This is a genomic window from Nocardia sp. NPDC051052 (genome assembly GCF_044456045.1).
In the GTDB taxonomy this organism is placed as follows: Bacteria; Actinomycetota; Actinomycetes; order Mycobacteriales; family Mycobacteriaceae; genus Nocardia.
In genome coordinates, this window is the sequence record NZ_JBITFL010000002.1 from 859,230 (window position 1) to 916,126 (window position 56,897).

At 66.9% G+C, this 56,897-nt stretch carries 59 protein-coding genes (2 of these 59 cut by a window edge); 17 read left to right on the plus strand and 42 right to left on the minus strand.

Annotated elements, in window-relative coordinates; genetic code table 11:
- The 7 genes from tkt to ACIBCN_RS09095 form a co-directional block, all read left to right on the plus strand.
- Positions 1–851, plus strand: partial view of a transketolase gene (gene tkt, locus ACIBCN_RS09065; RefSeq protein WP_396990948.1) — the 3' end only. It extends 1,291 nt beyond the left edge of the window; only the last 851 of its 2,142 coding nucleotides appear in the window; the start codon falls outside the window, past its left edge; its stop codon occupies positions 849–851.
- A gap of 6 nt (positions 852–857) precedes the next feature.
- A complete protein-coding gene (gene tal, locus ACIBCN_RS09070; RefSeq protein WP_396990949.1) occupies positions 858–1,991 on the plus strand; it encodes a transaldolase in 1,134 nt (377 codons plus the stop codon).
- 5 nt (positions 1,992–1,996) lie between these two features.
- Positions 1,997–3,556 (plus strand): glucose-6-phosphate dehydrogenase, encoded by a 1,560-nt coding sequence (gene zwf / locus ACIBCN_RS09075; RefSeq protein ID WP_396990950.1) that lies wholly within the window; start codon positions 1,997–1,999, stop codon positions 3,554–3,556.
- Positions 3,553–4,461 (plus strand): glucose-6-phosphate dehydrogenase assembly protein OpcA, encoded by a 909-nt coding sequence (opcA, locus tag ACIBCN_RS09080; protein WP_396990951.1) that lies wholly within the window; start codon positions 3,553–3,555, stop codon positions 4,459–4,461. Before zwf ends, opcA begins: the two co-directional genes overlap by 4 nt.
- On the plus strand, positions 4,454–5,203 hold the full coding sequence (gene pgl, locus ACIBCN_RS09085; protein ID WP_396990952.1) for a 6-phosphogluconolactonase: 750 nt from the start codon (positions 4,454–4,456) through the stop codon (positions 5,201–5,203). Before opcA ends, pgl begins: the two co-directional genes overlap by 8 nt.
- 102 nt (positions 5,204–5,305) lie before the next feature.
- On the plus strand, positions 5,306–5,494 hold the full coding sequence (locus ACIBCN_RS09090; RefSeq protein WP_396990953.1) for a hypothetical protein: 189 nt from the start codon (positions 5,306–5,308) through the stop codon (positions 5,492–5,494).
- Between the two features lie 446 nt (positions 5,495–5,940).
- Positions 5,941–8,346 (plus strand): thiamine pyrophosphate-dependent enzyme, encoded by a 2,406-nt coding sequence (locus ACIBCN_RS09095; RefSeq protein ID WP_396991175.1) that lies wholly within the window; start codon positions 5,941–5,943, stop codon positions 8,344–8,346.
- A gap of 22 nt (positions 8,347–8,368) precedes the next feature.
- Here the strand turns inward: ACIBCN_RS09095 and ACIBCN_RS09100 are convergent, their stop codons facing one another.
- Genes ACIBCN_RS09100 through ACIBCN_RS09125 form a run of 6 tightly spaced genes read right to left on the minus strand, consistent with a single transcriptional unit; the run spans position 8,369 to position 13,636 of the window.
- Positions 8,369–9,589, minus strand: a complete 1,221-nt coding sequence (locus ACIBCN_RS09100) for a cytochrome P450 (RefSeq protein WP_396990954.1) — start codon at positions 9,587–9,589, stop codon at positions 8,369–8,371.
- On the minus strand, positions 9,586–10,869 hold the full coding sequence (locus ACIBCN_RS09105; RefSeq protein WP_396990955.1) for a cytochrome P450: 1,284 nt from the start codon (positions 10,867–10,869) through the stop codon (positions 9,586–9,588). The genes ACIBCN_RS09100 and ACIBCN_RS09105 overlap by 4 nt, the downstream gene beginning before the upstream one ends.
- Entirely contained in the window at positions 10,866–11,480 is a 615-nt protein-coding gene (locus ACIBCN_RS09110; RefSeq protein ID WP_396990956.1) for a GTP-binding protein, read from the minus strand. Before ACIBCN_RS09110 ends, ACIBCN_RS09105 begins: the two co-directional genes overlap by 4 nt.
- A complete protein-coding gene (locus ACIBCN_RS09115; RefSeq protein WP_357392043.1) occupies positions 11,461–11,832 on the minus strand; it encodes a DUF742 domain-containing protein in 372 nt (123 codons plus the stop codon). Before ACIBCN_RS09115 ends, ACIBCN_RS09110 begins: the two co-directional genes overlap by 20 nt.
- Positions 11,829–12,245, minus strand: coding sequence for a roadblock/LC7 domain-containing protein (locus tag ACIBCN_RS09120; RefSeq protein ID WP_150408408.1), 417 nt, complete (start codon positions 12,243–12,245; stop codon positions 11,829–11,831). The genes ACIBCN_RS09115 and ACIBCN_RS09120 overlap by 4 nt, the downstream gene beginning before the upstream one ends.
- On the minus strand, positions 12,242–13,636 hold the full coding sequence (locus tag ACIBCN_RS09125; RefSeq protein ID WP_396990957.1) for a sensor histidine kinase: 1,395 nt from the start codon (positions 13,634–13,636) through the stop codon (positions 12,242–12,244). Before ACIBCN_RS09125 ends, ACIBCN_RS09120 begins: the two co-directional genes overlap by 4 nt.
- Positions 13,637–14,093: 457 nt before the next feature.
- On the opposite strand from ACIBCN_RS09125, the gene ACIBCN_RS09130 reads away from it, so the two are divergent.
- Positions 14,094–14,573 (plus strand): hypothetical protein, encoded by a 480-nt coding sequence (locus ACIBCN_RS09130; protein ID WP_396990958.1) that lies wholly within the window; start codon positions 14,094–14,096, stop codon positions 14,571–14,573.
- Positions 14,574–14,578: 5 nt separating this feature from the next.
- Here ACIBCN_RS09130 and ACIBCN_RS09135 read toward each other — a convergent pair whose 3' ends face one another.
- The 6 genes from ACIBCN_RS09135 to ACIBCN_RS09160 form a co-directional block, all read right to left on the minus strand.
- A complete protein-coding gene (locus ACIBCN_RS09135; protein WP_396990959.1) occupies positions 14,579–15,181 on the minus strand; it encodes a hypothetical protein in 603 nt (200 codons plus the stop codon).
- Between the two features lie 311 nt (positions 15,182–15,492).
- Positions 15,493–16,038 (minus strand): hypothetical protein, encoded by a 546-nt coding sequence (locus ACIBCN_RS09140; protein WP_396990960.1) that lies wholly within the window; start codon positions 16,036–16,038, stop codon positions 15,493–15,495.
- Between the two features lie 8 nt (positions 16,039–16,046).
- Positions 16,047–16,934, minus strand: coding sequence for a hypothetical protein (locus tag ACIBCN_RS09145; RefSeq protein WP_396990961.1), 888 nt, complete (start codon positions 16,932–16,934; stop codon positions 16,047–16,049).
- Positions 16,931–17,242: a type VII secretion target gene (locus ACIBCN_RS09150; RefSeq protein ID WP_396990962.1), complete on the minus strand. Its 312-nt coding sequence runs from the start codon at positions 17,240–17,242 to the stop codon at positions 16,931–16,933. Before ACIBCN_RS09150 ends, ACIBCN_RS09145 begins: the two co-directional genes overlap by 4 nt.
- Positions 17,242–17,760 (minus strand): hypothetical protein, encoded by a 519-nt coding sequence (locus ACIBCN_RS09155; RefSeq protein ID WP_396990963.1) that lies wholly within the window; start codon positions 17,758–17,760, stop codon positions 17,242–17,244. Before ACIBCN_RS09155 ends, ACIBCN_RS09150 begins: the two co-directional genes overlap by 1 nt.
- Before the next feature lie 504 nt (positions 17,761–18,264).
- Positions 18,265–19,254, minus strand: a complete 990-nt coding sequence (locus tag ACIBCN_RS09160) for an alpha/beta fold hydrolase (protein ID WP_396990964.1) — start codon at positions 19,252–19,254, stop codon at positions 18,265–18,267.
- 134 nt (positions 19,255–19,388) lie between these two features.
- On the opposite strand from ACIBCN_RS09160, the gene ACIBCN_RS09165 reads away from it, so the two are divergent.
- Both ACIBCN_RS09165 and ACIBCN_RS09170 read left to right on the plus strand, forming a co-directional pair.
- Positions 19,389–20,237, plus strand: coding sequence for an SDR family NAD(P)-dependent oxidoreductase (locus ACIBCN_RS09165; protein WP_396990965.1), 849 nt, complete (start codon positions 19,389–19,391; stop codon positions 20,235–20,237).
- A 122-nt stretch (positions 20,238–20,359) separates the two neighbouring features.
- Positions 20,360–21,493, plus strand: a complete 1,134-nt coding sequence (locus tag ACIBCN_RS09170) for a YbfB/YjiJ family MFS transporter (protein ID WP_396990966.1) — start codon at positions 20,360–20,362, stop codon at positions 21,491–21,493.
- On the opposite strand, the gene secG is transcribed toward ACIBCN_RS09170, so the two are convergent.
- The 5 genes from secG to ACIBCN_RS09195 all read right to left on the minus strand — a co-directional run bounded on the left by secG (position 21,480) and on the right by ACIBCN_RS09195 (position 25,992).
- The gene (secG, locus tag ACIBCN_RS09175; protein ID WP_357392034.1) at positions 21,480–21,713 is read right to left on the minus strand and encodes a preprotein translocase subunit SecG; all 234 of its coding nucleotides are present in this window, start codon (positions 21,711–21,713) and stop codon (positions 21,480–21,482) included. The genes ACIBCN_RS09170 and secG overlap by 14 nt on opposite strands.
- A gap of 60 nt (positions 21,714–21,773) precedes the next feature.
- Positions 21,774–23,366, minus strand: a complete 1,593-nt coding sequence (locus ACIBCN_RS09180; protein WP_396991176.1) for an MFS transporter — start codon at positions 23,364–23,366, stop codon at positions 21,774–21,776.
- 144 nt (positions 23,367–23,510) lie between these two features.
- A complete protein-coding gene (locus tag ACIBCN_RS09185; protein ID WP_396990967.1) occupies positions 23,511–24,419 on the minus strand; it encodes a DMT family transporter in 909 nt (302 codons plus the stop codon).
- Between the two features lie 407 nt (positions 24,420–24,826).
- Complete coding sequence (locus ACIBCN_RS09190) at positions 24,827–25,093, minus strand: hypothetical protein (protein ID WP_396990968.1); 267 nt, start codon at positions 25,091–25,093, stop codon at positions 24,827–24,829.
- A 269-nt stretch (positions 25,094–25,362) separates the two neighbouring features.
- Positions 25,363–25,992 (minus strand): TetR/AcrR family transcriptional regulator, encoded by a 630-nt coding sequence (locus ACIBCN_RS09195; protein ID WP_396990969.1) that lies wholly within the window; start codon positions 25,990–25,992, stop codon positions 25,363–25,365.
- A 163-nt stretch (positions 25,993–26,155) separates the two neighbouring features.
- Here ACIBCN_RS09195 and ACIBCN_RS09200 point away from each other — a divergent pair, with 163 nt between their 5' ends.
- Together ACIBCN_RS09200 and ACIBCN_RS09205 are read left to right on the plus strand one after the other, a co-directional pair.
- Complete coding sequence (locus ACIBCN_RS09200; RefSeq protein ID WP_396990970.1) at positions 26,156–27,574, plus strand: lipase family protein; 1,419 nt, start codon at positions 26,156–26,158, stop codon at positions 27,572–27,574.
- Positions 27,575–27,622: 48 nt separating this feature from the next.
- Positions 27,623–28,405, plus strand: coding sequence for an META domain-containing protein (locus tag ACIBCN_RS09205; protein WP_396990971.1), 783 nt, complete (start codon positions 27,623–27,625; stop codon positions 28,403–28,405).
- On the opposite strand, the gene ACIBCN_RS09210 is transcribed toward ACIBCN_RS09205, so the two are convergent.
- From ACIBCN_RS09210 to ACIBCN_RS09255, 10 genes are all read right to left on the minus strand, one after another.
- Positions 28,406–28,888 (minus strand): NUDIX domain-containing protein, encoded by a 483-nt coding sequence (locus ACIBCN_RS09210; RefSeq protein ID WP_396990972.1) that lies wholly within the window; start codon positions 28,886–28,888, stop codon positions 28,406–28,408.
- A 70-nt stretch (positions 28,889–28,958) separates the two neighbouring features.
- Positions 28,959–29,756 (minus strand): triose-phosphate isomerase, encoded by a 798-nt coding sequence (gene tpiA, locus ACIBCN_RS09215; RefSeq protein WP_396990973.1) that lies wholly within the window; start codon positions 29,754–29,756, stop codon positions 28,959–28,961.
- A gap of 14 nt (positions 29,757–29,770) precedes the next feature.
- Complete coding sequence (locus ACIBCN_RS09220) at positions 29,771–30,985, minus strand: phosphoglycerate kinase (RefSeq protein ID WP_396990974.1); 1,215 nt, start codon at positions 30,983–30,985, stop codon at positions 29,771–29,773.
- 4 nt (positions 30,986–30,989) lie between these two features.
- Positions 30,990–32,009 carry a type I glyceraldehyde-3-phosphate dehydrogenase gene (gap, locus tag ACIBCN_RS09225; protein ID WP_364731583.1) on the minus strand — a complete coding sequence of 340 codons (1,020 nt, stop codon included), beginning with the start codon at positions 32,007–32,009 and terminating at the stop codon, positions 30,990–30,992.
- A 462-nt stretch (positions 32,010–32,471) separates the two neighbouring features.
- Positions 32,472–33,455 (minus strand): DNA-binding protein WhiA, encoded by a 984-nt coding sequence (whiA, locus tag ACIBCN_RS09230; protein WP_040736336.1) that lies wholly within the window; start codon positions 33,453–33,455, stop codon positions 32,472–32,474.
- Positions 33,446–34,492: a uridine diphosphate-N-acetylglucosamine-binding protein YvcK gene (gene yvcK, locus ACIBCN_RS09235; RefSeq protein WP_396990975.1), complete on the minus strand. Its 1,047-nt coding sequence runs from the start codon at positions 34,490–34,492 to the stop codon at positions 33,446–33,448. The genes whiA and yvcK overlap by 10 nt, the downstream gene beginning before the upstream one ends.
- Positions 34,489–35,469 carry an RNase adapter RapZ gene (gene rapZ, locus ACIBCN_RS09240; RefSeq protein WP_396990976.1) on the minus strand — a complete coding sequence of 327 codons (981 nt, stop codon included), beginning with the start codon at positions 35,467–35,469 and terminating at the stop codon, positions 34,489–34,491. The genes yvcK and rapZ overlap by 4 nt, the downstream gene beginning before the upstream one ends.
- 284 nt (positions 35,470–35,753) lie before the next feature.
- Complete coding sequence (gene uvrC, locus ACIBCN_RS09245) at positions 35,754–37,763, minus strand: excinuclease ABC subunit UvrC (RefSeq protein ID WP_396990977.1); 2,010 nt, start codon at positions 37,761–37,763, stop codon at positions 35,754–35,756.
- Between the two features lie 116 nt (positions 37,764–37,879).
- The gene (locus ACIBCN_RS09250; RefSeq protein WP_396990978.1) at positions 37,880–38,320 is read right to left on the minus strand and encodes a hypothetical protein; all 441 of its coding nucleotides are present in this window, start codon (positions 38,318–38,320) and stop codon (positions 37,880–37,882) included.
- A 148-nt stretch (positions 38,321–38,468) separates the two neighbouring features.
- A complete protein-coding gene (locus ACIBCN_RS09255) occupies positions 38,469–39,158 on the minus strand; it encodes an HAD family hydrolase (RefSeq protein WP_396990979.1) in 690 nt (229 codons plus the stop codon).
- A gap of 259 nt (positions 39,159–39,417) precedes the next feature.
- Here ACIBCN_RS09255 and ACIBCN_RS09260 point away from each other — a divergent pair, with 259 nt between their 5' ends.
- Positions 39,418–41,382 (plus strand): gamma-glutamyltransferase family protein, encoded by a 1,965-nt coding sequence (locus ACIBCN_RS09260; RefSeq protein WP_396990980.1) that lies wholly within the window; start codon positions 39,418–39,420, stop codon positions 41,380–41,382.
- Positions 41,383–41,424: 42 nt separating this feature from the next.
- Here the strand turns inward: ACIBCN_RS09260 and ACIBCN_RS09265 are convergent, their stop codons facing one another.
- The 5 genes from ACIBCN_RS09265 to ACIBCN_RS09285 all read right to left on the minus strand — a co-directional run bounded on the left by ACIBCN_RS09265 (position 41,425) and on the right by ACIBCN_RS09285 (position 45,230).
- On the minus strand, positions 41,425–41,964 hold the full coding sequence (locus ACIBCN_RS09265; RefSeq protein ID WP_396990981.1) for a GNAT family N-acetyltransferase: 540 nt from the start codon (positions 41,962–41,964) through the stop codon (positions 41,425–41,427).
- A 77-nt stretch (positions 41,965–42,041) separates the two neighbouring features.
- Positions 42,042–42,467, minus strand: a complete 426-nt coding sequence (locus ACIBCN_RS09270) for a PH domain-containing protein (protein WP_396990982.1) — start codon at positions 42,465–42,467, stop codon at positions 42,042–42,044.
- 317 nt (positions 42,468–42,784) lie between these two features.
- Positions 42,785–43,264 carry a 6,7-dimethyl-8-ribityllumazine synthase gene (ribH, locus tag ACIBCN_RS09275; protein WP_396990983.1) on the minus strand — a complete coding sequence of 160 codons (480 nt, stop codon included), beginning with the start codon at positions 43,262–43,264 and terminating at the stop codon, positions 42,785–42,787.
- Between the two features lie 21 nt (positions 43,265–43,285).
- Positions 43,286–44,530 carry a bifunctional 3,4-dihydroxy-2-butanone-4-phosphate synthase/GTP cyclohydrolase II gene (locus tag ACIBCN_RS09280; RefSeq protein ID WP_396990984.1) on the minus strand — a complete coding sequence of 415 codons (1,245 nt, stop codon included), beginning with the start codon at positions 44,528–44,530 and terminating at the stop codon, positions 43,286–43,288.
- A 76-nt stretch (positions 44,531–44,606) separates the two neighbouring features.
- A complete protein-coding gene (locus ACIBCN_RS09285) occupies positions 44,607–45,230 on the minus strand; it encodes a riboflavin synthase (protein WP_396990985.1) in 624 nt (207 codons plus the stop codon).
- Positions 45,231–45,817: 587 nt separating this feature from the next.
- Between ACIBCN_RS09285 and ACIBCN_RS09290 the strand changes: the two genes are divergently transcribed.
- Positions 45,818–46,288, plus strand: a complete 471-nt coding sequence (locus ACIBCN_RS09290; RefSeq protein ID WP_396990986.1) for a hypothetical protein — start codon at positions 45,818–45,820, stop codon at positions 46,286–46,288.
- 13 nt (positions 46,289–46,301) lie between these two features.
- On the opposite strand, the gene rpe is transcribed toward ACIBCN_RS09290, so the two are convergent.
- Complete coding sequence (rpe, locus tag ACIBCN_RS09295) at positions 46,302–46,958, minus strand: ribulose-phosphate 3-epimerase (RefSeq protein ID WP_396991177.1); 657 nt, start codon at positions 46,956–46,958, stop codon at positions 46,302–46,304.
- 96 nt (positions 46,959–47,054) lie between these two features.
- Here rpe and ACIBCN_RS09300 point away from each other — a divergent pair, with 96 nt between their 5' ends.
- Entirely contained in the window at positions 47,055–47,477 is a 423-nt protein-coding gene (locus tag ACIBCN_RS09300) for an ATP-binding protein (RefSeq protein WP_396990987.1), read from the plus strand.
- On the plus strand, positions 47,477–48,382 hold the full coding sequence (locus ACIBCN_RS09305; RefSeq protein WP_396990988.1) for an RNA polymerase sigma factor SigF: 906 nt from the start codon (positions 47,477–47,479) through the stop codon (positions 48,380–48,382). Before ACIBCN_RS09300 ends, ACIBCN_RS09305 begins: the two co-directional genes overlap by 1 nt.
- A 5-nt stretch (positions 48,383–48,387) precedes the next feature.
- Here the strand turns inward: ACIBCN_RS09305 and ACIBCN_RS09310 are convergent, their stop codons facing one another.
- From ACIBCN_RS09310 to ACIBCN_RS09340, 7 genes are all read right to left on the minus strand, one after another.
- Positions 48,388–48,738 (minus strand): MmcQ/YjbR family DNA-binding protein, encoded by a 351-nt coding sequence (locus ACIBCN_RS09310; RefSeq protein ID WP_396990989.1) that lies wholly within the window; start codon positions 48,736–48,738, stop codon positions 48,388–48,390.
- A 183-nt stretch (positions 48,739–48,921) separates the two neighbouring features.
- Positions 48,922–50,448 carry an RsmB/NOP family class I SAM-dependent RNA methyltransferase gene (locus ACIBCN_RS09315; protein WP_396990990.1) on the minus strand — a complete coding sequence of 509 codons (1,527 nt, stop codon included), beginning with the start codon at positions 50,446–50,448 and terminating at the stop codon, positions 48,922–48,924.
- Between the two features lie 268 nt (positions 50,449–50,716).
- Positions 50,717–51,640 (minus strand): methionyl-tRNA formyltransferase, encoded by a 924-nt coding sequence (fmt, locus tag ACIBCN_RS09320; protein ID WP_396990991.1) that lies wholly within the window; start codon positions 51,638–51,640, stop codon positions 50,717–50,719.
- Positions 51,640–52,239: a peptide deformylase gene (gene def, locus ACIBCN_RS09325; protein WP_396990992.1), complete on the minus strand. Its 600-nt coding sequence runs from the start codon at positions 52,237–52,239 to the stop codon at positions 51,640–51,642. Before def ends, fmt begins: the two co-directional genes overlap by 1 nt.
- Positions 52,240–52,548: 309 nt before the next feature.
- The gene (locus tag ACIBCN_RS09330) at positions 52,549–53,502 is read right to left on the minus strand and encodes an esterase/lipase family protein (RefSeq protein WP_396990993.1); all 954 of its coding nucleotides are present in this window, start codon (positions 53,500–53,502) and stop codon (positions 52,549–52,551) included.
- A gap of 115 nt (positions 53,503–53,617) precedes the next feature.
- Positions 53,618–54,301: a PadR family transcriptional regulator gene (locus tag ACIBCN_RS09335; RefSeq protein WP_396990994.1), complete on the minus strand. Its 684-nt coding sequence runs from the start codon at positions 54,299–54,301 to the stop codon at positions 53,618–53,620.
- A 69-nt stretch (positions 54,302–54,370) separates the two neighbouring features.
- Positions 54,371–54,955, minus strand: a complete 585-nt coding sequence (locus tag ACIBCN_RS09340) for a TetR/AcrR family transcriptional regulator (protein WP_396990996.1) — start codon at positions 54,953–54,955, stop codon at positions 54,371–54,373.
- 79 nt (positions 54,956–55,034) lie between these two features.
- Between ACIBCN_RS09340 and ACIBCN_RS09345 the strand changes: the two genes are divergently transcribed.
- Positions 55,035–55,880: an NAD(P)H-binding protein gene (locus ACIBCN_RS09345; protein WP_396990997.1), complete on the plus strand. Its 846-nt coding sequence runs from the start codon at positions 55,035–55,037 to the stop codon at positions 55,878–55,880.
- Between the two features lie 6 nt (positions 55,881–55,886).
- Here ACIBCN_RS09345 and ACIBCN_RS09350 read toward each other — a convergent pair whose 3' ends face one another.
- Positions 55,887–56,582, minus strand: coding sequence for a hypothetical protein (locus tag ACIBCN_RS09350; RefSeq protein WP_396990998.1), 696 nt, complete (start codon positions 56,580–56,582; stop codon positions 55,887–55,889).
- Positions 56,579–56,897 carry the 3' portion of a TetR/AcrR family transcriptional regulator gene (locus ACIBCN_RS09355; RefSeq protein WP_396990999.1) on the minus strand. 287 nt of this gene lie beyond the right edge of the window, so the window shows 319 of its 606 coding nt (coding positions 288–606); its start codon lies beyond the right edge, outside the window; its stop codon occupies positions 56,579–56,581. The genes ACIBCN_RS09350 and ACIBCN_RS09355 overlap by 4 nt, the downstream gene beginning before the upstream one ends.

The following is a 56,897-nucleotide window of genomic DNA, read 5'->3' on the forward strand; positions in this document are numbered from 1 at the left end:
ACGGCCGCACCCTGCACTTCGGGGTGCGCGAGCATGCCATGGGCGCGATCCTCAACGGCATCGCGCTGCACGGCCCGACCCGTCCGTACGGCGGAACCTTCCTGGTGTTCAGCGATTACATGCGCCCCGCGGTGCGACTGGCCGCGTTGATGCGGGTGCCCGCCATCTACGTGTGGACGCACGACTCCATCGGCCTCGGCGAGGACGGCCCGACGCATCAGCCGATCGAGCATCTCGCCGCGCTGCGTGCCATCCCCGGCCTCAATGTCGTTCGCCCCGGCGACGCCAACGAGACCACCTACGCGTGGCGCACCATCCTCGAGCGCGACAGCAGCGAGCACACCTCGCACTTCTCCGTCTCCGAGCAGCCGCACCAGGACGGCCCGTCGGCGCTCGCGCTGACCCGTCAGGATCTGCCGGTCCAGGAGGGCACCAGCTACGAGGGCGTCGCCAAGGGCGGCTACATTCTGGCCGAATCCTCCACCGGCACTCCGCAGGTGATCCTCATCGCTACCGGTTCCGAGCTCCAGCTCGCCGTCGACGCCAGGACTACATTGGAGTCGCAGGGCATCGGCACCCGGGTGGTCTCGATGCCGTGTGTGGAGTGGTTCGACGCGCAGGACAAGGCGTACCGGGACGAGGTGCTCCCGCCCGCGATCCGCGCTCGGGTCGCCGTCGAGGCCGGGATCTCGATGCCGTGGCACCGGTTCGTCGGTGACGCGGGCGAGACGGTTTCGATCGAGCACTTCGGTGCTTCCGCCGATTACAAGACTCTGTTCCGCGAGTTCGGCTTCACTCCGGACAACGTCGTTGCCGCCGCGCAGCGCGCACTCGAGAACGTGAAGGGATAAGCGCTCATGGCACAGAACGCGAATACCACCGCCCTCTCCGCGGCAGGTGTGTCCGTATGGCTGGACGACCTGTCCAGGGACCGAATCCAGTCCGGCAACCTGACCGAGCTGATCGAGACCCGCAACGTCGTCGGGGTCACCACCAACCCGACGATCTTCCAGGGTGCGCTGAGCAAGGGCCACGCCTACGACGGACAGCTCAAAGAGCTTGCCGCCCAGGGCGCGGACGCCGATGCCGCGATCCGCACCATCACCACCGACGATGTGCGCGCCGCGTGTGACCTCTTCACCGGCGCGTTCGAGGCGTCCAACGGCGTCGACGGCCGGGTCTCCATCGAGGTCGACCCGCGTTTCGCCTTCGACGCGGATAAGACTCTCGCGCAGGCGATCGACCTGTGGAAGACCGTCGACCGGCCGAACCTGTTCATCAAGATCCCGGCCACTGAGGCGGGCCTGCCCGCGATCACCAAGGTGATCGCCGAGGGCATCAGCGTGAACGTGACGCTGATCTTCTCGGTCAAGCGCTACCGCGCGGTCATGGGCGCCTACCTCGACGGCTTGCGCGGCGCCAAGACCGCGGGCCACGATCTGGGCAAGATCCATTCGGTCGCTTCGTTTTTCGTGTCCCGGGTGGACACCGAGATCGACAAGCGGCTGGAGGCGATCGGCACCGACGAGGCCCTCGCGCTGCGCGGGCAGGCCGGAATCGCCAACGCGCGCTTGGCGTATGCCGAATACCAGGACGTGTTCGACGGTGGCGCGCACACCTCCACCTACAACCACCTCGGTGCGGCGGGCGCGAATCGCCAACGGCCGCTGTGGGCTTCGACCGGCGTCAAGAACCCGGAGTACTCCGACGTCATGTACGTCACCGAGCTCGTCGGCGCGAACACGGTGAACACGCTGCCGGAGAAGACCCTGGAGGCGGTCGCCGATCACGCCGAGATCCGCGGCGACACGCTCAGCGGCACCGGCGCGGCGTCGCAGGAGGTGTTCGACAAGCTCTCCGCCGTCGGCATCGACCTCGACGACGTGTTCCAGGTATTGGAGACCGAGGGCGTGGACAAGTTCGAGAAGTCGTGGGCGGAACTGCTTTCCGCCACCACGGAGGAGTTGTCCGCAGCGGCCGGGAACAACTGACAACGATGGCCGGCCCCAAAACCCCGACCTGGCAGAACCCGCTGCGCGACGAGCGGGACAAGCGGGTACCGCGCATCGCGGGCCCGTGCAGCATGGTGATCTTCGGTGTCACCGGTGACCTGTCCCGGAAGAAACTGATGCCGGCCATCTATGACCTCGCAAACCGGGGGCTGCTACCCCCGGGTTTCGCGCTGGTCGGCTTCGCCCGGCGCGATTACGCGGACGAGGATTTCGCCAAGGTAGTGCTCGACGCGGTGAAGTCGCACGCCCGCACGCCGTTCCGGCAGGAGGTCTGGGACCACTTGGCCGAGGGAATCCGGTTCGTGCAGGGCAGTTTCGACGACGACAAGGCCTTCGCCACGCTCGCCGACACCCTGGCGAAGCTGGACAAGGACCGCGGCACCGGCGGCAATCACGCCTTCTACCTGTCGATTCCGCCGAACATGTTCCCGGTGGTGCTCAATCAGCTGTCCGAGCACGGGCTCGCGCAGCCGTCCACCACCGACGCCGCGGGCCGTAAGCCGTGGCGGCGGGTGGTGATCGAGAAGCCGTTCGGGCACGACCTGGAGAGCGCCCAGGAACTCAACGCGCTGGTCAACGGGGTGTTCCCGGAGGAGACGGTCTTCCGCATCGACCACTACCTCGGCAAAGAGACGGTGCAGAACATCCTGGCGCTGCGCTTCGCCAACCAGCTCTACGACCCGATCTGGAACGCCAACTACGTCGACCATGTGCAGATCACCATGGCCGAGGACATCGGATTGGGCGGGCGCGCAGGCTATTACGACGGCATCGGCGCGGCGCGTGACGTGATCCAGAACCACCTGCTGCAGCTGCTCGCGCTCACCGCGATGGAGGAGCCGATCAGCTTCCAGCCCAAGCAGTTGCAGGCCGAGAAGATCAAGGTGCTCTCCGCCACGAAACTCGTTGAGCCGCTGGACGAGACCACCGCACGCGGGCAGTACGCGGACGGCTGGCAGGGCGGCGAGCAGGTGGTCGGCCTGCTCAACGAAGAGGGCTTCGATCCGGAATCGCGCACCGAGACCTACGCCGCGATCACCCTGGAGGTCGACACCCGCCGCTGGGCCGGCGTGCCGTTCTACCTGCGCACCGGAAAACGGTTGGGGCGCAGGGTCACCGAGATCGCGGTGATGTTCAAGCGGGCGCCGCACCTGCCGTTCGACCAGACCATGACCGAGGATCTCGGTCAGAACGCGCTGGTCATCCGGGTGCAGCCGGACGAGGGCATCACCACCCGGTTCGGCTCGAAGGTGCCAGGGTCGAGCATGGAAGTGCGCGACGTCAACATGGATTTCAGCTACGGCGAGGCGTTCACCGAGTCCTCCCCCGAGGCCTACGAACGCCTGATCCTCGACGTGCTACTCGGGGTGCCGTCGCTGTTCCCGGTGAACGCGGAGGTCGAATTGTCCTGGGGCATCCTGGATCCGGTGCTCGAACGGTGGGCCGAAGAAGGTAAACCCGAACCGTACGAGGCGGGCACCTGGGGTCCGTCGTCGGCCGACGAGATGCTCGCCCGCACCGGGCGCGAATGGCGGCGGCCGTGATCATCGACATTCCCAACACCACCACCGGCGAGGTCACCAAGCGCATCGTGCAGCTGCGCGAGAGCAACGGCGTGATCACCATGATGCGGGTGCTCACCCTGGTGGTGTGCACGCTGGACAGCTCCGAGGCCGAGGACGCCATCGACGCCGCCAACGACGCCAGCCGCGAACACCCTTGCCGGGTGGTCGTTTTGGCGCGCGGTGACCGAGACGCCGAGACCCGCCTCGACGCCCAGATCCGGGTCGGCGGCGACGCGGGCGCGGCCGAGGTGATCGTGCTGCGATTGCAGGGTGAGCTGATCAACCACGAGAGCAGCGTCGTCATCCCGTTCCTGCTGCCGGACACCCCCGTGGTGGCCTGGTGGCCGCGTGGCGCCCCGGAGTTCCCGTCCAAGGATTCGGTGGGGCGCTTGGCCACTCGCCGCATCACCGACGCCACCTACGCCGCCGACCCGCAGGCCGCGATCAAGAAGCGACTCGCCTCCTACGCGGCCGGCGACACCGATCTGGCCTGGAGCCGGATCACCTACTGGCGCGCACTGCTGGCCGCCGCGCTGGACGAGCCACCCTTCGAGCCGGTGGATTCGGTGCTGGTGTCCGGGCTGCGCGACGAACCGGCGCTGGACACCTTGGCCGGCTGGTTCGCCGCCCGCCTCGGCTGCCCGGTGGTCCGCCGTACCGGTGCGCTGCGGGTGGAGATCCACCGCCCGTCGGTGTCGGTCGCCATCGAACGACCGCAGACCGGGCGCACCGCGACGCTCACCCGCACCGGCGATCCGGATCAGCGAATCGCACTGGCACGCAGGGAAACTCGCGACTGCCTTGCCGAGGAACTGCGCAGGCTGGACGCCGATGAGATCTACGCCGAGGCGCTCGCAGGAATCGAGAAGGTGACCTATGAGTGAATCCGCTAGTGACACAGTCGAAGTCCACATCGATACCGAATCGCTGGTCGCCGCGGCGGCGGCCCGGTTCGTCGAGGTCATCGTCGCCGCCCAAGCCGCGCGCGGCACCGCGTCGGTCGTACTGACCGGCGGCGGCACCGGTATCGGGCTGCTCGAACTGGTCCGCAAGTCCCCCGGCGACATCGACTGGTCCACCGTCGACTTCTTTTGGGGCGACGAGCGTTTCGTGCCCGCCGGGGACGCGGAACGCAACGACCTCCAGGCCCGCCAGGCCCTCCTCGACCACGTCCCGGTCGACCCGGCGCGCGTGCACCAGGTCGCCGCATCCGACGGCGAATACCCCGACCCGATCGAAGCCGCCGCCGAATACTCCGCGGCGGTACACGCCTACCTCGCCGAACACGGCGCCTTCGACCTGCACCTGCTCGGCATGGGCGGCGAAGGGCACATCAATTCGCTGTTCCCGCACACCGACGCGGTCCGCGAGGAGCACGAACTCGTTGTCGCCGTGACGAATTCGCCGAAGCCGCCACCGGTCCGAGTCACCCTCACCCTCCCCGCCATCCGCCGCGCCCGCCACGTGGTGCTGGTCGTCGGCGGGTCGGCCAAGGCCGAAGCGGCCGCCGCCGCCATCTCCGGCGCCGACCCGGTCGAGATTCCTTCCGCAGGCGCGGTCGGCCTCGAATCCACCACCTGGCTGCTGGACCAAGACGCGGCATCAGGGTTGCAGCTGCCGGACTGAGCGACACGTTCGGGCCGGTGCTCGCGCCCGTCGCAGGGAGGATCTGCCGCCTTCCCGAGACCGAGCGCCACAACGGGTACGGCCTCGAGAAACAGTGCGGGCGTGGCCAACTGCGGCGGGCGCCAGTACAAGGCCAGCAATGTTTCCTCGACCCACCGCTCGAAGGCTGCCGCCCACCGAACGGGACGTGGCGGCGGAACACCCAGCCAGCCCGCCACCACGGCTCACCCGGCCACCAACCCCGGACTGACGGTCGCCGAACGGGACATGGCGGCGGAAAACACCGAGTGAGCCCGCCACCATGTCCCGTTCAACGCACCGACCTCGGGCTGCTGATCACCGAACAGAGCACAGCACCAACGACATCGAGTAGGTCCAGTACCGCACCTATCCGGCGCACCGACCACTGACTGCCGATCGCAGAACGGGACCTGGTGGCACAAACATCGAGTCGGCCAGCCACCACGCCCCCCTCGGCCCACCAATCCCAGGCTGACGGTCGCCGAACGGGACATAGCGGCGGAAAACAACGAGTGAGGCCGCCACCATGTCCCGTTCGGCGACCGATTGAGGACGGACATCGTGGCCGGGTCCGGGGCCGCCAGCGTTGCGAACCTGTTCGGCATTAAGCTCTGATCGCCGACCATTCGCGTGAGATGAGGGTTGCACACGGGAATTAGTCCGGCTGGAGCGCCGATGACGCGCAAAATCATCGGATGACCGATAGGCTGGCGCGAATGAGCGAGCGGGACGCGAACCCCGGATCCAGCCCGGGCAAGGTTCTTGATGATCGGTTTCGGGCGGCGGTCGGTGCGCTGACGCCGGGGCAGGCGGTGGTGGACGACATCGCGCCCGGGATCACCGGTGCGATCCTGCTGGAGTTGTTCGAGTCACAAGCGACGAGTCGTCAGCTGGATCTGGCGGCGCGGCAGTTGGGCGCGAGCAAGCGCGGGTATTACAGCATCGGGTCGTCGGGGCATGAGGGTAACGCGGCGCTCGGGCTGGCGCTTCGGGTGACCGATCCCGCGCTGCTGCATTATCGGTCCGGCGCGTTCTTCGTGCAGCGCACCCGGCAGGTGCCAGGTCTCGACCCGATCCGCGACGTGCTGCTCGGCATCGTCGCGGCGGCGGCGGATCCGATATCCGGTGGGCGGCACAAGGTGTTCGGCAGCAAGCCCGCCGCCATCATTCCGCAGACCTCGACCATTGCCTCGCACCTCCCCCGCGCCGTCGGACTCGCCTTCGCGATCGATCGCGCAGCGCGGCTCGGTGTTTCGAGTGAATGGCCCTCGGATGCGGTGGTGCTGTGCAGTTTCGGCGACGCCTCGGCCAATCACTCCACCGCGACAGGCGCCATCAACGCGGCGATTCACACTGCGCGCCAGGGTGTTCCGTTGCCGATCCTGTTCCTCTGCGAGGACAACGGCATCGGAATCAGCGTGCCGACCCCGGCGGATTGGATCCAGCAGGCCTACGGCTCCCGCGCGGGCCTGGAGTATTTCGGCGCCGACGGCTGCGATCCCGTTGACGCACTGACCACGTCGACCGCGGCCGCCGCCTGGGTGCGCGAGCACCGCAAGCCGGCCTTCCTGCACATGCGAACCGTCCGGCTGATGGGCCACGCCGGCTCCGACGTCGAAGCCGCCTACCGCAGGCCCGCCGACATCGCCACCGACCTCCTCCGCGACCCGGTAATCGCCACCGCCCGCCTACTCGTCGCCACCGGCACAGCAACCCCCGCCGAAGTCCTCGACCGCTACGACAACATCGCCCACCACGTCACCACCACCGCCGAACTAGTATGGCGCGAGCCAAAATTGACCTCAGCCGCCGCAGTAATGGCCCCCCTCGCCCCCACCCACCCGGCGCTGATCCGCGAGGACGCTCTCCGAGCCGACGCAAGCCTGGGCGACGCGGCGACGACGCGCCAGGCGGGACGGCCTGCGGGCAACGCAGGCAACAAGCTTCTACGGAATGGGGCGCAACCGGGCAATCTCGGAGCGCCTGCCGACTCGACCGGGCGTACTGCACACCAGGGCGACGCATTACGCGCCGATGCCGCGCACGCCACCTCCGTGCCGCAGATTGCGGAACGACCTGGCGATAGCGCATCGAATCATGGTGCGGCGGTGCCGGCTCCGATGACGCTGGGCCAAGCGATCAACCGAACCCTGGCCGACCTGCTGGCCCGCGATCGCGACGTGCTCGTCTTCGGCGAGGATGTCGGCCGCAAGGGTGGCGTGTACGGCGTAACCAAGGGCCTGCAAAAGCAATTCGGCAAGCGCCGCGTCTTCGATACCTTGCTCGATGAGCAGAGCGTGCTCGGCACCGCGCTCGGCACCGCCCTCGCCGGTTTCATCCCGATCCCCGAAATCCAGTATCTGGCCTACGTACACAACGCCGCCGACCAACTGCGCGGCGAGGCCGCGACCCTGTCCTTCTTCTCAGCTGGGCAATACCGCAATCCGATGGTGGTCCGCATCGCCGGCTACGCCTACCAGAAGGGCTTCGGCGGCCACTTCCACAACGATGACTCCATCGCCGCCCTCCGCGACATCCCCGGCGTCATCGTCGCTTCCCCTGCCCGCGCCGACGACGCCGCCGCCCTCCTGCGCACCTGCGTCTCCGCCGCCCGGGTAGACGGCCGCGTCTGCATATACTTGGAACCCATCGCCCTCTACCACACCAAAGACCTGTACGAACCGGGCGATAATGCCTGGCTCGCAACAACTTCCAGCGAACATGCCGAAATCGGCCGAGCCCGCGTCTACGGCGACGGCGCCGACCTCACCATCGTCACCTTCGCCAACGGCGTCCCCATGAGCCTGCGCGTAGCCCACCGCCTAGCCAACCGTGGCATCCGAACCCGAGTCCTCGACCTCCGCTGGCTCTCTCCCCTCCCCCTCGATGACCTCCTCCAGCACGCCCGAGCCACCGGCCGGGTCCTCATCGCCGACGAAACCCGCCACAGCGGAGGCGTTTCCGAATCAGTCTGCGCCGCCCTGATCGACGCAGGCTTCGAAGGCCGAATCTCTAGGATCACCAGCGAAGACAGCTTCATCCCCCTAGGCCCGGCCGCCGACACCGTCCTCCTAGACGAAACCAAAATAGAAACCGCCGCCGGAAAACTCCTAGCCGAGTAGCCGCATACGGATCCTGGGCGGGTCAGCGCAGGTGGATGGGGAAGGCGGCCAGGTCGTTTTGGGTGAGGACTGGGAGGTTGCGGATTTCGTTGTCGGGGACTGCGAGGCGCAGGTTTGGGAAACGCTCGAAGAGGGCAGGTAGGGCGATGCCGGCTTCTAGGCGGGAGAGGGCGGCGCCGGGGCAGATGTGGGGGCCGTGGCCGAAGGTCAAGTGGCGGTTGGAGGTTGAGCGGGTGAGGTCGAAGTCGTCGGAGTCCTTGCCGTGTACGGCGGTGTCCCGGCCGATGGCGCGGTAGGACATGACTACGCCTTCGCCTTTTTCGATTACGGTGTCGCCGATGGTGATGTCCTCGGTGGCGAAGCGCATCAGCAGGTGGCTGACGGGGCTGTCCCAGCGCAGCGTTTCCTCGACCGCCTGCTTCCATTCGATGTCGCCGGTGCGCACCTTGTCCAGCTGTTCGGGCCGGGCAAGCAGGGCACGGACGGCGTTGAGGATGAGCCCGACGGTGGTCTCGTGACCGGCGGCGACCAGCGCCTTCAGGTTGCCGACCACTTCCTCTTCGGTCAGCGGCTCACCACCGTCGGATGCCAAGATGAGGGCGCTGGTGAGATCGTCCGTGGGATCGGCGGTCTTCTTACGCACCAAATCCGTGTAGTAGACATCCATTTCGTCGATCACCCGCAACCGCTCGTCCTGCGGGGTGACCAGCGAGAAGAACGCTTTGTACCAGGTGAGCAGCATCGGGTGATCGGCGCGATCCACGCCCATCAGCTCACCGATAACACGCATCGGCAGCGGGTACGCGAAGACCTCTTTGAGATCGACGACGGAATCGCCGCTGGCCGAGGCACTGAGATCGTCCAGGAGCTCGGCGGTTAGTCGCTCGATAACGGGCCGGATGTCCTCGAGTCGGCGCGGCGACAACGCCTGCGTCGTCTTGATCCGCAGCCGACGATGCTCGGCACCGTCCACGGTGAACATGGAACGCCCGGCATCGATCATGCCGATCAACGGCCACTGCCGCGTCACCACACCGGAGTTCCACAGCGACCAGCCGCTGATGTCCTTGATCAGCCGCGAATCGACGAGCAACTGCCTGGCCACGGCGTGTTCGGTGACCGTCCAGGCGGGAACGCCGAGCAGTTCGATCCGCGTCACCGGGCCCGCGGTGCGCAGATAGGCGGTCTCTCCAGCGAGGTCACCGACCATCGGATCGATGGCGAATGGACATGTTTGGGTCACTGGGTACCTCCGACTGCACGAACTGGGGTGAAACGAACCGGCAAAGAAGTCATGCCGCGCAGGAACGCCGACGGCCGGCGGACCAGGTTCTGCGCGGGAATGGACAGGTCGATATCGGGCAGCCGATCGAGGAGCACTTCGATGCTGGTCTGCGCGATGATCTCGGCCAGTTGCTGAGCCGGGAACGGACACCGGTACTCGCCGTAGCTGAACGCGAAGTGCGCGCTGTTACCGGTGTGCGCGGGCTCGACGCCGTCGACAAGGTGCTGGCGCACATGCGGATCCGCGTTGGCGGCGGCAAGTCCGAGCAGCAGCATGTCCCCCGCCCGAATCACCTTGTCCGCCAACCGCGTATCGCGCGCGGCCCAGCGTCCGGCGAGGATCTGGGTGGGCGTGTCCTCCCACAGCACCTCGTTCATCGCCTCGCCGACACTGCGGCGCCCGCCGCCGAGCGCCGCCGCGAACCGATCGTCGGTGAGCATGAGCCGCACCGAGTTTCCGATCCAGTCGGCGGTCGGCAGATGCCCCGCGGCGGTGACCGCCATCAGGTCCTGCACGTATTCTTCGTCGCTGAACGGCCCGGGGTGCGCGAGCATCCGGGAAACCAGGTCGGTGCCCGGCCGAGCCTTCTTCGAGGCCAGCACCTGCTGCATCTGCTCGTAGTAGCTCCCGTAGGCCGCCTGCGCGTCCGCGTCACCGTCGGCGAGCGCCTTCATGCTCCAGGCCAGGCGCGGCCCATCCTCGTCGGGAAAGCCGAGCGCCCACGCGAGCGCGAGCACCGGCATCGGCACGGCGAACTCGGCGACCAGATCGGCCTCGCCCCGGCCGCAGAACCCGTCGATCAACCGATCGGCCAATTCCTCACAGGTGCGGCGCAATTCGAACGGATCGACCGACTCCAGCGCGGGCTCGACCATCGCCACGTGCCTGCGATGCTCGGCACCGGCGGTGAAGTAGATCGACGGCCTCGGCTGCCCGACCATCGGCAGCAACGGCCAATCCTCGGGGATGTTGGGCCACTGATTCCACAGGCTGACGTCGCGCGGGAACAGCTCCGGATCGCTGGTGACCTGGTGCAATTCGCGATACCCGATGACCAGCCAGGCCGGGACGTTGCCCGGCAGCTCGACGGACACGACGGACCCGTGCTCGCGGCGCATCTCGCGGTATAGATGCTGCGGGTCGGTGTGGAAACGCGGGCCGCTCAGCGGAACCGCGCCGGTCTCCGGATGCACCGGGCAGCCGCCGGTGGCGGCCGATGCCGCGCTCGAGGTGGTCATGATGCGGTCTCCGCTCGCGGTGCATCGGCGTAGATGTGCTCGACCAGGCTGATCAGCACGCTCTTACAGGATTCGCGCGACCTGGCATCGCAGTCGACCAACGGCACCTGCGGATCCAGATCGAGGGCGTCGCGGACTTCGTCGAGTCGAGAGGGCCCGCCGAAGTTGTTGCAGGCCACCACGAATCGGGTGTGCTGGGCTTCGAGGCGGTCGATGGCGTACCAGGAGTCGGCGATCCGGCGCTGGTCGACCAGCACGATCGCACCGAGCGCACCGGCGAACAACCGGTCCCAGAGGAAGAAAAACCGTTCCTGCCCCGGCGCGCCGAACAGGTAGAGCACGTTTTCGGCGTCGATGGAGATGCGCCCGAAATCGAAGGCGACCGTTGTCGTCGACTTGCCCGGCGCGCCGCTCGGATCGTCGATGCCGATGCCCGCGTTGGTCATCGTCGCCTCGGTGTCGAGCGGACGGATCTCGCTGACCGCGCGGACCATGGTGGTCTTGCCGACACCGAAACCGCCGACGATGACGATCTTGAGTCCCTGGCGGGTTGCGCTGTTCAGCGGTGCGTCGGCACGGGCGGGCCGAGCGTCAAAGGTTGCGGAGTCCAACGAGCACCTTCTCGAGGGTGGTGGAGTCAGGCACCGAATTCCACGGCGCGTCAGGGTAAGCGGGGCCGTTGCTGGGATGCCGGACGGTGATCTTGCCTGCGTGCAGCAGGTCCGACAGCAGGATGGTCGCGATACCGACCGGGATGCGGAGCTCGGCGGCGATCTCGACGACCGCGGTGGGCGCCCGGCACATGTCCAGAATCGCGACGTGCTCGGACTGCATGCCTTGCGTCGGATCGCATTCGCTGACCACGAGGGTGACCAGGTCGAAGCTGTCGGAGTCCGGCTTGCTGCGTCCCCCGGTCAGTGTGTAGAGCCGGTCCGGATCGTCGTCGCGCCCTGGCCTGTTCACGACACGCTCGCTCCCCCGACACGTGGCTTCGACGCGAGATGATGGCCTAGTTGCTCGACCAGTTCCCGCATGTTGTGGCCTACCAGGCCGGCGTCCGCGTCCTCGGCGGCGACGACCGCGATGTGCGCCGCGAGGCCCGCCTCGACGATGAACAGGATGCCGCCGTAGAACTCCGTCATCGACTGGCGCACACCGCCTCTGCCGTCACCGAACTCGACGGAGGCGCCGTGCGACAGGCTCTGGATGCCCGCGGCGATGGCGGATAACTGATCGGCCTTGTCCATGCTGAGTTCCGGGGTGTGGCAGATCTTCAGGCCGTCGCCGGAGAGGAGTAGCGCGTGCCGGGTGCGCGGGGTGCGGGCGAGCAGTTGCTCCAACAGCCAGCTGAGTTGCGACGGAACAGACGTTGTCATCGATCATTCTCCACGGCAACGGTAGGGGACGGGGAAGGTGTTGCGGCAGCGGAGTTGTCGGTGTCACGACCGGCCAACGCACGCTGGAACGCGCCGAAGTTCGCGGTGGTCGACGCCGGCGGGGTCGGCGTGGGCGCGTCGAGCGAGGGTAGCGACAGACCGGCGGGGTGGACCGCGGCCAGGGTGCTGCCGCGGCGCCGCTTCGGCAGGCCCATGCTGGTGTGCTCGGTGCGGGGTTCGGGCGGCGCCGCGGGTTCCGGTGCTGCCGCAGTGTCCGGCAGCACCGCGACCTGCTCGGCGGCCACGGGCGTTTGCGCGACGGGCTGCGGCGCGATGGCGGCCCGCGATGCCGCGGTCGGCAACGTCGCTGTCGGTATCGCGGGGATGGTGGCCAGCGACGCCGGTTGCGAACGGTCAACGCGCGCAGTGAGATCGCGCGGCACCACGACGACCACCGCGGTGCCGCCGATGGCGGAGGGCCGGTAGGACACGGTGAGTCCGTGCTTGCGGGCGAGGTGTCCGACGACGGCGAGACCGAGTCGCGTTCCGCTCAACGACGACAGGTCCGAGGAGCGCTGGCCGCGGCCGTCCGGGCTCGCGTTCGACACCGTCTGTTCGGCGCGGCGCAGCGCCGATTCGCTCATCACCAGGCCGCTGTCCTCGATGGTGAGCACCACGCCCGCGGGCACCTCGGCGGCGTAGACGTGCACCTCGGTGGTGGGCGGGGAGAAATTACAGGCGTTGTCGAGCAGTTCGGCCAGCGTGTGCATCACGCCTTCGGCCGCGTGACCGGCGATGGCGATCTCGGCGATGGCCCGCAACCTGACCCGCTGATAGCCCGCGACGCGACCCATCGCGCCACGCAGGATCGACTCCATGGCAATGGGTTTGGCCCAGCGACGCCCGGACCGGGCGCCGCTGAGTACGGCGATACTGTCGGCGAGGCGACCCGCCTGCGCGGTGCGATGGTCCAGGTGCAGCAGGTCGGCGAGCACCTTCGGGTCGGCGTGCCGGTGTTCCATCTCGCGCAGTTCGGCGAGCATGCTGGTGGTCATCGCCTGCATGCGGCCCGCCGCGCCGGCGAACGCGGCCATCGCCGCGGACCGGCGGCTCTCACTGGCCTTCGACTCCCACGCGTGCACGCCCGCCGCCTCGCTGGCGGCGGCCATCCTGGCCGTCGCCTCGGCGGTGATGGCCGCCGCGGACTGCCTGGCCCGCACGGCCGCGCCGCGGTAGTGCACCGCCGCGGTTACCGTGGCGCACAACGCGATAGCGGCCGCGACCGCGCCGGCAGTCAGCGGGATCCGGAAGTCGGTCGGCGCGTAGTACACCGCGATCACCACCACCACCGAAGTGATGGCCGCGCAGGTGAGCAGGGCTAACAACGGCATGCGCAGACGCCGAAAGAGTGGTTCGCGACGCTCGCCTTCCGGCGCATTCAATGACTGTGACAAGTTCCGTACTTCCGCACTCACGTTCACGACGAAGGCATGTTTTACGAGTCCCGACCCCTCCTGCGCGTTCGGGCTGCACCAAATGTACAGACCACCAACCGGTTCCGCATCTCGGCGAACACATCTAACAGGCAGTATTAGCAGATTGCACGATGGTTGTATTGTCTTGCGCTACTTTATTTTTCAATGACGTGGGCGATTCCCGTCGCTACCGATCGGTATTTTCGGATCACCGCTTCGTCATACGGCGGTCACGTCGCGGCCTTCCGCCGTCCTCGTCAAGGCCACGTCGAATCCCGGATAGGCACGCCGATCCCGTATCCCCACGATTCGGATTCGACGGGGGAATACTGGATACCCAGTGGCGGTGATGACCAGCAGTGGAGGACACGGGATGACCATGATGTCCATGCTCGGTGAGGTTCGGCCGGAGCACGATCGCGCGGCCGACGGCGAACTCGTGCTCCTGCACTATCTGCGGTCCTTCCGTAAACCGGTGCTCGAGGTGTGGTCGGCGGCGACCGACCGCGGACAGCTGGCGCGCTGGCTCGGTGCGGTGTCGGGCGGCAGCGGGAACCTGACCATCGAACCGATGGACGGACCGGTGTCGCGTCCTGTCGCGGTTCGGGTCGGACACTGCCAGGCGCCGCACGAGTTGATCGTGCACATCGACGGGTGCCTGCTGGAGATTCGGATGACCCAGGTCGGCGTGGTCACCAATGTCGAGCTGATCCGCAGGCATGTCAGCCCGGCCGACGCGTGCGAAATCGGCCCGCGCTGGCAGTACCTGCTGGATCGGCTCACCGCCTACTTGGACTACCAACCGCTGCCGCAGTGGGCCGACTACCCGAAGCGGGCCGACGAGTACCGCTGAACCCCTCAGACGAAGAAGCCCGCGATCCCCCAGCCCGGCCTGGCCTGCGCCTCGCGGATCCACTCCATGCACGATTCGATCGCGGCGAGCACCTCGTGATCGATCTCCTCGCGCTGCTTCGGGGTGGTCGACTCCCATTGCACCAGCGCTTCGGCGCATTGCTCCGGGGTCCACTCGCCGTAGCCGGGTAGCTCCTCCGGTTCGGGCAGGGCGGCGGGTAGCGCGTGGTAGACGAAATCGGCGAGGCTGATCGCCTTGATGCCGAGCTCGGCGAGACCCTCGTCGACCTGTTCCAGCCAGCTACCGCGGAACGGGGAGAAGTAGCGGTTGTCCAGGAATCGGCCATAGAACTGGCAGATCGTTTGATACGCGTAGGCGTATTGGAAGCCGTAGGCCTGATCGAACGGGCCACCGTCGATGACCGCGCGCACCGCGTCGTAGCGCGCGGGGGCACCGTTGGCGATCTCGTCGGCGAACCAGTCGTCGGCGTGCGCCAGCTGAGCCTTGAACCGGCCGCCGATCATGCGCCGGAGCTTGTCGTCCCGCGCGCCGATCGCGGCCCTGACCCTATCTAATTCGACGACGTAAACGCTCAGGCTGTAACTCATGAGCGAACATTAGCGACACCCACCGACATGAACGGCGCACCGACGGAAGGCGTTTGACGCCAGGCGGTCGATGTCGAACGGCAGCGCCATGCGCCGACGACACGAACGCCCACGACCCACCACATGTCGCGCCGTCGACAGCCTGGTCGGACAACACCTTCGGTGACAGATGCCGACCACCGGGCTCCCGGGCCTCGATCTCAACAGTCCGGGATCTCGCCGGCGACTCCGGAGACACCCGACCACCAAGTGCCCCGAAACCGACCTCGTCGAGGTCCCTGTGCCGGACTCGGAGTCGATCGGTCGGCTATCTATCGGGCAGCCAGCTTGGTAGTCAGCTCGGTAACGAATTGGACGGATTTGCGCTTGTCATCATCGGTGAGGTGCAGGCCACCGTTGGCTGTCAGCGTTTCGGTGTCCCGGACCTCCAGAACGCCATTCCATTGGTTGATACGAGTAGCGAACCGAACCGTGTTCGAGGGATTTCTTTCGTCCGCGCGTAAGTCGTAGATCCACACGGCGTCACCCAGATCGGGCTTCTTCTCGTACCCACGGCGGCCCTCGGTCGGGTCTGAATCGTTGGGCGCATGTCGCACTTGATAGTTGCCAACCGGATTTTGCCCCTGAGTGACTTCACACAGCCCGCTAACCACAACAGTGGTCTCTGCGGAGACTACGGGAGCGGTCCGCACGTCGACGGCATGCAACTCGTTTGTGAAGAAGTTCATCAGAACATTACAAAGCTCCCCCTGCGTCATCTGCGAGCGCGCCTGAGTCGAAGCAGGTGATGCCGAGGGCTGCGACGGGGAACAGCCGGTCACCATAGCCAGCCCAGCAGTGGCGACCAGTGTGATCAAGCCGATCCTCATTGACCCACCGACCAATCGGACTTATCTCCGTCTTTCGCCGACGCATCGCCGATCGCCACCCGAATACCTTCTTGTCCAGGCCCATACGACGCCTTGACACCACTCGGCCATTTGTTGTCGGGTAGCCCTTTTTGGATCGCAACAATCTGGGAGATCTTGTTCCCCTCGATTATATTACTCTTGGCTGCGTCAGCCATACTTCTCACGGTACCAAGAATAAAGGAATTAGCCGCTTCAGATGCCGACGTCATTGTCTTCATCTGACCCAATGCGCCCGACAATGACCCGATATCAGCGAATGATTTGACATAGTCGACACAGGTATCTTCAATCTTCGTAATAAGCTCCTGAGCTTTTGTGGCAAGATCGCCGTACAGCGCCAACTCCGATGATGCAATAGCCTCCATACTGACTGCGATCTTGTCGAATTCTATCGGCAAACTGTCCAATGCGCCCTGCTGCCTGCTACGTATTTCTACATACCGGCTGGCCGCGTCGCCCTGCCATTCGCCGAGGGCAGTATTTATGAAGTCATTGTAGGCTGCATTCACGTTTCCCTTAAGGGTGCGCCACTCGTTCGCAACTTCGATGAACCTGACAGGAACCTCCAGGTCAGGATCTACTTGTTTGAGCTTGTCCCAGGTTTGACCGATCGCCTTGTTTATCTTGTCGCGTTCGTTCCATATTTCGTCGACAGTATTCTCGACCGTCAGCATCCCAAATGGGTTCATCACATTGCCGTACCCGCTGGTTCGAACATGCATAACAAGGTATCCGGCATAGGTGCTGACCTTCTCGGGAAGGTCTCCGATTCTGTCTTTCTTTTCCCTTATAAATATTACTTTCTCGTTTAGATTTTTGAGGTCTTCAGCTGCGTCTGTCATATCTCCCCCTCGAGTTTGACCAGCTTACCCTTACCAGCAGCATCTTCCGCTTCGTACGTATCTCGCGCATATTTGAGTACTTTGGCAATATCCTCGAAGACAGCGACACCCTCGTTCAACCGATCACGAAAGTAGCTCGGTGCGGGCTGATACTTTGCCAAGGCCTCAGCGAACGTTCCTGCTTGCGACCCAGTGATCTCGAGTTTTGATGTCGTCGCAACCCCAGTCCTTAGTTTCTCAGCGGCATCATTCCATCCGGCGACCGCCAACCTCATTGCGTTCAGCGCGATTTCCAGCTTATCGGCCATCATGCCATCCTTTCACTCAGCAACCGAAGCCGATGTTGGTTCAACTGGTATTCGAGGTCAGCATCTGCGTAGCGCGAATAATCGCGGCGTGCCACGAAATCCGGGCGCATGGAGCGAATCTTCTCCACACATCGCAGAATTTCATCGCTGATCTGGTCGGGGTGAGCGGTCGACACCCAATCGATTGAAAACTCGATGGCCCGCAAGTAGATTCGATCGGCGGTCACGGTGACCGCATGCTGTCCATGAATCATGACTTCGCTGGATGCTTGGTAATAACCGCTGTTGATCATGCTGCTGGAAACGCTGGTGTACTGCTCCCAGGTCCGAGTTTCAAGTAACACCGTCATGATCGTCCGGAGATCTGGAGTCGCGGTATCCGAAATCTCCTGTGGAGTCGGCCACCTACCAGCGGAGCACAGCTCATCCATACGTTTCGACACGGCCGCCCGGTAGGCTGCCATGAGCTCGTCGCCAGCCTCATAGGGAGCAACATAAGTGCTCCACTGATAACTCACGATGATACGGTCCGAAGACATCCTTGATCGAGCCCCATCGAGACGAACGATGAACCGACACGGGAAGGGCTTACGGAAGGTGCCGACGTCTCGCCGGCAAGATGGGGTTGGGCCGCACGTTCATCGACGACCCGCCGCTGCGGCGGCATCGAAACCTGCTGTGCGGCGCTAGATCTCTTCGGCACGACAGGCTCGTCGTCCCAGAACTCATCTGGGTCGTCGAGATGGTTGTAGAACCCACCAGCCATCACATCACCTCGCCGTGCCGCCTGGCATCACACGTTGACGCGGGGTTGTTCAGGTGAATCGGCATATGAGACCCCCTAGATATCGAATCGCCCTCTGTAGCGGCGGCCGGAACAACCCTCTCTGCCGATGCGAAACTTGTCAAACGATCGGTGCGGCACCGCCTCGGCGCTCATTTATCGACTCGGCGACATGCCAGCGGTAGTCAGAAGCGTTGCCCGCGAGGCCAAATCGACTAGATATGTTGGTCGATCGAACTCACGCCGGGACGTCGGAGGGGTTGGGGACGAGGTCGTTGAGGTGGGCGGTGAGCAGGGTGTTGACCTCGGTGGCGCGTTCCAGTTGGACGAGGTGGCCTGCGTCGGCGATCTTGGTCACCTCGCGCAGGCCGGGGACGTGGTTGCGCAGGGTGGTCAGTGGGTCGCGGCCGCTGAATCCTTCCATGTCCGGGTCGTGGTCGCCGTACATGAAGTAGGCAGGGATGGTGACGGCGGCGTCGGCGTAGTCGGCGGTGAGTTCCCAGTTGCGGTCGAGGGCGCGGTACCAGTTCAGGCCGCCGGTGAAGCCGGTGCGCTCGAAATCCTGGGCCAGGGTGTCGAATTCGCTTTCGGAGAGCCAGCGCCATGGCAGGGCCGGTGCCTCCGGGAGGACGTCGAGGTAGCCGGTGCCTTCCGCCGGGAACTGCCAGGTGTCGAGGTAGTGGTAGTCGGCGCTGAGCGAGTAGTAGACGCGCTGGAGGAATTCCCTTGGGCGCGCGGCGAGTTCGGCGTCGGCGACGCCGGGAGTCTGAAAGTAGTGCAGGTGCAGGAAGTGTCGCGCAGCGGCTTTCGCCCACAGTTGCGACGGTGCGCGTGGCGGGCGGGGCGCGAAGGGGTTGTTCAAGACGATGACGCCGCGTACCCGTTCCGGTGCGCGTAGTGCCAACTCCCACACCAGGGCCGCGCCGAAGTCCAAGCCGACGAACACCGCTTGTTCGGCGCCGATGTCGTCGAGCAGCGCGAGCAGGTCGCCGATCACCGCTTGATTCGTGTAGGACTCGACGTCCGGCGGCACGTCGGTCTGCCCGTAGCCACGCAGGTCCGGCGCGATGGCGCGATATCCGGCCGCGGCCACCGACGCCAGCTGGTTGTGCCAGATGAACCAGGTGTGCGGGAAGCCGTGGCAGAAGATCACCGGATACCCCTCGCCCTGCTCGGCGACGTGCATTCGGACGCCGTTGGTCGTCACGAACCGATGCGTCAACTCCACTGCTGCCTCCAAAACCTAGAACGTGTTCTCATTTTACTGTAGTGTCCTGGAGTCGTGAGCGAGCGCCAGCGAGTGAACCAAAAACACAGCGCGCGTCCGCGCACGACGGAGCCGAGCGCTAGCGAGGCGGAGTCGTGAGCGGAACACCTAACGCACTGGCGGACAAGATCGCGGTGGTCACCGGCGCGAGTCGCGGCATCGGCAAGGGCATCGCGCTGGAGCTCGGCGCGGCCGGTGCGACGGTGTACGTCACCGGGCGCACGGACACGCCCGGCCGCCTGCCCGGCACGGTGCGGGAGACCGCCGCCGCGATCGACACGGCGGGCGGGATCGGCATTCCGTTCGTCTGCGATCACCGCGACGACGACGCGGTGCGGCGACTGTTCCAGCAGATCCGCGACGACCACGGACGCCTCGACGTGCTGGTGAACAACGTCTACAACTCCCCCGCCGCGGCACGCTGGCTCGGCAAGCCGTTCTGGGAGGTCCCGCCGAAGGCCTGGGACGAGACCTTCGACATCGGCGTCCGATCACATTACGTGGCAAGCGCTTTCGCGGCGCCGCTGCTGATCGAGTCGGACGGGTTGATCGTCAACATCTCCTCGCCCGGCGCGCAGCGGTACATGCACAACGCGGTCTACGGCGTCGCGAAGACCGCGCTGGACCGCCTCACCGCCGACATGGCACACAACCTCGCCGACACCAAGGTCACCGTGGTCTCACTCTGGCCAGGCATCGTGGATACCGAACTGCTGCAACTGGTTCCGGCCGACGCACAGGGCCAGCGCCTGGTCACCCTGCCGGGCGAGGGCACCTTCGACCTCGCCCAGGCGGAAACCCCACGCTTCCCCGGCCGCGCGGTCGTCGCCCTGGCCACCGACCCCGACCGCCGCTCCCGCGCCGGCTCCGCCTGGCGCGTAGCCGACCTCGCCGACACCTACGGCTTCACCGACCTCGACGGCCGAGTCCCCCGCGCGGACTGACGCTCTCGAGCACTGTCGGCGAAAGTGCGCCGTCCGGCAGCGTGTTCTTCTATGTTTCCAGCGTATATGGCGTGCATAGAAAGTATTTCCCAGGCGACGGGACGGACCGTACGGTCAGTGTGGTGACCGCTACCCTCGCTCCCGCACGACGCAGCAGTCTCGCACCCGCCTTCGCCGCCGCCGCAGGATTGGCGGCCGCGATGGGGGTCGGCCGGTTCGTCTACACGCCGCTGCTGCCGATCATGGTGGACGCACACCAGATCACCACCAATGACGGCGCGGTGATCGCGACCGCCAACTACGCGGGCTATCTGCTCGGTGCCATCCTGCTCACGCGCTGGCCGGAACTGAACACCCGCAACGTCTTCCGGCTGTCGGCCGCACTGCTGATCGTCAGTGAGCTGCTGATGGCCGTGCCCGCGCCGACGTTTTTCCCTGCGGCACTGCGCCTTATCGCGGGTGTCACCAGCGCCGTCATCTTCGTCGCGTGCGCCGGGGTGGCCGCCAGGCACGGCAGCAGCCGGGAAGCGGCCGGAATCGCCATCAGCGGAGTCGGACTCGGCATCGCGCTCACCGGCCTGCTGGTGCTGGCGGTGCGACCGTTCCTGGGTTGGCAGAGCATGTGGCTCGTCTCGGCCGCGCTGACCGTGGTGTTGCTGTTGCCCGCTTGGTGGCTGGACATCCGGCCCGGTCGCCGGGCGGGCAAGGCCACCATCCGATCGCGGGGTGCGTGGCGCGCGCTGCTGGTGTCCTATTTCCTGGAAGGCGTCGGCTACATCGTGATCGGCACGTTCCTGGTAGCGGCGATCAGTGATCAGCGCGGCCAGGTGGTCGGCGCGTGGATCTGGGTGGTGGTCGGCGCGGCCGCGGTACCGGCCACCGTGCTGTGGGGCATTGCCGCGCGCCGCTGGTCGCCGGCGGTGGCCATGCCGATCGCGCTACTGGCGCAGTGTGTTTCGGCGGTGCTGCCGGCCATCTCGACCGCGGTGTGGCCTGCCGTGCTGTCGGCAGCGCTGTTCGGCGCGACCTTCCTCGGCATCGTCATGCTGGCGATTCGGATCGGCGGCGAACTGTCGGACGGCAACGCGGCGGCACCACTCACCGCGGTCTATGGCGCGGGGCAGATGCTCGGTCCATTGGTGGTGGCGCCGGTGATCGGCGACAGTTATCCGGCCGCGTTCGTCATCGCCGCTATCGTGCTGGCGGGCGCGACGATCGCGGCCGGTGTGGTGACGCGCCTGATCAGGCGAACTTGATCTCCAAGCCGATGCCGACGATGGCGATGAGCCACACCAGGCCGGTGAAGACAGTGATTCGGTCGAGGTTTTTCTCCACAACGGTCGAGCCAGAGAGGCTGGACTGCACACCGCCGCCGAACAGGCTGGACAGACCTCCACCCTTGGCGCGGTGCAGCAGCACCAGCAGCACCAGCAGCACGCTGGCGATGATCAGGAGGATATCGAGGAACATCCGCATGCCGGACAGTGTATGCGGACGATCCGATCCCACCGAATCAGGCACTCGGCAAGGGCGATGCTAAGCAGGCAAGATCGCCACCAAGTGGGTGATCCGGTCGTCCCCAATGGTGTATTTGTACGCCTCCTGCTCGCGGATCTGGTCCTGCGCGGTGAGCCTGACCTGGTGCTGGTGCATGTGCTCGGCCCAGGAGCGGACCACGAACGCCTCGACGTAGCGGTCGAGCACGCCGACGTCGCGATACAGCCGCCACTCCATCGCGCCGGTGCGCTGCCTGGACCGGCCGACAAACGCCATCGCCGTCATGAACTCGTCCAGATTCTCCGGCGGGACATCGTAGGTGCGCAGCACCATGACCGGCCCGTCGGCCGGTTCGGGTTCGACGGCGAGCTGCGGTTCCGGCCAGAACGCCGCCGGCGTCTGATCCAGGTTCTCCGCGTTGTGACTGATCGGCAGCCACACCGTGCTCACCGCGCAGAGCGCGAGCAGCCCGGCCGCGACCAGGAGCGCGAACACCGGCCCCGCCGCACCCGCCACCACACCCCAGACCAGCGAGCCGATCGCCTGCCCGCCCATGAACACCAGCAGATACACCGAGAGCCCGCGCGCACGCACCCATGCGGGCAGCAGCAACTGCATGGTCGAGTTCATCGTCGACATGGCGAGCAACCAGGCGAAACCGGCGAAGACCAGCAGCACCAACACGAGCGGCACCACGTGCAGCAGCGCGGTGCCCGCCGACGCGACCCCGAACAACACGGCGGCCGTGCTCAGCCGCTGTGTGGGCGTCATCAGGGTGCGTAACCGCGACAGGCCGACGGCGCCGAGCACCGCGCCGATGCCGAGCGCGGCCAGCATCAGGCCGTAGCCGGACGAGCCGAGCCCGAGTTCGTCGCGCGCGATCACCGGAAGCAACGCCCATACCGCGCTGGCCGGGGCGATGAACAGGATCGAGCGCAGCAGCACCCGCCGGATCCCGGGCGCCGCCTTGATGAACCGGGTCCCAGCCTGCAGCGCCGCCAACGGACGCTCGCTCGGCAACTGCCGGTCCGTCGCGGGCTTGCGCCACAGGGCGAGCACCGCGACAATGCCGCCGAAGGACACCGCGTTGAGCACGAACACGAACGTCGGCCCGGACAGCGAGACCAGCACACCCGCGATCGCGGGTCCCACCGCGCGACCGATATTCACGCTCATACTGCCCAGCGCGGCCGCCGACGGAATCTGTTCGCGCGGCACCAGTTCCGGCTGAATCGCCTGCCAGGCCGGCCCGGTGAACGCCTGCCCGCAGCCGATCAGGAACAGCAGGATGAGCAACACCGACGGCGTGGTGTGCCCGGTCGCCGTCGACACCGCGAGCAGCGCGGCCAGCACCGCCATCGTCGACTGCGCACCGAGCAACAGCCTGCGCCGATCGACCAGGTCGGCGATCACCCCGGACGGAATGGCGAGCAGCATCACCGGCAAGGTGATCGCGGTCTGCACGAACGAGACCAGCACGGCCGCGTTCGGCTCGTCGACAAGCACCCACTGCGCGCCGACGGTCTGCATCCAGGTGCCGAGGTTGGACACCAGCTGGGCGATCCACAGCGCGCGATACACCCTCGACCTCAACGGAGCCCAGGTAGAGACTGCGGTGTTAGGGGCGGTGATCACTCACCGAAGCTTAGGCTCACCCGCCTCTCCGCGTATTCAGGCCCGACCGGGGTGCCACAAGATCGACTTCGACGACCGGCGGTGCGGCCGTGGTCGAGTCCGCCCGTTCCCAGGTACTCAGTCGCAGCGTGCGTCTCCGCGCTACCCGACCTCGCCGGTGCGGGGCTGATTGCTGGTGAGAATGAGGGCCACGATGAGTAGGGCGGCGCCGAGCAAGCCCACCGGGGTCAGTCGTTCGCCGAGGACGATGGCGGCGAGGATCGCGCCGGTGAGGGGTTCGAGTAGGGCGAGGATCGCGGCGGTGCCGGGGCCTGCGTCGGGCAGGCCACGGAAGTACAGGGTGTAGGCGATCGCGGTCGGCACCAAGCCCAGGGCGGCGAGTAGGGCGACGCTACCGGGGGTTGGGGCGAAGGTGATTCCGGTGGTGATGGCCAGCGGGGCGAGTAGCACTGCGCCGCCGGTGAATCCGAGGCCGGTCGTGGTCATCGAGTCCAAGCCGGAGACCGGTTGGGCGCTGAGGACGGTGACCGTCGCGAACGCGGCCGCGGCGGCGACGGCCAGAGCCGCACCGGCAAGTAGGCCCGTGGAACCCACGTTATCGGCTGGCACGCCGACCAGCAGTGCCAAACCAGACAGGGCAAGCCCGATCGTCGCGGCTCGCCTGCGATCCACCGCGCGGCGGCCGGTGAGGTGTTCCAGCAGCGCGACCACTACCGGCGACGCACCGATGGTGATCAGCGTGGCGACGCTGACCGACGATGCGGCCACAGCACCGAAATAGCACGCCTGGAAGGTCGCGGCGAGGACAGCGACCGCGCCGATTCTGCGCCAGGCCAGGAGATTTCGTGGCCACGGTCGTCGCGTCGCGACAAGGAGAGCGACGAGCAGCAGCCCGCCGACGGCAAGTCGGCAGGTGGCCACCGCAATTGGCGACAATCCGGTGGCGCGGCCGAGCAGCGTGCCGAGCAAACCGCCGGTGCCCCAGAGTATTCCGGCGCCGACGAGGTAGACCAGCCCGGAACGGCCGGTCGTGGACAGAGATATGGACATGAAGGGTTCGCGCTCCTGCGACTGAAAGGGATGGGGTCGCGGAAGCGAGGTGCACGACGAATACCGAAGAGACGCAATCGCTCTAGGGCGAACAGCCCGCCCGCAGACCACGCATCACCAAGGCAGGAGAGCCACGCCTCGCCGTAGCGAATACGCAAGCACGCAGAACGGACGCCGACAGACGCGGTCCGTCGGACCGCGATGGCCGGGGCGAATGCGGAAGTACGCCTACACCTCGCTCAGGAGGCGGGCGGCGGGGTGATCGGGAAGCATCGGTGCACGCGGCCGAGCCTAACGCCTGGCAGTGCGGCTTGTCGCACGCATTACCGCTACAGCGCGCGCAGTGCCGGATCTGCGGCAGTCCTGCCCGCGGTCTCGGCACTCGGCTGCTTGGGACGCGCACACAACTAAGGCTCTAGCGCGCGCAGCAACGGATCTGCCGCGATCCTGGCCGCGGTCTCGGCGTCCGGTAGGTAGGGGCGTGCGCGCACGATCCACTCGGAGCGCAGTTCGGGGATCGTCACCTGCTGTTCGTCCCATTCGGAACGCAGCAGGCCGGTCCAGTCCATCTCGGCGGAACCGTCGGGGTCGCCGAGGGCGTAGGCGAGGTAGTCATTCCATGCCGAGTACGACGTAGCGAGCGTGCACGCTTCCGGCACACGGAGTTTCAGCAACCACCTACTGTGCGCCCACTCATGTTCTCCGAGAAGCGCATTCGCGCTGCGCCGAACGGCGGCACCGCGAAGTCCGCGGCCCGGCCAGCACCACATCGGCGGTGAGTCCCCGCAATCGATTCCGCGCCTTGCCATTTCGGTGGCCATGGTCCGGTAAGCCGGTCGCAAATTCGGCGAAACGCGATCCCAGCGCGCGCGGTAGCCACCACTTCCCCGCACCGCGGCGACCACCTCGGGCGCCTGCAGCGTCCACAACCGCACCCGCTCGACTATTCGTCGATCGAATCGGCGTAGGTCCGCAGCATGTCCCCGACCAGTGTGACGACCGCGTCGTCTAGTTCGGGGCGCTGATACACGCCACGGACGACCGCCTGGCCAGAGAAAACATGCAGCGCCATGAAGAAAATGGGCTCGCGCAGCCGCTGCGGAAACTGGTTCAGCACCCCGGTGCGGTCTACCGCGGCGACGATATCGTCGTAGTAGTTCTCGACCGTCGGCGCGATCCTGACCCGCAGTTCGGCGTCCGAGCGGGCCGCGAGGTATATCTCGCGCAGCGCGTGCGTGACGGTGGCGGACTGGGCCTCCTGCAGGAAGCGCAACGCGGTGTCGAGCGGATTCGCTTGATCGCCAAGCTGTTCCATCACCACGGTGAACGCGGCGAGCTGCTGCGTGACGATCTCTTCGGCGGTCCGCACGATCAGGTCGAGCCTGCTGTCGAACTGCCGGAACATGGCACCGACGGATAGTCCCGCACGTCCGCAAATTTCCTGCACGGTCGCGCGTTGGTAGCCGACCTCGCCGATCGCGGCGATTGTTGCGTCGGTCAGCTTGGCGACGGTGGCCGCGCGGCGTTCCTGTTGCGTCCGGCGTGGACGCGATGTTTCTGCGTTCCCGCTCATGGCTGACCATCCTGCCCGGTCCGTGGGATCTCACCGGTCATCGGGTCAGCGTGATCGTTGACACAGCGACGAAACGCACTCTACAGTCGCGCAAGTTAGGAAATAGATGCTCTCTTTTTGCCCGAGAGCCGTGGCGCGTTGCGTATAGGTCGAGGAGTTCCAAATGAAGATGGGCACTGCCGCGGGCACCAAGAGGATGGTCGCCCACACTTGCCTGGCACTGACCGCGGGCATGACCGTGGCGATGAGCCCCATAATGATCGGTATGGCACACGCGGATCCGGTGCCGGTCGCACCGCCCCTGCCGTTCCCGCTCCCACCCGCCCCGCCGTATCTGGATCAAGGTTTCTACAACCCCGATCCGGCCGAGGTCGCGGCCGCGCAACCCGGCGAAATCCTGTCCGCACGACAGGTCAATCTCGCGAACTTCTTCCTGATCCCGCTGAACGTGCGGGCCTGGCAGCTGTCGTATCGCAGCACCAACACGCGTGGCGAGCCGATTCCGGCGGTAGCCACCGTGATCGTGCCGTACCGGCCGTCCCCCACGCCGGACCGAAGCCTGGTCGCCTTCCAGTTCGCCGAGGACTCGCTCTCGCAGAACTGCGCGGCATCGTATGTGCTGCAGATGGGTTCGCTGCCCAACCCGACGAACCCGGTGATCTCCGCGGAATTCGTCGAGGTGCAGGCCATGCTGCAACTCGGCCACGCCGTCGTAGTACCCGACCATGAGGGACCGAACGCGGCGTACGCGGCAGGGCCGCTCGGTGCCAGGATCACCCTGGACGGAATCCGGGCGGCCGAGAACTTCGAGCCGGCCGGACTGCCCGGTACCGCGACCCGGATCGCGCTGTGGGGTTACTCGGGCGGTGCCATTCCGACCGCACACGCCGCCGAGCTGCACGCCGAGTACGCGCCGGAACTGAACCTGGTCGGTTCCGCGGTGGGCGGCCTGATGGCCGACATCGGCATGGCCATCGACTACAACAACGCCACGTCGACCTTCGGCGGGGCGGTACTCGGTGGATTGTTCGGTGTGGCAAACGAATACCCCGAGCTCAACCAGTTCATCGAGCGGTACATGAACCCGCTCGGCAAGGGGCTCCGGGCGGTCCACCAAGGACAGTGCGTCGTGCCGCAGTTCGCCGCGTTCCCGTTCGTGAATATCAAGGGCCTGTTCGATTACCCCGGCGATCCGATGCGCGCCCCCGAATTGCAGCCCTTGCTCCGCGAATTGAGCCTCGGGCACCGCGGCACGCCACAGTTCCCGCTGTACATCTACGAGGCACCGCTGGACGAGGCGATGCCGGTGAACGCGGTCAACAAGCTCTACGACACCTACTGCAAGGATCCGAACGCCCAGGTCGCCTACACCCGTGAGTTGCTCAGTGAGCACGGCATCGACGCGGTCTCCGGCGCGGGCTCGGCCTTGATGTGGCTGAACGATCGACTCAACGGCGTGCCCGCCGCGCCGGGATGCAGCAATCGCGATGTGCCGTTGCAGATCCTCGATCCCGGCGCGTTCGCCGCGTTCGCCAGCGCCATCGGCCAGACCCTCGCCTCTGCCCTCGGCATGCCGGTCTGACCTGCCGACCACCTGGCCGGACCGCACGATATCGGTACCATCGCCGTCATGTCGGCTAACTTCGTGCGGTTCGGTCCGGTCGCCCTGCTGACGCTGCTCGCGGTCACCGCGTGCTCCAGCGGCGACTCGAACACCGGCAAGCCCGCGCCGAACCTGGCGGGTCGCACCTTTCTCTCCACCGGGGTCGACGGCGCGCCGATTCCCGGCGGCGGCCCGCTCACCCTCACCTTCAAGGACGACCGGATCGCCGCGGACGCGGGCTGCAACTCCTACTCGGGTGCGGTCGCGCTGGACAACAACAAACTCCACGTCACCGGCCTGGCGGGCACCCTGATGGCCTGCGCCGGCGACCGTGCGGGGGCCGACGAATGGCTCAACGGCCTACTGACTTCCGATCCCACCTGGCAGCTCGACGACACGAAGCTGACCCTGAAGAGCAACAAGCTGACGGTGACCATGCTGGACAAGAAGGTGGCCAAGCCGGACCGGCCGATCAAGGGCGTCGCCTGGATCGTCACCGCCCTCATCACCCCCGACGCCCAAATCCGTTCCCAGACCATCGATGAGGTGAAACCCACCCTCACCATCGCCGAAGACGGCAACGTCTCCGGCACCGCGGGCTGCAACCGAATGACCGGCAACGCAACAGGTTCCGACACCGACCTAACCTTCCAGGTCGCCACCACGAAGATGTTGTGTGCCCCCGAGGTGATGGAGGTCGAGCAGGCGGTCCTGAAAGCCTTGGACGGCAAGACAACCGCCACCGTCGACGCCGACACCCTCACCCTCCGCAACCAGAACGGCAACGGCCTCACCCTGCACGCGGAGTGATCAGCCCACGACGAAACCATCCTCCAGATACGCCGTATTGCCCTCGGCCCGAGCGCGACTCGCCGCCCCCACGCGCCTGGCCAACCCCGCAGGTAGACGCTGTGCAGAAGCGGCGGCATCGCACCACGACCAGCTCCGAAGTTCTTGCGCAGGAAGCGATATCGCGGCGGCCCGCTCGGCGCTCAGCACGCCACCGTCGAAGACCAGCATCACCCCATCGGTCGGGTAGCGGCCGGGCGGCACCCAATCCAGCACCAGCAGCCGCCCGATGGACACCGCCAACCCCAACTCCTCGCGGATCTCCCGGATCACCGCGGCATAGGGCGACTCATCGGCTTCCACCACGCCACCCGGCAGCTCCCAGTGGTCCTTGTAGGTCGGCTCGACCAGCAGTACCCGTTCGGACTCGTCGACGAAGAGCGCACCGGCCCCCATCCGCTTACGCGGCAGCGCGGCAAGGTATTCGGCTCGCTCGGTCGGCATGGGCACAGACTAAACGAAGCAGAGCCGGACATCCGTTGTTGCGGTGTCCGGCTCTGCTTCGGGAAAACGGTTACGGCAGTGGGCCGCCCGCGGCGATCGCGGCGACCGTGGCGAACTCGTCGCCCTTGAGTGATGCGCCGCCGACCAGTGCGCCGTCGATGTCGGTCTGCTTGATGAGCTCGCCGATATTCTTGGCGTTGACCGAGCCGCCGTAGAGCACGCGGACACCCGCGGCGACCTCCGCGGCGGCGAGCACGGCCAGCTCCGCGCGGATCGCGCCGCAGACTTCCTGCGCGTCGGCGGGGGTGGCGACCTTGCCGGTGCCGATGGCCCAGACCGGCTCGTAGGCGATGACGACCTTCGAGATCTCCTCCGCCGTCAGCCCTTTCAGCGAACCACGCAGCTGCTCGAGGTTGTACTCGACGTGCGTCTTCGCCTCGCGGACATTCAAGCCCTCACCGATGCAGACGATCGGGGTGATGCCGAACTTCAGCGCCTGCTTGGCCTTGGCGAGCACGGTGGCGTCGTCCTCGTGGTGGTACTGCCGACGCTCGGAGTGGCCGACCGCGACGAAGGTGCAGCCCAGCTTGGCCAGCATGGCGCCGCTGATCTCACCGGTGTAGGCACCCGAGTCGTGCGCCGAAATATCTTGCGCGCCATAGGTGAGCAGCAGCTTGTCGCCCTCCACCAGCGTCTGCACGCTGCGCAGGTCGGTGAACGGCGGCAGCACCGAGACGTCGACCTTGGCGAAGTACTTCTCCGGCAACGCGAACGCGATCTTCTGCACCAGCGCGATCGCCTCGAGGTGGTTGAGGTTGAGCTTCCAGTTGCCCGCGATGAGCGGCTTCCTGGCGAGAGACTTTGTCACAGCCGTAGCACTCCTCAATCTTCCAGTACTGCGATGCCCGGAAGTTCCTTGCCCTCCAGGTATTCCAGCGACGCGCCGCCGCCGGTGGAGATATGCGAGAAACCGTCATCGGGCAGCCCGAGCGCACGCACAGCCGCCGCGGAGTCGCCACCGCCGACGACGGTGAACGCGCCCTTGCCGGTCGCGGTGACGATGGCCTCGGCCACGCCCTTGGTGCCCGGCGCGAAGCTCTCGAACTCGAACACGCCCATCGGGCCGTTCCAGAACACCGTCTTGGCCTCGGTCAGCAGCGCGGCGAACCGGTCGGTCGACTCGGGCCCGATGTCCAGACCCAGCCAACCGTCCGGAATCTCGTGCGCGGGAACGACCTTCGAGTCGGCGTCGGCCGCGAACTTGTTCGCCACCACGATGTCGCGCGGCAGGTGGATGACGTCGGCGTACCGGTCGAGCAGGTCCTTGCAGGTGTCGATCATCTCTTCCTGGAGCAGCGAGGCGCCTACCGAAAGGCCCTGTGCGGCAAGGAAGGTGAAGCACATGCCGCCGCCGATGACCAGCGTGTCCACCTTCGGCGCGAGCGCCTCGATGACCGCGAGCTTGTCGGAGACCTTGGAGCCGCCGAGCACGACCGCGTACGGCCGTTCGGTGTCCGTGGTCAGCTTGGCGAGCACCTCGACCTCGGCGGCGACCAGCTTGCCCGCGTAATGCGGCAGCAACTTGGCCACGTCGTAGACCGACGCCTGCTTGCGATGCACCACACCGAAGCCGTCGGACACGAACGCGCCGTCGTCGCCGACCAGCTCGACCAGCGCGGCCGCGAGCTTGGCCCGGTCCGCGTCGTCCTTGCTGGTCTCGCGCTTGTCGAAGCGGATGTTCTCCAGCAGCAGCACATCGCCGTCGGTGAGCCCCTCGGAGCGCGCGAGCGCGTCCCCGCCGACCACGTCACCGGCGAGCTGGACGTTGCGGCCCAGATCCTCGGCGAGCTTCGCGGCGACCGGCGCCAGCGAAAGCTTCGGGTCCGGTTCGCCTTTCGGCCTGCCGAGGTGCGCGGTGACGACAACCTTCGCGCCGGCCTCGACCAGCGCCTTGATCGTCGGCACGGACGCGACGATGCGACCGGGATCGGTGATCTGGCCGTTGTCGTCGAGGGGGACGTTCAGGTCGGAGCGCACGAGCACGCCCCGACCTTCGACACCCTCGCTCAGCAGATCGTCGAGAGTTTTGACTGTCATGGCCTCAGAGCGACTTGCCGACGAGGCCGATGAGGTCGGCGAGACGGTTCGAGTAGCCCCACTCGTTGTCGTACCAGCCGACCACCTTCACCTGATCGTCGATGACCTTGGTCAGCGGCGCGTCGTAGATGCAGGAGTGCGGGTCGGTGACGATATCGCTGGACACGATCGGGTCCACGTTGTACTTGAGGTAGCCCTTCAGCGCACCCGCGGCGGCGGCCTGGTACGCGGCGTTGATCTCGTCGATCGAGGCCGACTTGGCCAGCTTGACGGTGAGGTCGGTGACCGACCCCGTCGGGACCGGCACGCGCAGCGCGTAGCCGTCCAGCTTGCCCTGCAGCTCGGGGAGCACCAGGCCGATGGCCTTCGCGGCGCCGGTGCCGGTGGGCACGATGTTCAGCGCGGCGGCGCGGGCGCGGCGCAGGTCGGCGTGCGGCGCGTCCTGCAGGTTCTGGTCCTGCGTGTACGCGTGAATGGTGGTCATCAGACCACGCTCGATGCCGAAGCTGTCGTGCAGCACCTTCGCCAGCGGGCCGAGGCAGTTGGTGGTGCACGAGGCGTTGGAGATGATGTTCTGGCTGCCGTCGTACTTGTCGTCGTTGACGCCCATGACCACGGTCAGGTCCTCACCCTTGGCGGGTGCGGAGATGATGACCTTCTTGGCGCCCGAGGCGAGGTGGCCCTTGGCCTTCGTCGCGTCGGTGAAGATGCCGGTCGATTCCACGACCACGTCGACACCCAGGTCGCCCCACGGCAGCGCCGACGGGCCCTCCTTGATGGCCAGCGCCTTGAGCCGCTGGTCACCGACCACGATGGTGTCGTCGCCGTCGAGCGAGACGTCCTGCGGCAAGCGGCCCAGGATCGAGTCGTACTTGAGCAGGGTCGCGAGAGTCGCGTTGTCGGTGAGGTCGTTGACCGCGACGATCTCGATGTCGGTGGTGCCCAGCGCCTTCTGCGCCTCCACCGCCCGGAAGAAGTTACGTCCGATACGACCGAAGCCATTGATGCCTACCCGGACAGTCACGTTATCGCTCCTCAGCTTTCAAGCGGATCATTCCGATGTCTTGTAACAGTAGTGCCCGCCTGTTACCGCTCTGACATGCACCTGCACACACCACTACGGTAACCAGCGAAATCAATCACCGACCGGTCTGTTTCCTCACACTACGACCCGCCTACCTGCGCCGCAGCCCCGTCAACCACCCTGCCATTCCAACGACCCACCCACCCAGGCGTGACATACATCCCCTTTGCCCGAATCCGCACCCACCCGCGACAATCCGCACTTTCTCTCGGGAGCAATCACCCCTTGAACCCAAGCGAGTGCGGATCCCGAGAGTGGGTGCGGATTTCGGGAGCGGGTGCGGGTGCGCGACATGCGTGGTCGGCTCGCCGTCGCACGGGTGCGGACCCGTCCGGGCGGCATGACGGAGTGAAAACATCCGGCCGGTTGTCCCGAGAGGCAACCGGCCGGGTGACGATTCGATCAGGCTTCGTCGAGGAGTTCCGCGGTGACGGCCGACTCGGTGTCGGGGATGCCGAGTTCCTTGGCGCGTCGGTCCGCCATCGACAGCAGCCGCCGGATCCGACCCGCCACAGCGTCTTTCGTCATCGGCGGGTCGGCGAGCTGGCCGAGTTCCTCCAGTGACGCCTGACGATGCTGCACCCGCAGCTTGCCCGCGGCGGCGAGATGGTCGGGCACGTCGTCGCTGAGGATCTCCAGCGCGCGCTCCACCCTGGCGGCCGCGGCGACCGCGGCCCTGGCCGAGCGGCGCAGGTTGGCGTCGTCGAAATTGGCCAGCCGGTTGGCGGTGGCGCGCACCTCGCGGCGCAGCCTGCGCTCCTCCCAGACGATGCGGGTGCCGTGCGCCCCCATCCTGGTGAGCAGCGCGCCGATGGCCTCGCCGTCACGCACCACGACCCGGTCGGTGCCGCGCACCTCCCGCGCCTTGGCGGTGATGCCGAGCCTGCGGGCCGCGCCGACGAGCGCGAGCGCCGCCTCCGGGCCGGGGCAGCTGACCTCCAGCGCGGAGGAGCGACCCGGTTCGGTGAGCGAACCGTGCGCGAGAAACGCTCCGCGCCAAGCGGCTTCGGCGTCGGCGATGCTGCCGCCGACCACCTGGGCGGGCAGGCCGCGCACCGGACGACCGCGCACGTCGAGCAGCCCGGTCTGCCGGGCCAGCGCCTCGCCCTCCTTGGACACGCGCACCACGTAGCGGGAGGTCTTACGCAGACCGCCCGCGCCGAGCACGTGTACGTCGGAGCCGTAGCCGTATAGCTCGAAGATCTCCCGGCGCAGCCTGCGGGCGATGGAACCCATGTCCACCTCGGCTTCGACGATCACCCGTCCACCGACGATGTGCAGGCCGCCCGCAAAGCGCAGCAGCGCGGACAGTTCCGCCTTGCGGGAACTGACTTGCGACACCGTGAGCCTGCTCAGCTCGTCTTTCACATCGGCTGTCATCGCCACGAGACGCGCTCCTTTCCACCCAACCCGGAACGCACATCCTGGCCCATGTGCCGTCCCTCGACTCGAAGCCCTGCCATTTGCGGCCGCGGTTGCCGGATCAGTTGATCCAGTGCGGCGGCAAGCTTTCCGGGGTGATGCCGGTCTGTCCCCGCCTCGGCGACATCGGAGAAGGTTACCCGTGCGCGCAACTGTTCGGCGGCTCTCGCCACATGTTCTCTTTCGCGGCCCTCGGGCACCGACCCCGAATCGACCACAACTTCGTCGACCACGAATTCCGGTGCGTGCTGGGACAATACATGCAGGTGCCGTTCGGCGGAGAAACCCGCCGTTTCGCCGGGTTCGGCGGCGAGGTTCAGCACCAGAACTTTTCTGGCTCGGGTGTACACCAGCGCCTCTCGTAGTTCGGGGACGAGCACATGGGGGATGACGCTGGTGAACCAGGATCCTGGTCCGAGAACGACCACATCGGCGTGTTCGATGGCCGAGGTGGCTTCCTGACTGGCCGGCGGGTCGGACGGGATCAACCGAACCCGCCGTACCTTGCCGGGGGTGGTCGCGATGGCGACCTGGCCGCGAATGCAGCGGCTGACTCGCGGATCCGCTTCCAGCCCAGCCACATCCGCTTCGATATCGAGCGCGATGGGCGACATGGGAAGCACTCGTCCGGTGATGCGCAACATCTTCGCGAGCTCGTCGAGCGCGGCGACCGGGTCGCCGAGCACCTCGGCCAGACCGGCCAGGATGAGGTTGCCGACCGAGTGACCGGCGAGTGCGCCGGTGCCGCCGAAGCGATGTTGCACGGTCTGCGTCCAGATGCCGTCGGAGTCCTCGGCCAGTGCGGCCAGCGCCATCCGCAGGTCACCGGGCGGTAGCACGCCCAGTTCGGCGCGTAGGCGACCGGACGAGCCGCCGTCGTCCGCGACGGTGACGACCGCGCAGATCTTTCTGGTCAGCCGCCGGATCGCGGTCAATGTCGCGTATAGGCCGTGCCCGCCACCCAGCGCGACAATGGCGGGATCGGATTCCCAACCGGTCATTCTCGCCCCAGATCCCGATGCACGACCCGCACCACGTCGGCGGATCCCTCGGTCACGCCGGTGACCTCGCTCATCAGTTCGCCAAGAGCCTCGGCTATCGCCACGCTGCGGTGCCTGCCTCCGGTGCAGCCCACTGCCACCGTCATGTATCGCTTCCCCTCTTGGCGGTAACCGTTCATCGTCAGATCGACCAGGTGGTGGCAGGTACGCAGGTAATCGTCGGCGCCGGGGCGCGACAGCACGTACTCGCTCACCACTGATTCCTGACCAGTGTGTTCCCGCAATTCCGGTATCCAATGTGGATTAGGTAGAAAACGCACATCCAACACCATGTCGGCGTCCAGTGGAACCCCATGCTTGAAGCCGAAGGATTGCACGGTCAGCTGCAGCGCACTGGGCGCGCCGCCGCCGAAGACTTCCTCCAGCTTGCGATGCAGCTGATGAATGGACAGTTCGGTGGTGTCGATGACCAGATCCGCCGCGATTTTCACGGCCGAGAGCCGGATTCGTTCCGCGGCGATGCCCGCCGAGAGTGTGCCATCTTTGCTCTCGCTCTGCAGCGGGTGCCTGCGGCGGGCGAAGCCGAAACGCCGGATCAGCACGTCATCGGATGCTTCGAGAAACAGCACCCTGGTCTCGATGCCGAGCTTGCGCAATTGATCGGTGACCACGGACAGGTCACCGGTGAAAAACCTGCTGCGCACGTCCATCACCAGGGCGAGGCTGCGGATCGGCGGCTCGGCGGACGCACCGAGTTCGACCATCCGGCCGATCAGCTCCGGCGGCAGGTTGTCGGTGACGTACCAGCCGAGATCCTCGAGCACGCGGGCGGCGGTGCCGCGGCCCGCGCCGGATAGTCCGGTCACGATGACGACCTCGACCTGCGGGTTCGCCGCCGCGACAGCGCTCGAGGGGCTGGCCTGCCCCTCGGTCTGTCGCGGATTTCCCGCAGTGTTGTTCGATTCGACGCGTGTCATGTCCTACCGGATCCGGCACACGACTGCACCTCGCTGGCGCTCGGCGCCGCCGTGCGCCGTGGCACGCTGTGTCGTCGGTTCACTCGCTCCGCTCGCTCTCTGGGTACCTCTCGAATCATCCCGCACTGGTCCCGGTATCGGGCGCAGACATGCGCGATTACCTTCTGTGGTGCACGTGGACGCTGATTCCCTGGCCCGCTCGCTGACGCTAGCTCACAAATATGTGATGGAACGGTACCGAGGATATAGGTGGATGGCAGGGAAGCCGATGATTCCGATGTTTCTCAGCCCCCCTGCAGCGCAGCGAGTACCGCCTTGGCGGTGGCCAGCCCGATGCCGGGGACCTCGGTGATCTCCTCCACCGTGGCCTGCTTCAGTTTGGCGACCGATCCGAAATGGGTAACCAACGCGGTTCGGCGCGCCGCACCGAGCCCGGGCACCGAGTCCAGCGCGGACGCGGTCATCCGGCGGGAACGTTTGCTGCGGTGGAAGGTGATCGCGAAGCGGTGCGCCTCGTCGCGGACCCGTTGCAGCAGGAACAGGGCTTCGCTGTTGCGCGGCATGATCACCGGGTCGCTCTCCCCCGGCACCCACACCTCCTCGAGGCGTTTGGCCAGGCCGATCACCGCGACGTCGGTGATACCGAGCTCGTCGAGCACCTCGGCGGCGGCCGCGACCTGGGGTGCGCCGCCGTCGACGACGTAGAGGTTGGGCGGGTAGGCGAACTTGCGCGGGCGGCCGGTGTCCGGATCGATGCCGGGGCGCGACAGGAGTTCCGGTGTGCCGTCGACGTTTTCGGCCTCCGCCAGGTTTTCGCTCGCCATCAGGTCGCGTTCCTTCTGCAGCTTGTAGAAGCGCCGCCTGGTCACCTCCCTGATGCTGCCGACGTCGTCGGAACGGCCGTCGCCCGCGGCCTCCTTGATCGCGTAGTGGCGATACTCGGACTTGCGGGCCAGGCCGTCCTCGAACACCACCAGCGACGCGACCACGTCGGTGCCCTGCACGTGGCTGATGTCGACGCATTCGATCCGCAGCGGGGCGCTGTCGAGTTCGAGTGCGTCTTGAATGGCTTGCAGCGCAGCCGATCTCGAGGTGAGGTCGCCCGCGCGTTTGAGCTTGTGCTGCTGCAGCGCCTCCATCGCGTTGCGCTGCACGGTCTCGGCAAGGGCCTTCTTGTCGCCGCGCTGCGGCACCCGCAGCTGCACGGCCGAGCCGCGCAGGTTGGACAGCCACTCCTGGATCTGGTCGGCGTCGCCGGGGAGTTCGGGAACAAGCACCTCGCGCGGCACCACGGTCGCTGGCTGCTCGGCCTCGCCGAGTTCGGCCACCGAGACCTGTTCGCCGTAGAACTGGGTGAGGAACTGCTCGACCAGCACGGCCAGCTCGCTGCCCGCCTCCGGTGCGTCGATCGCATCGCCGGATTTGTCGACCACCCAGCCGCGCTGGCCGCGGACCCGCCCGTCACGGACATGGAAGATCTGTACCGCCGCCTCCAACTCGTCGGTGGCGAAGGCGATCACATCGGCATCGGTGCCGGTGCCGAGCACGACGGCCTGCTTCTCCAGCGCGCGGCGCAGCGCCTGCACGTCGTCGCGCAGGCGGGCGGCGTTCTCGAAGTCCAGGTCCTCGGCGGCGTCCTGCATGCGGCGCTCGAGCTGGCGCACCATGCGGTCGGTGCGACCGGCCAGGAAGTCGCAGAAGTCCTCCACGATCTGGCGGTGCTCCGCGGCGCTGACCCGGCCGATGCACGGTGCCGAGCACTTGTCGATATAGCCGAGCAGGCAGGGGCGGCCGATCTGGTTGTGCCGCTTGAACACTCCGTTGGAGCAGGTGCGCGCGGGGAACACGCGCAGCAGCAGGTCCAGGGTTTCCCTGATCGCCCAGGCATGCGCGTAGGGCCCGAAGTAGCGCACACCCTTCTTGCGCGCGCCGCGATAGACGAACAGCCGGGGGAACTCCTCGTTCAGCGTGACCGCGAGCACCGGATACGACTTGTCGTCGCGGTACCGCACGTTGAAGCGGGGGTCGAATTCCTTGATCCAGTTGTATTCGAGCTGCAGCGCCTCCACCTCGGTGGAGACGACCGTCCACTCGACGCTCGCCGCCGTGGTGACCATCTGCCTGGTACGCGGATGCAGCGAAGCCACGTCGGCGAAGTACGAGTTCAGCCTGCTGCGCAGGCTCTTTGCCTTGCCGACGTAGATGACCTGCCGATGTGCGTCCCGGAACTTGTACACCCCGGGTTCGACGGGAATCGTGCCCGGCTTGGGCCGGTACGTCGCTGGATCTGCCACCCATCAAGCCTATCGAGCACGTCCGACAGGTCTGGCACAGCGCCGGGTTCAGCGCGCCCGGCCGGACGGTCGCGCGGTGATCCGCCGAAACACACTGCCAGACAGGAGCGTTTCCGTTACGAGCCGTACGCCTCGTCGATGTCGAACCACGTCCTGGTTTCGGCGCGGTTCAGTTGGTAGACGACGGCGGTCGACGCGGCGAGTGAATAGAGCGCCGCCACGATCCATTGCTCGAACGGCACGTCGAGCGGGTGGGTTCGCCAGCCGACCACGGCCTGCGCGACGGCCAGGATGATCGCCAGCACGCGCACACCGTTCGCGCCGCGGGTGAATCCCCAGACGACCAGGGCGAGCAGCCAGCTGAACAGGAACTGGATCGCCGCACCACCCGCGGCTTCGCCCCCGAGCATCAGGCCCATCAGGGCCGCGTACGCGACGCCGAATCCGGCCAGCCCCAGGGCCGCTTCCCTGGCTTCCCGCGCGGGCTCGGGCATCGCTCCCAGCGCCCATAATCGCTCGGCGACGGCCAGATCATCGTCCGAAAATTCGGCGCCCATGGCGCTCCCCCCACTGCCGATCCACACTCGGCCCGAGTCAACGGGCGCGCGGGCAGAACGCTAGATCACCGGGGAGAGTCGGACAACTCGGGCGCGATGACCGTGACCCAAAAATGACCCGACCGTGATCAGCCCGGACCGATCATTGTCAGCGCGAAAGTCCGTGACCGCGTAGGGCGTCGAGCAGGCCGGACGGGCGCTCTTGGGACGGGAGCGGGTCGACCAGGGCGAATCGGCAGCCGAGGGCGGTCGCGCCGCCGTCCGCCTCGGCGCTGTCGCCGACCATCAGGGCCGCCTCGGGTTCGACGCCGAGCTTGTCCAGGGTGGCGGCGAAGATGCGGGGATCGGGTTTCACCGCGCCGATTTCGAAGGAGAGGGCGAAGGCGTCGATGTATCGGTCCCAGTTCCGGGTGGTGAAGGCGGGGCGGATGTCGAAGGCGATGTTGCTCACCACGGCGACCTGAATGCCTTGGGCGGCAAGCAGCGTGAGGACCTCTTCGACGTCGGGGTAGGGCGTCCAGGTCAGTGGATCGATGAGGCGCTGGTAGAGGATGGCCGCCTGGTCGTCGGTCGGCACGCCGGACTTGCGCAGGACCTCCGTATAGGCCCGGCGATGCAGCTTCGGGTCCAGGTCGCGGTTGTCCCAGGCGTATTGGCCGTCGGTGCCGAACTGCACGAGTTGCTCGACCGGTGCGGTCATCCTGCGCAGGATCTCGGTTTTCTCGTGCACGTCGAAGGCGCGGCCGTCGGCGTCGACCATCTGGTCGACCCACGAATCGTCGTCCTCCAGTCGAAACAAGGTCCCGGAATAGTCGAAGAGCACCGCCTCGATCGTCACCGGACCAGCCTACCGACCGGTCTGCGGTGCGCGAGGTCGTCGCAGGCCATGGCGCCGCGGGCCGCGACGGACCGGCCGGTTCCTGGCGATAGGCGGTGGTGCGCAACCGAGTTCATCCCGACAGGCGAGAACCCTCGGCGCGACGAAACCTCCGGCGCGATCGATGAACCGCCTCAATGTTGTTGATCGACGAACCGCCGCCCCCGGTTGGTACGACAAACCCCTCCCCGGTGTCGGTGCCGAGCGTTAGAGTCCCCCCATGAGGCGCGCGCGAGGAACGTGGACGGGTGTGGCGGCGGCTTTGCTGCTCGCCCTCGGGACAGTCACGGCTTGTTCGTCCGACGAGGACAAAGCAGCCGGCGTCTGCGACACGGTGCCGAACGGAACGCCGGTGGCCGCGACGCCCACGGGTGCCGCGGGCGGTAAGACGCAGGACATCAGCACCAACCCGGAGATCGCCACCGGATACCGGTCGGGGATGACGCCGGTCCACACGAAGACGTTCGCGGTGTCAACGGCCAACCCGGTGTCGACGAAAGCGGCGTGCGCGGTCTTGCGGGACGGCGGCACCGCCGCGGACGCGCTGATCGCGGCTCAGGCGGTGCTCGGCTTGGTGGAGCCGCAGGCCTCGGGCCTCGGCGGCGGCTCGTTCCTGATGTACTACGACGCGGCCAGCAAATCCGTCGACGCCTACGACGGACGTGAGGTCGCGCCCGCCGCGGCGACCGAGAACTATCTGCGCTGGGTCGATGACGTCGATCGATCGCAGCCGAAGCCGAACACGCGGGCCAGTGGGCGATCCATCGGCGTACCCGGCGTTCTGCGGATGCTCGAGATGGCGCATCGCGACCACGGCAAGACGGGCTGGCGCGAACTGTTCGACCCGGCCATCCAGCTCGCCGATCACGGATTCCCGATCAGCCCCCGCTTCGCCGGACAGATCGCGGAGTCGGCCAAAGACCTCGCCCTGGACGATGCCGCGAAGGCGTACTTCCTGAATCCCGACGGCACCGCCAAGCCCGCCGACACCATGCTGACCAATCCGGCGATGGCGAAGACGTTGGGAGCCATCGCCTCCGACGGTGCCCAGGCCTTCTACACCGGCGCCATCGCGCAGGACATCGTGGACGCGGCCACCACCACTTCCGGCGGCCGCACCCCCAGCCTGATCACGACCACCGACCTGGCGAACTACCAGGCGAAGAAGCGCACCGCCCTGTGCACCAGCTACCGCACGCACGAGATCTGCGGCATGCCGAGCCCGTCCTCCGGCGGCATCACGGTCGCCTCGACCCTCGGCATCCTGGAGAACTTCGACCTCGCCGCCCTGCCGCCGGACAACCTCGGCTCCGGTGCCGACGCCCGCAACGGTGGCAAGCCCAAGGCCGACGCGGTCCACCTCATCTCGGAGGCCGAGCGCCTCGCCTACGCCGACCGCAACAAGTACGTCGCCGACACCGATTTCATTCCGCTGCCCGGCAATTCACCGCAGACCCTGCTGAACAAGGACTACCTGAAGCAGCGCTCCGCGCTGATCGACCGCGGCCACAGCATGGGCACCGCACAGCCCGGCGACTTCGGCCCCGTCCCGGTCGGCGTCGGCCCGCAGCCGCCGGAACACGGCACCAGCCACATCTCCGTGGTGGACAAGTACGGCAACGCCGCCGCCATGACCACCACCGTGGAATCCGCCTTCGGTTCCTTCCACATCGTCGACGGCTTCGTGCTGAACAACCAGCTCACCGACTTCTCCGCCGACCCACTCGGCACCGACGGCGCCCCCGTGGCCAACCGCGTCCAGCCCAACAAGCGCCCGCGCAGCTCCATGGCCCCCACCCTGGTCTTCGACAAGGCACCCGACGGCAGCCGCGGCCCCCTCACCCACGTCGCAGGCTCCCCCGGCGGTTCGGTGATCATCCAGTTCGTCGTGAAAACCCTCATCGGCATGCTGGATTGGGGCCTCGACCCGCAACAGGCCGTCTCCGCCCTCTCCTTCGGCGCGGGCAACAGCCCGGAAACCGGCCTCGGCGGCGAACACCCGAGCATCAACACCACCGACAACGGCAACAACGACCCGCTGGTAACCCGCCTCCGCGAACTAGGACACAAGGTGTCGGTAGCCCCCCAATCCAGTGGCCTCAGCGCACTACAACACGACGGCGAAGGCTGGGTAGGCGGCGCCGACCCCCGCCGCGAAGGTGCGGTCCTCGGCGACGACCGCTGACCAGCACGTCGTCGCTGTCATCACGAAGGCTGGGTATCGGGGTCAGCGGGATAGGAGCATGGGGTAGACGACGGGGCCGTGGTCGATCGTGAGCTCGCCTTGCTGGACGAAGCCGAAGCGTTCGTAGAAGGGGATGGTCGCGCGGGAATTGCAGACCACGAAGCAGGGTTCGACGGAGCTGGCGAGGCGTTGTTCGAGTAACGATGACGCGAAGCCTCGTCGTTGGGAGTCCGGGCGGGTGCCGACTGCGGCCAGATACAAGTGTGGTGTGTCGGGGCGGACGTCTTCCATTTGGCGCGACGCCGCGAGTGCTCGCGGCAGGTGCCCCTTCAGCGCTCGGAGCAGGCTGAACGGCTTGGCGATCGATGTGACGATGCCGGCGGGTTCCCACAGCGCGACGCTGACGATGTTCCCGTCCTCGTCACACGCCGAGTCGACCATGCCCGTGTCGGCGCGCGACGCGAGGCGCGAATCCCAGAAGTCCGGCAACGCGTGTGCCCGCATTGCCGGCCGCGGCCAGAGATAAGTCATCAGCGGATCCTCGGCGAGGGCCGCCGCAAGGACGAGCGCACCGGTCTGCATAAGTGCAGGCTAACGGCCCACCCACGCCTTGCCGCCGCATGAACCCCCGACACGCGAACCGTGTCGTCGTCCCCGAGTCACTCCTGGTCGGCGGTGTACTTCGCGCCGAGTTCGCGGAGTTTGTCCATGGCCTGGGCGGCGTGTTCCTTGTCGTTGGAACGGATGGCGAGCATGGGAACGTAGTCGTCATTGACGAGTTCCAGGCGGGCCCAGGCTTTTTTGTCGGGGAAGGTGACACCGCGGACGGTGTCCCAGGGAAAGTCACTGTCGCCCAGGATGTTTCGGACCGAGACACCGGTGGCACCGACACGCACGCGGGGGCGGGTGAGCAGCAGGACGGCGGCGGCGATGAGTAGGCCGATGCCGATCATCGCGAGTTGGTCGGCGACCCGGAAGTTCACGCCGGTCGATCCGCTACGCAGCCAGATGCCGCCGGCGAGGAAGGCGACAGCGATCACGGCGGCGACGATCCGTGCGGTACGCACCGCACGCCGCGGACGCACCTCGAGCTCCCAGTGGGACGGATCACCCTGTCCCGCAACAGTTTCAGCGTTCCTTCGAAAGATACGTGCGACAGGCATGAGTTACGCGCACCTCCACGTGCGTTGCCGAAAACGCCCAACAGGACGGACCTCGCCGAGCAACGCACGGTAGGACGGCCGCACAACCCCGGACGACACCGCCCCGCGAAACAAATCCCGCCCGACCTCAGTTGGCAACGCCCCGCGAGGCGAATCCCGCCCAACCTCAGCTGACAACGCCCAGTCAGACCGACTCCGGCCAACCTGGACCAGCGGCACGTAGTGAGTCCGCTCGCCCACTACGCCGACTGCCGAAGCGAACGCAGCGTGAGCGCGGCATCGAGTGCCGCCGCACAAGCCTGCTCGCCCTTGTTCTCGGCGGAACCGGGTAGCCCGGCGCGGTCCAGTGCCTGCTCCTCGTCGTTGGTGGTGAGCACTCCGTTCGCAACGGGTGTGCCCGCATCCAGCGAGACCCGGGTGAGCCCGGCGGTCACCGCATCACAGACGTACTCGAAATGCGGTGTGCCACCACGGATCACCACACCGAGCGCGACCACCGCGTCGTGTGAGCGAGCCAGCTCCTGTGCCACCACCGGCAGCTCCATCGCGCCCGCGCACCGCACCACCGTGACGTGCAGGACTCCGGCGTCCTTGGCCACCTGCTCGGCGTTCGCCACCAGGGTGTCGCAGATCGTGGTGTGCCAGCGCGACGCGACGATGCCGAGTTTCAGGTCCTTGGCATCCGCGAGCGCGAAAGTCGGTACGCCGGTACCGCTCATCGATGTCTGCCTCTCCGTGATTTAGCGGGCGGTCTCGCCCAGATCGATGTCGTCGAGCCCGATCAGGTCGTGGCCCATCCGGTCGCGCTTGGTCCGCAGGTACCGCAGGTTTTCGGCGTTGGCGCGCAACGGCATCGGCACCCGTTCGGTGATCGCGAGGCCGTAACCGTCCAAGCCGACCCGCTTGGCCGGATTGTTGGTGAGCAGCCGCATCGAGCGAATCCCGAGATCGACCAGGATCTGCGCGCCGGTGCCGTAGTCCCGCGCGTCGGCGGGCAGCCCGAGCTCCAGGTTCGCGTCGACCGTGTCGTGGCCGGAGTCCTGCAGCTGGTAGGCCTGCAGCTTGTGCATCAGCCCGATGCCGCGGCCCTCGTGCCCGCGCATGTAGAGCACCACGCCGCGGCCTTCCTCGGCCACCATTTCCAGCGCGGCGTCCAGCTGCGGCCCGCAGTCGCAGCGCAGCGAGCCGAACACGTCACCGGTGAGGCACTCCGAATGCACCCGCACCAGCACATCGTCGCCGTCGGCGAGATCGCCGCGCACCAGCGCGACATGCTCGACCTCGTCGTAGATGCTCTGGTAACCGACGGCCATGAATTCGCCGTGCGCCGTGGGGATCCGCGCCTCGGCGACCCGGATGACGTGCTTCTCGTGCCTGCGCCGCCAGGCGATCATGTCGGCGATGGAGATCATCGCGAGGTTGTGCTCGTCGGCGAAGACGCGCAGCTCCTCGGTGCGGGCCATGTGGCCCTCGTCCTTCTGGCTGACGATCTCGCAGATCACGCCCGCCGGACGCAGGCCTGCCATTCGGGACAGGTCGACCGCGGCCTCGGTGTGGCCGGGCCTGCGCAGCACGCCACCGTCCTTCGCGCGCAACGGCACCACGTGACCGGGCCGGGTGAAGTCGTCGGCCTTGGCCTCGTCGGAGGCGAGCAGCCGCATGGTGGTGGCGCGGTCGGCACCCGAGATACCCGTGGTGATGCCCTCGCGGGCGTCGACCGACACGGTGTAGGCGGTGCCGTGCTTGTCCTGGTTCATCGCGTACATCGGCGGCAGGCCGAGGCGGTCGCAGTCGTCACCCGTCAGCGGCACACAGATATAACCGGAGGTGTAGCGAATCATGAAGGCCACCAGCTCCGGGGTGGCCTTCTCGGCCGCGAAAATGAGGTCGCCCTCGTTCTCGCGGTCCTCGTCGTCGACGACGACAACGGCTTTACCGGCGGCGATGTCGGCGACTGCGCGCTCGATGGTGTCGAACCTGGTCACGTCTGTTGTGCTCCATCTCGAAATAGGTCCGCCCCTACACTACGGCCTGGCTCGCGGATGTTGACCGCCCGGCCGTTCACCCGCGCTGCTGCAATCGTTCGACGTACTTGGCGATGACGTCCACCTCCAGGTTGACCGTCGTGCCGACGGTGGCAAAGCCCAGGTTTGTCAGGGCGAGTGTGGTGGGGATGAGCGAGACCTCGAACCAATCCCTGCTGTCGGCTTCGGCGGGCTCGTCGGCGATGCCGAGGCCGGAAACGGTGAGCGAGATGCCGTCGACGGTGATCGAGCCCTTCTCCACCACATAGCGGGCGATCGCGTCGGGCAGGGAGACGCGCACGACCTCCCAGTTCTCCGAGGGGGTGCGGGAGAGCACGGTGCCGGTGCCGTCGACGTGGCCTTGCACGAGGTGTCCGCCGAGGCGGCTGTTCAGCGCGGCGGCCCGTTCCAGGTTGACCTTGGAGCCGGTGTCCAGCTTGCCGATGCTGGAGCGGTTCAGCGTCTCCTGCATCACGTCGACGGTGAACGAATCGCCGCCGACTACCTCGACGACGGTCAGGCATACGCCGTTCACCGCGATCGAATCGCCGTGCCCGGCATCGGAGGTCACCAGCGCGCCCCGGATCGTCAGCCGGGCGGCGTCGGCCAGCCGCTCGGTGGCGACGATCTCGCCCAGTTCCTCGACGATGCCTGTGAACATGCCTGACTCCCTATCGCGTCGTTGTCCCCGGTTGCGGAACAGCCCGGCAGCGACGGGTATTCCCGCCGGTCGATGCCGCTGGACCCCAGCTTAACGACGGCTCGTCGTAGCCGGCAGCACGGTTCCACCCAAGGAACCTTCGGACCGGTTCCCGGCAACCGCGCAGGGAACCAAACCATCGGCCAGGCGACGCCCGCCAGAGCAAACGGCCAATAACGAATTAATACTGAATTGAGTTCGAACATGCGGATATAACGCGCATTTGTTGTCGACAAGAATTGTTTGATCGCACTATTGATACCGCATAGTTGCGTTTTGCAGACTTCTAGCAAACCCGCGAATCTTCCGCATACCCAGTTGCGACACGCTTTTAACGTTTGCTTGCGCCGTGACCGAAATAGACGCAATATTGTTATGTAGCTGATTCCTACCGTTCAACTTCCGACCCGAGCAGTTCAATGCTGAACCGTTCGACCTGGTGACGCTCCTGCGGACCCAGGAAGTTCGACCCAGGGATTGTCCACCACTCGAGGAAGTCAGATAACCACAGTGGGTCAAATCAAGTTCGACATAGTTGGGGGCGCGGAGTGACCACTCTTCTCGATTCGACGCTGGAAGTTCGCTGCGTGCAGTACCGCCGCGAATTGCACCTGCCCGCCTCGATCGATCCCACTTCGCGTCGCATTCTGCTGCATATCGGCGCCCATTACGGTGCCATCACCATGCCCGCCGATCTCGGCGAGCGAGTGCGGCAACGGCTCGAGCAGGCCACCATCGCCGGGCCGATCGTCGATCATCCGCGCGCCAAGCGCTGGACCTTCCTGACCGGCCCGTACCGCCCGGACACCCTGAGCGCCGCGGTCTCCGCCGAGCTGTTCCGGATGTACGCGACGGTCGCCTGCACCGGCAGTCAGGTGGTGCTGCCGTCACCGGACGACGAGCACACCGGCTATCGCACCTGGATCCGCCCGCCCGAGTCGGCGACCACCCGGCCGCCGCTCAACGCGGTGATCGAGGCGACCCGTGCCATCGGCACCCGCAAAGTCCGCGCGTTGTAAGCGATTTCGCGGATCAGGCCGTTCGCAGCGCGGCGGCTTGCCTGCGCAGCTTCTCGACGGCGGCACTCGGATCCGCCGTGTTGTACACCGCGGACCCGGCGACGAAGCAGTCGATGCCCGCCTCCGCGGCGGCCTCGATGGTGTCGGTATTGATGCCGCCGTCGATCTCCACCAGCAGCCGCAGCTCGCCCGCGTCGACCAGCCTGCGCACCGTGCGGGCCTTGTCCAGCACCTCGGCGATGAACGATTGACCGCCGAAACCGGGCTCGACGCTCATCACCAGCAGCGTGTCGAACGACCGCAGAATCTCCAGGTACGGCTCGATCGGCGTGTTCGGCTTCACCGAGAGACCGGCCTTGGCGCCCGCCGCGCGAATATCGCGGGCCACCGCGACCGGATCGTCGGTCGCCTCGGCGTGGAAAGTCACATTGTGCGCGCCCGCCTCGGCGTACGGTGGTGCCCAACGACCCGGGTCATCGATCATGAGATGGCAGTCGAGGGGAATATCGGTCGCCTTCAGCAGGCTCTCGACCACCGGGAGCCCAACTGTCAGGTTCGGCACGAAGTGCGCGTCCATCACATCGACGTGTAGCCAGTCGGCGCCGGCGACCGCTCGCGCCTCGTCCGCGAGGTGCGCGAAGTCGGCGGAAAGGATGGAGGGGGCGATCATCGGGACGGCCGGTCGCGCGTAAGTCGGGGTGGACACAACGTCGCAGTCTATCGGTAGTGGGGGTTGCCCAGCGCGCGAGTGGGTAGCCTGATGAGGGTGATCAACATTTCGGCGGAACAGGGGCTCTACAGCACCCCGGTGGAGATTCGGGTGGCCGCATCGGTCACACAGCTGCCCATCGTTCGTGGGCTCGCCGAAACTCTGGTGCTACTAAGCGATTTCACGCTGGACGAGGTGGCCGACATCCGGCTGGCCGTCGACGAGGTCTGCTCCACGCTGATCGCTGTCGCCGCGCCCGACACCAGCTTGAACTGTCGATTCACCGTCGGCGAGACCGAACTGCTGGTCCGCGTCAGTGGTATCGCCGCCAAGGCGGGCTTGCCGGATCAGCGCAGCTTCGGCTGGCATGTGCTGCGCACGCTCACCGACGAGGTACAGGCCACCCAGGACTCGTTCGATTCGACGATTTCCGGATATCCGACGACGGTCGAGTTCCGTCGGGTCCGGGGGAAAGCGTAGTGGCGGACGAGGACACCGTGTTCGACTCCGATCGCGACGACAACGCCGATACCGTCACCGATGAGGCGGAAACCCCCGCCGACGACGCGGAGACCGTCACCACCGAGGATGCCGCCGAGGAAACCGAAACCCTCGAAGCCGTAAAGACCGTCGCCAGCTACGACGACGTCGGGTTGCTCTTCGAACAGCTCGGCGCGAGCAAGCCGGGGACCGCGCGGCACACCGCGATCCGTGCCGAACTGATCAGCCGCTGCATCCCGCTCGCCGATCACATCGCGCGCAAATTCAGCGGGCGCGGTGAGCCGTTCGACGATCTCACCCAGGTGGCGCGGGTCGGGCTGGTGCACGCGGTCGACCGCTTCGACGTCGAGCGCGGCTCCAACTTCCTGTCCTTCGCGGTGCCGACCATCATGGGCGAGGTCCGCCGCTACTTCCGCGACAACACCTGGGCCATGCGGGTGCCGCGCCGGGTCAAGGAAACCCATCTGCGCATCGGCGCGGCCATCGACGCGCTCTCCCAGCGCCTCGGCCGATCGCCGACCGCCAAAGAGATCGCCGCGGAACTCGACGTCGACCCGGACGAGGTGACCCAGGCCGTCATCGCGGGCAACGCCTACCAGCCGAGCTCCATCGACGCGGCCACCCTCGGCCGCGACACCGACGCCTCACTGCTGGACACCCTCGGTGAGGAAGAGACCCAATTCGACCGCGTCGAAGAGTATGTCGCGATTCGCCCACTGCTGGCCGGGCTGCCCGAGCGGGAGCGGCGCATCCTCACCATGCGGTTCTTCGAATCGATGACGCAGACCCAGATCGCCCAGCAGATGGGGATCTCACAAATGCACGTCTCCCGCATCCTCGCGAAAACCCTTGCGCGCCTGCGGGAACAGTCCAGCCGGGAGTAGCCGGCTCAATAAGTTTGGAACTCACGCTGCGCCCGCACCTTGGGCGGGGCGGTGAGCCACCATGCGTCATCGAGCATTTCGCGAAGCTGTTCCGGGGCAACGCGATCCAGATCGATGAGGATGAACCCATGACCGTCGTGATGCGGCGTGGTGTAGAACGCCGGGTCACCGGAGGCCAGCAACGCCTCCTTCTCGGACAGGTCACACACCAGCGCCAAGCCGCCCTCCGCCTCGATACGCAACAGCCCGAACCCTTTACCCCCCACCTTCAACGCCGGACTGCGCCACCAAGTCGATTCCTCGACCCCCGGCAGCGCAGTGGCGAGTTTGACCACGTCTTCCCACGTCAATGCCATAAACGCCAGTCTGCAGGATTACCACGCGCCCAAGCTTGGACAAATGGAATCAGCGTTGGACGACTGATCACGGGGAACTGGTGCCGGCATCGCCCGAGAAGCCACCAACACCAGTTCCCCCTCGATCAGGACTACCGCGTCGCACGAAATCGTTGGGTGAATCGTGCGCGGTGTGCGGGGTGGTCAGGGTTTGCGGAGGGCGGACATGAACATGGCGTCGGTGCCGTGGCGGTGGGGCCAGAGTTGGGCGGTGGGGCCGTCGCCTAGGTCGGTGACGCCGGGGAGGAGGTCTCGGGTGTCGAGTTGTTCGGCGCCTAGGCGGCGGACTGTGTCGGCTACGACTACTACGGTTTCCGAGAGGTGGGGGGAGCAGGTGGAGTACAGGAGGACGCCGCCGGGGCGGAGGAGATCCCATGCGGCGGTGAGCAATTCGCGCTGCAGGGTGACCAGTTCGGCGACGTCGGCGGGGGTGCGGCGCCAGCGAGCCTCGGGGCGGCGGCGAAGTGCGCCGAGGCCGGTGCATGGCGCGTCCACCAGGATGCGGTCGTAGCCGGGGGTGAGTCCGCTGTCGCGACCGTCTTTGACGTGGACGTCGACGGGCAGGCCGTGCACGGACTTGCGGACGAGTTCGGCGCGGTGTTCGGCGGGTTCGACCGCGTCGACGCGGAAGCCGTCGATCGCGGCGAGGGAGCCGAGCAGTGCGGCCTTGCCGCCCGGTCCGGCGCACAGGTCCAGCCAGCGGCCGCCGTCCGGCCCGTGCAGTGGCGCGCGGGTCAACGCGAGCGCGACGAGCTGACTGCCTTCGTCTTGCACACCGGCCATGCCTTCGCGGACCGGTTCGAGTTTGCCGGGATCGCCGCCGTCCAAATAGACCGCGTATGGCGACCAACGGCCCTCTTCACCACCGGTGACCAGGGCCAATTCTTCGGCGGTGATTTCACCGGGCCGGGCAACGAGGTGGACCGCGGGCCGCGCGTCATCGGCGGCCAGCGCGTCCCGCAGCTCCCCCGCCCGTGCGCCGAGCGCGTCGGCGAATGCTTGCGCGATCCACACCGGATGCGCGAACTCGAATGCCAACCGCCCCACCGGATCCGACGGCGCGAGCTGCCGCACCCACTCCTCGACCGTCTTCTCCCCGGCGCGCCGCAGCACCGCGTTCACGAATCCCGCTTTGCCCGCACCGAATTCGGCACGCGCCAAAGCGACCGAGGTATCCACCGCCGCGTGCGCCCCGATCCGCGTACGCAGCAGCTGATAAACCCCGAGCCGCAACACATCCAGCAACGGCCCATCGATCTCCGCGATCGGCCGACCCGCTCCCGCCTCGATCACCGCGTCGAGCAGCCCGCGCGAACGGCACGCCCCATAGGTGAGCTCGGTCGCCAGCGCCGCGTCCCGCCCCGTGATCCGCCGCTCCCGAAGCAGCCCGGGCAGCACAAGATTCGCGTACGCGTCTCGCTCCCGCACCGCCCGCAACACATCGCGTGCGACGAGCCGCGGCGCGTCGACAGCATCGCTCGCACCAGGACGTCCACCCGAGGCAGTTCCCCGATCCTTCGGTCCGCCACCACGTTTCGCCGACGCGGCTGGCCGGCCGGCTTGCTCCGAGCGGGAACCACCTCGAACCGCCCCGCCCCGCCCCGATTCCGATCGGCCCGCCGAGGTCCGAGCGCCGCTTCCGCTCGGCTTCGACGATCCCGTCCGACGCACTGAGCGGTCACCATTCGGCTCGTCGGAACTGCCCGACTTCGCCCGTGCAGGGCGCTGAGAATCGCGAGACTCGTTGCCGCGCTTGCGTTCCGGGGGTGTCATTCGACCACCGCGCACTGCTCGAAACCAGCCCCGTCGGCCAGGTTGATCTCGCACCGTGCTGTCATGGTCCACCGCTCTCGTCGAGGTCGCGGCGCATCGCCACGGATAGAAAGACTGCGTGCCATCGGCCGCGCTCGAGGCGTGCCGATCTGACGATCGAAGATCGTCACTCGACCACCGCGCCCGGCTGCAATCGCGCGCCGCGCGCCCAGTCGAGTGCCGCCATCATGCGTTTGCCTTGCGGCTGAACTTGATCCAAGCGCAGGGCGGTGGTCGCGGTGCCGACGTAGACGCCGGACTTGCGGACCTCGATGCTCCGCGGCGGCAGCTCTTCCTCGACCATTTCGACAGGACCGAGCTTCAGTCGATTGCCATCGACCTCGGTCCACGCGCCGGGGGCCGGGGTGACGGCGCGGATGCGGCGGTTGATGGCGAGCGCGGGCAGATCCCAACGGATGTGCGCGGCGTCGGCGGTGATCTTGGGAGCGTGCGAGACGCCCTCGGTGGCCTGCGGAACCCCTTGCAGGGTCCCGTCTTCCACCCCGTCGAGGGTCGCTTCGAGCAACTGCGCGCCGCTGATGGCGAGCCGGTCGAGCAGCCCGCCCGCGGTGTCGGTGACGGCGATCTTCTCGGTCACCATGCCGAACACCGGACCGGTGTCGAGCCCGGCCTCGATCTGGAAGGTCGACGCGCCGGTGAACTCGTCGCCCGCGTCGATCGCGGCCTGCACCGGCGCCGCGCCGCGCCAGGCGGGCAACAGCGAGAAGTGCAGGTTGATCCAGCCGAGCCGGGGGACGTCGAGTACTCGTTGCGGCAGCAGCGCACCGTAGGCCACCACCGGACAGCAGTCGGGGGCCAGCGCGGTGAGCTCTTCGATGAACTCGGGTTCGGACGGCCGGCGCGGCGTGAGCACCGGAATTCCGTGTTCGTCGGCCAGCAGTCCGACCGGTGATCTCGTCACCTTCCTCCCGCGGCCGGCGACGGCGTCGGGCCTGGTCACCACGGCGATCACCTCGTGGCGATCGGATTCGATCAACCGCCGCAGCGAGGGCACGGCCGGATCCGGCGTGCCTGCGAAGACGATGCGCATCAGCGACCCCGCCCGAATGGACTGGCTTGGCCGGTACCACTGCGTATACCCGCCCCGCCGGCTGCCGTCCCCCCGGCCGACCGCGACGGCCGCGCCGTCACACCCGCACTGAACCAATTGGATTCACGAATGGTCCGCATCGCGTCCTTGCGATCGGCCGGGTCCAGCCGATCGATGAACAGCACACCGTCCAGATGGTCGGTCTCGTGCTGTACGCACCGGGCCAGCAGTCCCTCGGCGGCGAATTCGACCGGCGCACCGTGCATGTCGACGCCGGTCGCCCGCACCCGCAGCGCGCGCCGTGTGTCGTAGCGCACCCCCGGAATCGATAGGCAGCCCTCGGGCCCGACCTGCTCCTCGTCGCCGACCACTTCCCACCGCGGGTTCACCAGATGCCCCGCGGCGTCATGAGTGTCGTACACGAAAACACGCAACCCCACTCCGATCTGCGGTGCGGCCATGCCGACGCCACCATCGTCGTGCATGGTGTCGGTCAGGTCGGTCACCAGCTGCTGCAGTTCCCGGTCGAATGCGGTGACCTCCGCCGCGCGGGCGCGCAGAATGGGATCGCCGAACAGGCGAACAGGCTGAATGGTCACGGCAAACTCCCGGAAGCGGACGAACACGGTCGTCTCATTCTAGTGAGACGACCGAATGTCCCCGATCCAGCAGCCCGAAGCTGGTAGAACTCCATTGCGGTCGGTCGGGGTGAGCTGTCCCCCGCCCGGCCGCCCTGCGCCCGGCTCGCTCACGACTCCACCTCGCTGACGCTCGGTTCCGTCGCGCGCGAGGGCGCACTGTACCTACGGTTCACTCGCTGACGCTCGCTCACGACTCCACCTCGCTGACGCACGGTTCCGTCGCGCGCGAGGGCGCACTGTACCTACGGTTCACTCGCTGACGCTCGCTCACGAGTTCCCGGCGATGATCACTTCCGGAATACCGGTGCCGAGCATCACCGGACGGCAGACCGGCGCCGGGCTGCTCGGATCCAGCACGGTCAGCAGCAGCTGCTGCACGTACGGGTCGTAGACCATGTGGAAGTGTCCGGTCAGGTCGACCGGGCACCGATCCTGCAGCGAGATGTTCTCCGCGCCGGGCCCGCGCAAGGCGATATTGCTGTTCGGCTGGATCATCTCGTCGACCTTGCTGCCGATCGTCGTGTACTTCGGGCCGGGCACGGTGTCCCCGCCCGCGTTGAGCTCGACCATGACCTGTGAACCCTGCGCCTGCTGCACCGCGGCGAGCGAGGTCACCCGCGCGAACGCCTGCAATCCGCCCGGTACCGCCTGCACGATGGGCACCAGTCCGTACATCACCCCGCCGTAGCTCGGTGACGCGAGGCCGATCCACTTGCCGACCTTCGGCGCGCCACCGAGCTTGTTCACATAGAACCGGGTCACCGTGGCGCCCTGGGAGAAGCCGACCAGGTCGACCTGGGTGGCACCGGTCGCGGCGAGCACCTGGTCGACGAAGTCGCCGATCTGATACGAGCTGAGCACCACGTCCTCGGTGCCGTAGCTGTCGGCCCCCGGGCTGCCGCCGTAGTTGAGCGCGAAAACGCAGAATCCGGCGGCGGCGAGCTGCGGCGCGATGGCCGAGTAGTCCGAGTAGGCGTTGGAATCGGTGCCGTGTGCGAGCACCACCGGCCGCGGGTGCGCGGCGTTCGGCTTGCAGCCGAAATCATTGGTGCGCAACGGAACCACGTTCGTATGATTCTTGAGATACGCTGCCGCGGCGAGATGATCGGACTGCGGCGGGCCGGGCTGGGTGGGGATCTCGGGCGGGCGGTAGCCGGTCGGCGCGGCCTGTGCCGCGCCGGCGCCGACCATCGCGACTATGGCGAGTGCGGCAACCAGCATCACCCTACCCAAGTGTGAAATTCCCCAAACCCACAAACCCCGGAACTGTCGCATCTCACAATGATCTACTGAACCCGCCCCAAATGCGCGCTCCAGCGGGGTGTTTCACCCCCCGTTACTTTTCGGGGGTCTCATCTTCGGCCAGGATTCGGTAAAGGGACTTCCTGGTCTCGGTGAGCAGCTCCGCCGCCTTGGCCGCCTGACCGGGAGTACCGGCCTGCGCGACCTGCGCCACCGCGCCCATCAGTTGACCGACGAGTTCCCGCAGGTCGATGGCCTGCGCGCCGACGTCTTCCTTGACGTCCGCCCACGGGTCACCCAGTTCGTCCTTGTGCTCGGTGACGTAGGTGGTGCCCGTCTCGGTCAGCTGAGCCGTCTTGCGCCCGGCGACCTTCTCGATGAGGACCAGGCCCTCGTCCTCCAGCTGTGCCAGCGCGGGGTAGATCGACCCCGGGCTCGGACGCCAGACGTCGTCGCTGCGCTCGCGGATCTGCTGGATCAGCTCGTAGCCGTGCATCGGCCGCTCGGTGAGCAGCAGCAAGACCGCCGCCCGCACGTCGCCGCGCCTGCCACGACCGCCGCGGCCTCGACCGCGACCGAAGTGCGGTCCGAAGCCCGGCCCGAAACCTGGGCCGAAGCCCGGCCCGAAGTCGGGACCGTGACCGTGCCGTCCGCCGCGGCGGAATCGCTGACGGGGATCTACGTCCTCGCCCTGACGCTGCCAGGGGCCGCGCCGTCCGAATTCTCGATGTCCTTGGTGTTCCATGAATGCCTCCTCATGCTCTCGTGTTTGCTTCATGTTATCGACGATATATCGGCAATGCATCGAATGCAAGGGGTGGTTCGAGAATTCCGGAGGGCCAGCGGCTCATGGCACGAGCGAGTCGATCCAGCGCGCCAGCCGATCCCCTTCCGCCACCATCAGTTCGGGCTCACGAAAGGTGTTGGTGAGCAACGAGATTCCCTGATAGGCGGCGAACAGTGCGACGGCGAGCTCCCTGGCATCCGGGCGGCCCATGGCCTCGAACTGCCCCTCGATCCAGTCGACCAGCTGGCGCATGACGTCCGCGAGCTCGCGGTCGAGGCCGTCGGCGCGCTTGTCCAGTTCGGTGGCGAGGGTGCCCGACGGACAGCCGAACCGGGCGGCCGTCTCGCGCTCATCGACCCAGCCGCCGATCAGCGCTTTGAGCCGGTCCGGTGGCGTCGGCAGCTGTTCGAGCATCGCGATCAGGACGCTCAGCGCCTGGTCGTGCGCGCCGATCGCGGCCCGGACCAGCTGGTCCTTGGTTTTGAAGTAGTAGTAGACGTTGCCGACCGGGACGTCGGCGGCGCGCGCGATGTCGGCGATGGTGGTCTTCTCGACCCCCTGCTCGTGGAACACGCGGGCCGCGGCGGCGCCGAGTCGCTCGCGTTTACCACCCTTCGGGCGATCCTGGGCTGCTGAGTTAGTCACATAACTAACTATAGACACGCTGGGTGTTCATCCGATAGCTTCATTTAAGTCAGCCAACTAACTAAATGGAGTGAGCAAAATGATCGTGGTTACCGGAGCAACGGGAAATATTGGCGCGCACCTCGTGCGGAACCTGGCCGAGGCGGGTCAGGAGGTCACCGCGGTCTCGCGGGGCAGCAGGGACGTCGAGTGGCCGGACGGTGTGCGTTCAGTGATCGCCGATCTGGCCGATCCGGGCAGCCTCGCCCCTGCCGTCGCGGGTGCTGACGCGCTGTTTCTGCTCGTCACCGGCGAGCAGCTGATGGGTGGGCCGGATCCGGAGCGGGTGCTGGAGGTCGCCAAGGCGGGCGGTGTCCGGCGGGTGGTGTTCGTGTCGTCGCAGGGCGTGGCGACCAGAGCCGGGGCCGATGGGTATGCGCGGCTGACCGCTTACGAGCAGGCCATTCAACGGTCCGGGTTGGACTGGACGATCCTGCGGCCGTCGGGTTTCTTCGCCAATACCTATGCGTGGGCGGAATCCGTGCGGGCCGAGCGGACGGTCGCGGCACCGTTCGGTGCGATCGGTTTGCCGTCCATCGATCCGGCCGATATCGCCGCGGTGGCGGCCGCCGCGTTGTCCGAGGACGGGCATGCCGAGCAGATTTACACGCTGACCGGGCCCGCCCTGAGCACGCCGCGGGAGCAGGCCGAGGCGATCGGCACCGCGCTCGACGCGCCGGTCCGATTCGTGGAATTGACTCGGACGCAGGCATATACGGGGATGTCGCAGTTCATGCCCGAACCGGTGGTCGAGCACACGCTGTCGATTCTCGGCGAACCGACCGCCGCCGAGCAGGAGATCAGCCCGGACGTGCGGCGCGTACTCGGCCGGCTGCCCGCGAGTTATGCCGAGTGGGCACAGCGTAATCGGGCCGTGTTCGCCTGAGTAGTGCTAGCCCGAGAGGTCGAAGACTCGAATGTGCTGCTCCCCCTGGCGATCCCGGACGTCAACGCCGAGATCGAGCAGTTCCTCGTCGAGTTCTTCGACGTCGAGGGGCTTTTCGTCGGCGAGCGCGCGCCGACGGGCGCGCAGGGCGGCGTCGACGGCCTGCCCGGTCTCCGGGCGGCCCTCGACCCAGCGGATGTAGTCCGCGCCGAACGGGTCATTCTGATCCAGCCACGGATAGCCGTGATCGCGCAAGGCGTTCTCGATGTCGGTGCGGCTCAGGTCGTTTGCGCCGAAGCGCGCGAGCCGGCGTTTGTCCCGGTCGGTGAACACCAGGTCGGCGCCCTCGCGGAACACGGCGGCGACTCGCTTGCGTGGCACGTGCTGCGCGCGACCGTCTTTCACCAGCTCGACGTAATCATCGGCGACGGTGAGCGTAAGGCTTTCGGCGCGGGCCGCCTCGTAAAGCACAACGCCCGCAACAGCTCCGACGAGCGTGGTGACCACCACGAGCCACCCCGTCGGCACGCTCATCGCGAGTTTGAGCGGCCCGGGGCTCCCGTCGAAGGTGTCGGTGACCCAGCGGCCGACGGGATGCACGGCGAAACCGATACCGCAGCCGACGGCGAGCCCGCCGACCGCGAACAGCCAGGCCCAAACCTTGGAAAAGCGCAGCACAGTGGGCGCGGACGTGGTCGTCATGGGTGCTCCGTTTCGATCGGTCGCAGCAGCCGGGACACGGTCGCGCGCACCAGCGGGCGCGGGTCGTATGGGTCGGCGGGGTCTGCGTTGAGAAAAGCGCCGTCGACGACGGCGAGAATCCAGCGCGCGGTTTCCCTGGGTTCGAAGCCCGGGTCGATCTGCCCGGTACGGATGCCGCGATCGAGTAGCGCGGCGAGGGCCTCGGCGCTGAGTCGCGCGTCGTCCAGCACGATCTTCGCCAATTCTTCGTCGTGGCCGAGACGGCGCAGCAGCTCGAACATCAGCCCGGGTGCCGACGAGTCGAGCACCTCGCCG

Coding starts and splice junctions, on each gene's coding strand:
- tal (WP_396990949.1), top strand. CDS start 858: ATGGCACAGAACGCGAATACCACCGCCCTCTCCGCGGCAGGTGTGTCC.
- zwf (WP_396990950.1), top strand. CDS start 1,997: ATGGCCGGCCCCAAAACCCCGACCTGGCAGAACCCGCTGCGCGACGAG.
- pgl (WP_396990952.1), top strand. CDS start 4,454: ATGAGTGAATCCGCTAGTGACACAGTCGAAGTCCACATCGATACCGAA.
- ACIBCN_RS09095 (WP_396991175.1), top strand. CDS start 5,941: ATGAGCGAGCGGGACGCGAACCCCGGATCCAGCCCGGGCAAGGTTCTT.
- ACIBCN_RS09105 (WP_396990955.1), bottom strand. CDS start 10,869: ATGACCACCTCGAGCGCGGCATCGGCCGCCACCGGCGGCTGCCCGGTG.
- ACIBCN_RS09120 (WP_150408408.1), bottom strand. CDS start 12,245: ATGACAACGTCTGTTCCGTCGCAACTCAGCTGGCTGTTGGAGCAACTG.
- ACIBCN_RS09125 (WP_396990957.1), bottom strand. CDS start 13,636: ATGCCGTTGTTAGCCCTGCTCACCTGCGCGGCCATCACTTCGGTGGTG.
- ACIBCN_RS09130 (WP_396990958.1), top strand. CDS start 14,094: ATGACCATGATGTCCATGCTCGGTGAGGTTCGGCCGGAGCACGATCGC.
- ACIBCN_RS09135 (WP_396990959.1), bottom strand. CDS start 15,181: ATGAGTTACAGCCTGAGCGTTTACGTCGTCGAATTAGATAGGGTCAGG.
- ACIBCN_RS09145 (WP_396990961.1), bottom strand. CDS start 16,934: ATGACAGACGCAGCTGAAGACCTCAAAAATCTAAACGAGAAAGTAATA.
- ACIBCN_RS09150 (WP_396990962.1), bottom strand. CDS start 17,242: ATGGCCGATAAGCTGGAAATCGCGCTGAACGCAATGAGGTTGGCGGTC.
- secG (WP_357392034.1), bottom strand. CDS start 21,713: ATGCGGATGTTCCTCGATATCCTCCTGATCATCGCCAGCGTGCTGCTG.
- ACIBCN_RS09185 (WP_396990967.1), bottom strand. CDS start 24,419: ATGTCCATATCTCTGTCCACGACCGGCCGTTCCGGGCTGGTCTACCTC.
- ACIBCN_RS09195 (WP_396990969.1), bottom strand. CDS start 25,992: ATGAGCGGGAACGCAGAAACATCGCGTCCACGCCGGACGCAACAGGAA.
- ACIBCN_RS09200 (WP_396990970.1), top strand. CDS start 26,156: ATGAAGATGGGCACTGCCGCGGGCACCAAGAGGATGGTCGCCCACACT.
- ACIBCN_RS09205 (WP_396990971.1), top strand. CDS start 27,623: ATGTCGGCTAACTTCGTGCGGTTCGGTCCGGTCGCCCTGCTGACGCTG.
- ACIBCN_RS09210 (WP_396990972.1), bottom strand. CDS start 28,888: ATGCCGACCGAGCGAGCCGAATACCTTGCCGCGCTGCCGCGTAAGCGG.
- ACIBCN_RS09220 (WP_396990974.1), bottom strand. CDS start 30,985: ATGACAGTCAAAACTCTCGACGATCTGCTGAGCGAGGGTGTCGAAGGT.
- yvcK (WP_396990975.1), bottom strand. CDS start 34,492: ATGACCGGTTGGGAATCCGATCCCGCCATTGTCGCGCTGGGTGGCGGG.
- rapZ (WP_396990976.1), bottom strand. CDS start 35,469: ATGACACGCGTCGAATCGAACAACACTGCGGGAAATCCGCGACAGACC.
- ACIBCN_RS09250 (WP_396990978.1), bottom strand. CDS start 38,320: ATGGGCGCCGAATTTTCGGACGATGATCTGGCCGTCGCCGAGCGATTA.
- ACIBCN_RS09260 (WP_396990980.1), top strand. CDS start 39,418: ATGAGGCGCGCGCGAGGAACGTGGACGGGTGTGGCGGCGGCTTTGCTG.
- ACIBCN_RS09265 (WP_396990981.1), bottom strand. CDS start 41,964: ATGCAGACCGGTGCGCTCGTCCTTGCGGCGGCCCTCGCCGAGGATCCG.
- ribH (WP_396990983.1), bottom strand. CDS start 43,264: ATGAGCGGTACCGGCGTACCGACTTTCGCGCTCGCGGATGCCAAGGAC.
- ACIBCN_RS09285 (WP_396990985.1), bottom strand. CDS start 45,230: ATGTTCACAGGCATCGTCGAGGAACTGGGCGAGATCGTCGCCACCGAG.
- rpe (WP_396991177.1), bottom strand. CDS start 46,958: ATGATCGCCCCCTCCATCCTTTCCGCCGACTTCGCGCACCTCGCGGAC.
- ACIBCN_RS09310 (WP_396990989.1), bottom strand. CDS start 48,738: ATGGCATTGACGTGGGAAGACGTGGTCAAACTCGCCACTGCGCTGCCG.
- fmt (WP_396990991.1), bottom strand. CDS start 51,640: ATGCGCATCGTCTTCGCAGGCACGCCGGATCCGGCCGTGCCCTCGCTG.
- ACIBCN_RS09330 (WP_396990993.1), bottom strand. CDS start 53,502: ATGCTGGTTGCCGCACTCGCCATAGTCGCGATGGTCGGCGCCGGCGCG.
- ACIBCN_RS09335 (WP_396990994.1), bottom strand. CDS start 54,301: ATGAAGCAAACACGAGAGCATGAGGAGGCATTCATGGAACACCAAGGA.
- ACIBCN_RS09345 (WP_396990997.1), top strand. CDS start 55,035: ATGATCGTGGTTACCGGAGCAACGGGAAATATTGGCGCGCACCTCGTG.
- ACIBCN_RS09350 (WP_396990998.1), bottom strand. CDS start 56,582: ATGACGACCACGTCCGCGCCCACTGTGCTGCGCTTTTCCAAGGTTTGG.